The following is a 46,375-nucleotide window of genomic DNA, read 5'->3' as shown; positions in this document are numbered from 1 at the left end:
CATGGCCGGCACTGCGTTTTTAAAGGGCGTCGGCTACGGTCGGCGCTATCCTTCCCTGCCCTGAAGGACGGGGCTTGCCGCGCCTTTTGGTCAACTCAAGACAATTGGGCAGCAACGGCTTTCAGCAGGCGTTTCTGGTCAACGGGCTTCGTCAGATAGGCATCGGAGCCAAAACATAGCCCCTGTTCAATCTCTTCGGGAGAGATTTTCGAGGAGAGAAAGACGAAGGGGATGTGAGCTGTAGACTGATCCCATCTCAGGGCATCCAGCACCCCATAGCCGTTCAGCTTGGGCATCACCACATCGCACAACACCAAGTCGGGCATCAGGGTGCGCACCATCTGCAAGCCCTCTTCTCCATCGGTGGCCGCCACCGTGTCGTACCCCGCTCGTTGCAACACCTTCTGCAGATAGGTGCGAATAGAGGGTTCGTCTTCAATCACCAGGATGCGTTTGGACATAACTTTGTAAAAAATTAAACAAAGACCTGGCCCAACCTGTCGGGCCTACTGTCCGCCTTCCCGGAGCCAGAGAGATCCGAGTTGATGCAAGAACAAGTCGAAGAACTACAGCTGCAGCATAGGGAAACTCTGGAAAAAAAAACTCCGCCAAATCGCTCATTCTGGGATCTCCCTGCTCTGCAAAAATCCTGATAGAGTGCGGAACAACTTTCCTCATCCGCAGATTTGCGGTTATGCCAGAAACCCCCCTCCTCCTTTGGGAGAAGTGAAGGCAGCCTATTCCGAAGTCAGTTGACGTTCCATCAGGCGGGTGAGGGCGGCGGTGGGGGTGGTCTGCCCTTGCAACAACAGATGCACTTCCTGGGTGATGGGCACCTGAATGCCGTGCTGGGCAGCGATCTCGACCACGACGGGAGCGGTGTAAACCCCTTCGGCGGTGCCCTCGATCTCCGCCAAAATCTGCGACAAGGGTTGGCCCTGGCCTAGCCCGTAGCCCACTCGGTAGTTGCGGCTCAAGCGGCTGTGGCAGGTGGCCAGCAGATCCCCCAACCCCGACAGGCCATTGAAGGTTTCTGCCCGTGCCCCCAGCTTAGATCCCACCCGGATCATCTCTGCCAGGCCGCGGGTAACCAGAGCCGCACGAGCATTGGCCCCCAGTTGCAAGCCATCACACACGCCAACAGCGATGGCGATAACATTTTTCAGGGTGCCGCCTAGCTCCACTCCCAGCGGATCGCTGCTGGTATAGAGGCGGAACCGCTCCGAGGAAAGGGCATACTGCACCTGCACAGCGGCCCAGGGATCCCGGCTGGCCACCACTGCCGCTGCCGGCAAGCCTTGGCGGATCTCCGCCGAAAGATTAGGCCCCGAAAGCACCACCAGGGGCTGCTCCGGGAAGGTGGCCCCCCAAATTTGGGTAGGGGTCAGAAGCTGCAGTGGATCCAACCCTTTGGTGGCCGAGACCAAAATTGCCTGCGGCGGGATCCCCACTTGGCGCACCGCTTCCACCACAGGGCGCACCCCCGCCATAGAGACGGCTGAGATGAGGATTTGGGATCCCTGGAGCACTTCTGCCAAATCCAGGCCCTTGCGGCGATTCCAAACCCGCACCCGGTGCCCTTGCCCCTGAGCCAGCATCGCCAGGGTACTTCCCCAAGCCCCGGCTCCCAAAATGGCAACGCTTTGCGGGGATGTTGGGCTTTGGCCTTCTGCGCTAGTGTTCATCTAATCTGTTCACCCGCAGACTTTCTCTTAAGCTTTCTTCGTAGGATGCCTCTCAAAAAGCCTGCGCCGGCAAAGGGAAGACCGGCGACAAAGGTTAGTATGGGTGGATACCAAATCATGGGTTAGCTCGAGAGCAGACGACATGGCAGAAGCAGGGATCCCCCGCCTTCCTCCTGAGGTAGCTGCCAAAATGGGAACCTGGCAGCACGGGTATGCCCTTACCAATGGCATTCAACTGCACTACGTCACCCAAGGGGAAGGGGAGCTGGCGATCTTGTTGCACGGTTTCCCGGAGTTTTGGTACTCCTGGCGGCATCAGATTCCGGTGTTGGCGCAGCGGTTTCGCGTGGTGGCACCCGACATGCGCGGCTACAACGATTCCGACAAACCGGATCACGGCTACGACTTGGATACCCTTACTGAGGATATTCGCGGCTTGCTGAGCCACTTTGGGGCTCAGAGGGCGGTGGTCGTAGCCCACGATTGGGGGGGAGCCATTGCCTGGCACTGGGCGCAATTTTTTCCTGAGGAGATTCGCAAGCTGGCCGTCCTCAATTCTCCCCATCCGGCCTGCTTTCGCCGGGAATTCTTGAGCAACTTGGATCAACTGCGCCGCAGTTGGTACCTGTTCTTTTTTCAATTGCCTTGGCTGCCAGAGTGGGTGCTGCAATGGGATTTGGGAGATTGGGTGCGCCGCATTTTCCAGGAAACTTCGGTGCGCAAAAGCGCCTTCACCCGCCACGACCTCAAGCTCTACCAAGAGGCCCTCTCCAAACCCAAGGTTCTCACCTCTGCCCTCAACTACTACCGCCAGCTTTTTAACCTGCCCACCTTGCAGAACCTGTTTTTGCAGCCCATGCGGCAAATCCTCGCCCCTACCCTGCTGATTTGGGGAGAAGAAGACTTTGCCCTCAGCCGCGAGCTAACTGAGGGGATGGATCCCTTTTTCCCCAACGGCCTGCGCAAGGAGTACATCCCCGAATGCGGCCATTGGGCGCAGCAGGAAGCTCCGCAAACGGTCAATCGGCTGCTGATGGAGTTTCTCTAGCGGGCCGGGCTTGGGATCCGCTCTTTACCATCTTCAAGGGTTGACCCTAGAATAATCCACTGAATTCTACGGGAGAACCGGCATGGCCCTGGAGTATCCATCCCATCTGCGCTACGTGGACACCCACGAGTACATCCATGTTGAGGATGATATTGCGGTGATTGGGATCACGGCTTATGCCGTCGATCAACTGGGGGATATCGTTTTCGTGGGCTTGCCCGAAGAAGGGACAGAGATTGAAAAAGGGGAAAGCTTTGGCTCGGTGGAATCGGTCAAAGCCGTCGAAGATCTCTATGCCCCTCTTTCTGGAGAGGTGGTGGCCGTGAATACAGCGGTGGTGGAGAGCCCCGAAAGCCTTGCCGACGATCCCTATGGCGATGGCTGGCTGATCAAGGTGCGCATTGCCAACCCCGAAGATCTCGAGGACACCATGAGCGCCGAAGCCTACGCCAGTTTGGTGGAGGGATCCTAAACTCCAGCAGTTGGCCCTGAACTACAGCAAAGTCTCTCGGTTACCCCCCTCAGCTTTGGCTTGGTAGAGGGCCTTGTCGGCAGCAGCCAGCAGACTTTGTGGGTCAGTTCCCTCTCCCAGCTCCAGCAGAGAGGCGATGCCCACACTGCAGCTTAGGGAGATGGTCTCCGTCCCCGCCTGCACCAACAGGGTCTGGACAGCCTGCCGCAAGCGTTCTGCCAGCCCTAGGATCTGCGAGTTCGGGATCCCGCGCACCAGCAGGGCAAACTCATCGCCCCCCAAGCGGGCCACCAGATCGTCTTGGCGAACGTGAGCTTGCAATCGCCGCGCCACCTGGATTAAGGTTTGATCCCCAGCCCAGTGCCCCCAGCGGTCGTTGATTTGCTTAAACCCATCCAAATCCAGATAGAGCACGTGGAGGGGAATGCGATGGCGAAGGGCAAAGGGGATCTCCAGCTCCAGTTGCTTCAGGAAAAAACGTCGGTTATACAGACCGGTTAGCGGGTCATAGAGGGCGGCAGTGGCCATTTGCAAAAAGAAGGCTTCTTCTGCCGCGTTGTAGTAGGCAAACTTGAGGGTGCTGGCCCCCACTTGAATGTAATCTCCATCCTTCAGGAGAACGCGGCTGACGCGCTCGCCGTTAACATATGTGCCGTTGAGGCTCTCCAGGTCGGTGAGGACATAACCTTCATCTTCTCTCTCCAGCCGACAGTGCTGCCGGGAGACGGCGTGATCCAAGAGCTGGATGTCCGCGCGGTGGCTGCGCCCCAAAACTCCACCCCTCGCCAAGGGAAACGTCATGCCCACATTGGCGCCGCTGAGCACCGTTAGAAAGGCCGCAGTTGCCTCAGGCTGGGGTCTGCGCTCGTAAAACTCCAAGGGGATCTGAGTGGTTGGCTCCTCTGGCAACTGAGAGAGAGGGTCGAGAGGCATGGAGAGGCCCAACGAATTGTGCGGGTTAGCAGTAAGCACTCGTTATATCCGTATTATGTCGGTTTTCCCCAGGCCGTGTTTGGGTGAGCGAGGGATGTCTCGCCGGTTCTGATCTGTAAACTTGCGGAACTCTGGAGTTTATCGTATACCATCGCACGCGGTGAGGCCCTCAGTTGAGAGCTACGCGAGGATTCCATCCCGCCTGCGCGGTTGTATCGGCCAGCTGTGGGAAGAAGCTCAATGGCAAACCCCAATTTCCCCAGGATCCCAAGTATTTTTCGGGATAACTCAAAAAACGGGTTCGGTTTGCCCCTCGTTCCCTGATTTCGAGAAGAGGCTCTCTCCTCTATGTCCTACAGATCCTCTGACTTCTGAAGAGTTGCCGAGGCGGCCTAGAATGGGTCTGGGATCCCCGAGAGGAGAAATGGGGCATGATTAGACCCAATTCTGCCCATCTATTGACTCCGGATTTTCGCCTCAGCCTGTCGGTGTTGGCTTTGGCGGTACCGTTGTTCTGGCTTTCGCTTTGGGCGGGGCTGGGGGTGGGTCTGTTCGGCCTGTTTTTGATGGTGCAGACCTCTCTGATCGGGCTGGCCTTTACCAGGACGGCGCTGCAGGTCTACAGCGGCTCCAGGCGCATCCGCGAGTTTCCCTACAGCGAGTGGCAGGATTGGCAAATTTTCTGGCCGCCGCTGCCGGTGTTGTTCTTTTTCCGAGAAACCAAAAGCATTCATTTTTTGCCGATGCTGTTTAACCCTGCCGAGCTAAAGATGTGTTTGGAAGAGCGGGTGGGCCATCTCCACACCCAACATCGGTCTCAAGGATCCCCGCCGATTGCTGGTCCGGGTAGCTCCCGCCGATGAGTGGCTCCGCCTTGTGGGTTTGGCAGCAGGCAGAGAGATGGCGCTGGCTGGAGTGTCAGCTTTTGGCGGAGTGGCCTCATGCTTTTGGCTCTCGCCAAGGTCATCCCCATCCCCCATCTCAGTTGGCCGCTCGGCTGCAACTGCCCCCTGAACGGGCCGCGTGGGGCCATCAGGTGCATGGCTGCAACTGGGTTTGGGCAGATGGGATCACCGAAACCTTTGGACACAAACGAGAGCAGGACTGCTCTGTTGGTCAAGGGATCCCTACCCGCTCTCAGGCAGATGCGGTCATTGCCCGCCGCCAAGGAGATTCTGCCTGGGTCTGCACCGCTGACTGTGTGCCGATTTTGGTGGCCAGTCGAGAATGGGTGGCAGCCATTCACGCCGGGTGGAGAGGCACTGCTGCGGGGATCTTGTCCAAGGTGCTGCAGGAGTTTTTACAGGCGGGGATCCCTGCTGCTGGGATCCGCGTGGCCATCGGGCCCTCTATTTCGGGGTCAGTCTATCAGGTGTCAGAAGCGGTGGCGGAGCTGGTGCTGCAAAGCCTACCCCCAGGGCTGGATGCCCGCGCTGCTCTCTTGCCCGATCCTCTGCCCGGCAAGGTTCGCCTGGATCTGCGCTGGGTCAACGGTGCCCAAGCCCAAGCCAAAGGGATCCCCCCTGAACACATTGCCGTCAGCCCCCATTGCACCCTCAGCCAACCCCAAGATTTCTTTTCCTACCGCCGCGATGGATCCCTGAAGGATGAGCAGGGCCGTCATTGCGTGCAGTGGTCGGGAATCGGCCTGCGGTCGTAGGAAGACTTAGCCCGGCTCTGCCCAGAGGAACCGGAGGCAGTGGCTATAATTGCGCTCAAGATAGGGCTCTTAAAATAAACTAATCCTAGCCGGCGAGGATCCCATGTTTCGCAGCGTTACCTTTTGTGGATTGTCTTGGATGGCTTTGTCCCTGGCGCTTGCTTTGCCTGAAGGGGTTAATGCTCAAACCTCTCTAACCGGCATCAACCGTGACAGCGTACTGCAACTGAACCTTGGGTCGGGACGCAGCCTCCCTCGGGTACCTGTGGGCGGTTCGGGTTCTGAGGAGGGTCGGGATCCCGCTGCTCCCTCGGCGCAGATGTGGGCAGAGTGGCATATTCGCGCCAATGTCTGTACCGGAAACCTATCCACAGAAGAACTGGCGGAGCTGTTTCCATTGGTGAATCAAGCTCTAGTGGATGCCGTTTGCCGGGGAGGAAGTTAAAGGTTGCCCAGGCTGGCGGTAAGGTGAAGAAGGAGCCTCTAGGTCGCTGCTGCATGGATTTTGAGAAACTTTTGGAGGAATGGGTTGCAGCCTTTGCCCAAGTGGCCGAAGAAAGTTTGGCCTCTTTGGAGACTGCCCTGATGGAGCTGGCAGAGCACTTGGCTGTGCCTTTACAGGAAACCCTTAGGCAGTGGGAAGCCCTCTGGAATCTGGAGGAGGAAGTGGAGCTGGAGCCTGAGCCAGAACCCTTTGAGGAAACCCTCAACCCTTCTGGCGAATCTTTCACCACCAGTCGTTTCTTCGTCAGCCCGATAGGATTTGGGGGCGTGGTTGTTTACACTTACGTGGCTTCGCCGCCAGAATACATCGGGGATCCCACCTGCCGCTACAATGCCCATTCTCCAGAGTTGCGCTGTGCCGTCAACCCCTGCGGCCCCTGTGAGGGCTGTCCCCACTATGAGCCCCGGAATGAGCCCCGATGAAGGGTGACCGCCTGATTGTTGCGCTGGATACCTCTTCTCAAGAGCAGGCTTTGAAGTGGGTGGACTCTTTGCCGCAGGTGCTGTGGTGGAAGGTGGGCCTGGAGTTGTTCACTGCTGCGGGTTTTTCCGTTCTGCAGGCCCTCAAGGAAAGGGGCAAGCGCATTTTTCTGGATTTGAAGCTGCACGACATTCCCCACACCGTGGGGAGGGCTACGGAGGTGGCCGTCAGCTATGGAGTGGATCTGCTCACCGTCCATGCTGCCGGTGGCAGTGCCATGTTGCGGGCAGCCGTGGCAGCCGCCCAGGGCAGTTCTTGTCGACTATTGGCGGTTACCCTCTTAACCAGCATCAGCCCCCCGCAGGTGCGACAGGAACTGGGCATCGAGATGGATCCCGCCGACTATGTGTTGCATTTGGCCCGGCTGGCTCAAGCTCAAGGCTTTACTGGACTGGTTTGCTCTCCTCAGGAGGTCTCGCGGTTGCGCCAAGCTTTGGGGCCGGAGGTTTTGCTGGTTACTCCTGGGATCCGTCTGGGCCAAGCCAATGGGGGGGATGGAGAGGAGGATCAACAGCGCATCTGCACGCCCGACGAAGCTCTGCGGGCAGGAGCCGATTATCTGGTGGTGGGCCGCCCCATCACCGCTTCTCCCGATCCCGTGGCCGCCTTGCGGCGCTTCCAAGCCTCATGGGATGCTGCCGGGTGAGGGTGTGGGGAGATGCCCGATGTTATTGGGGTAGTTCTGTAATGCAACGACGCCGTAGGCTTGTGCAGTGGATCCCTGAAAAAAGGCCGGCTGGATCCGGCAGGAGATGTTGGCTAGGAGTCGGTTTGTCGGTGGTTTTGGGCCTGGTCAGCACTCCTGGGCGCGTTAGGGGTGCGGAGCATTTCGTTCCGGCAAGAGGGGAAACTTGCCTGGCTGCTCCTCAGGTTTGGGCTGAGGCTCTAACGGAGCAGTTGCCTTTGTTTCTCAATCTGGCCTTGAGCCGCTCCCGCTCTGAGTTTCAGGTTGTGCTGGTGGGGAAGCCGGAGGTTGAAATGCTCTCTCCAAGGTCTCTGGCCCGCTTACGCCAACAGGAGCTGGCTCCGGTTTTGCCGGACACCGCAACTGCTGTTTCGCCAGAAGCTTTTCGGCTGTATTTCACCACGCTGGAGCGCCGCTTGGTCTTGCCCCAACACCCCCAAAAGGAGGGCAACTCCTTGGCCGGTCGGCGCAGCGAAACTCTGCAACTGGCCTACGAGGCTTATGTTCTGCGGGCTGCTCCTGGGGATCCCTGGCGGTTGGTGCGTCTGCAGGTAACCGGATCGGGGATCCCCATTCGCGATGTAACGAATGGACTCACTGCCCAGGCCATCCGCCGCTGGCAACAGTCGGGTTGCCCCTTGACGGGCGATCTAGAGTTGACTAGACCTTCTCTCTAGCGGCGCGGAGCGCTTTGCGTCAGCATGAGTGCGGGAGTATGTCACGCGGGGAGATTCTCTTTTGGAAGTAACGAGGGGGCACTTTTTCTCCCCAACCGGCCAAGAGTAGAGGGCGTTGGATGTTCTGCTGCCGGTCGAGGGCCCACCCCGTGTAGGGATAGTGTTCTGCACTGCTCATGCGAACAGGCTAGGGTTTACCCATGAAGTTTCCCCCCGCCACACCCCGCCCGGGCAAGCGGCTGCCCCGCGGCTCATTTCCCCGCCTGAGCTCCTCCAACAGGGACAACCATCGCCGTCGGCGTTTGGTTGGTTTTGGTTTCATGGGCCACTGGCTGCTATGGGGAGGGATGGGCCTTCTTTTGGGGCAGCGACTCCGCTCTTGGGGGCAACCGGCTCCTCTGCAGTGGTGGCGCGTTTTGCCGGTGAGCAGTTCTGAGGGATCCCTGACTTTTGTCCAACCGGAACTGCCTCTCTACCACTCGTTCGCGTCAGTGGTGCGGAGCGCTTTTGCCGACAGGCTACTGCCCTGGTTGGCTCAGGGAACCGGGATCCCGGCTGAAGGGATCCTGCACATCTTCTCAGCTATGGCCTGCTTGGCCATTCTGCTGTTGTGCTGGAGCTGGGGCAACTTCTGGAGTGCCGGTCTATGGGGACTCAGCCCCTGGGTGTTGACCCAAGGGTTGGAGCCAGGCAGCGAGATTTTGGGCAGCCTGGTTTTGCTTTGCAGTTGTGGTGTTGGGCCGGGATCCACCTTGCGCTGGTGGGGTCTGGCCTTAGCTTGTGCCCTGTCTTATAAGGTTTGGCCCTTGGCTCTGCTCTGGGCGGGGCTGTGGACGAGCCAGCAGTGGCCACGGCAACCGTTGCGTTCGCGTCAGCAGTGCGGGGCATCAGGACTGCTTTTGCTGCTGCTGGTGATGGGTTTTTCCTGGTTGGGACGGATTGATTGGCCAGCTACCTCTGCTGAGGTGATTCCCCATCCTCTCAGCTCCCAAGGTGGCTTGGCCGTTTTGGCTACTTTGATGCTGCCCTTGGGGTTGAGCTTGGTGCGGTTGGGCTGGCCCTGGGCGGAACGGCAACAAGCCCTGCTCAGCTTGGCCGGCTTGGGCCATGTCCTCTGGGTGGGGGCGCTGGCGACATGGTTTTGGGATCCCCAAGTGAACACCCTACAGCAAAGTGCTCGCTGGGGTTTGGTGGTGCTCCCCTTCCTATGCCTGAGCGCCGGCGGCGTCTTGGCTGAGATCCCCTACCGGAGCTGGCGGCGGGTTTTGGGATCCCTACTCCTGGGCAGTTCTTTCTTGTTATCGTGGCAGGCATTGGCCTAAGGTATTCTTTCTCTTGCTTGCCATGACCCAGACCTCGTCCGCATCGGCACCGCGTAGCACTTCGCGGCCCTTGTTGCAAACCCTTTTTGCCCAACGGGCTCAGGCTGTGATCCCTTCTCCTTTCGGGGCGGAGATCCCAGGTGCAGCGCCGGTGGTTACCAGTTTTACCTTTGGGCTGGCGGATCCGCGCCTGTTTCCCAAAGCCGACTTGGCGCGGGCCACGGCGGAGGTGTTGGCAGAGGATGGGGACAATGCCCTCAATTACGGCGGCACGTTTGCCGGGCTGATCGACGTGGTGCTGCAGTTGATGCGGGATAGAGGGGTAGAGGCCCAGCCGGAAAACCTACTGATCGGCTATGGCTCTGGGCAGATCCTCGGCCTACTGCCTCAGGTCTTCGTGGAGCCGGGGGATGTAGTCATTGTGGAAGGGCCCACCTTCATGGGGGCTGTCAGCCGTTTTGCGGCGGCAGGGGCGCGTCTGATCTCGATTCCGGTGGATGGGGAAGGCATGGTGGTGGATCGCCTGGAAGAGGTGCTGCGCGATCTGGCTCGCCAAGGGATCCGCCCCCGATTTGTCTATACCATTCCCACCTTCCAAAACCCCAAAGGCTGCACCCTCTCTGGGCCACGGCGGCAGAAATTGGTGCAGTTGGCGGCTGAGTACAGTGTGGTGGTGGTGGAGGACGAGGCCTACTACGACCTGCGCTTTGCCGGGGATCCCTTGCCCAGTTTGGCTGCGCTGGATCGGGAAGGCTGGGTTCTTCATGTGGGCACCTTCTCCAAGATTGTGGTGCCGGGGGTACGGGTGGGTTGGGCCTGTGGTCACCCTGAGATCATCCGCCGCCTGGAGATGTTTCGCAGCGAGGGATCCCTGGGGCCCTTTCTGGGCCGGGTGGTGGCCCGCTATTGCGGGGAGGGCCGTCTGCAGAGCCACATTCAACTCCTCACCCGTCGCTACCGAGAAAAGTGCCAGGTGATGCTGGAGGCCATCGCTCAATATTTTCCGCCCGAAGTCAAGGTGGAGGCCCCTGGGGGTGGATTCTTCGTTTGGTGTGAGCTACCCCCTTTCCTAAGCGCCAGCACCTTGTTACAGGCTACTCGCGCCCTGGGGGTCACCTTCCTACCGGGCACCCACTGCTTTGCCGACGGCCAAGGAGACCATGCTCTGCGCCTCGCCTTTAGCTACCAACCGGAAGAGCGCATTGTCAGCGGCATCCAGATTATTGGGGAGCAACTGCACAGACTGATGCACTCTCGCGTCACCTGCTCCCCACAGCCTTAGCCATGCGCCGGAAAAATTGCCCAACGCCCTTCACCAGGTTGGGTGCAGCTTCTGGACGAGCCGGGATCCCGGCCATGAGGGTGTAGTAGTCATCCAAGAGGGTGTGCTCTTCTGGAGAGACCGTGTCGTCCGCGATCATCAGGTTGCCGATTGCTCCCAAAAGTTGCATACGCTCGGTTTCGCTGGCCTGGGCAAGATAATCGGCCATCCAGCGCTCGGTTTGCTCCATTGGGATAGGCTCTTGGATCAGTTCTCGCAGCTCGGTATCGTGCTCCAAACCATAGCGGCGCAGCAGGGATCCCAAGTAGGCCAATTCCTGGGGTTCCAAATGCCCATCGGCCCAAGCAGAGCCGGCCACAATTTTAAGCATGAGCTGATGTTGAGTTGTGGGGTTCATGGTGGGATCCCTTGCTGAGAACTGTTGTCGCTACGCGACACTTCTGCGAACGTGTCAGGGGGCCAGAGACCTTAGAGGCTGCAGAGTTGAGGGGATGAACAGCTTAACTATAGCCAGACCTTAGGTGAGCCATCTGCATTCGCGCCAGCGGTGCGCAGCCCTTTTTGCGGCTAGAATCGTTATCTGTATTCACGGACACTGAGCTATTCGCGATAGCGGGACGGAGTCCTTTTTCTCGCCCATTCTTGCAATGCTGAGCGCCTCTCCTTGCCAATTGGATCTTGCCATTCTGGCCCCGGGTCGGCTGTACCGCGGCAGCGGCATTCTGGAAGCTGTGCCCCTTGCGGTACTGGGATCCCGCGTGCTGGTGATCGGGGGGGAACGCTCCTTGGCTGTAGTTGAGGCCCCCCTGGAGCGCAATTTCGCGCGGGATCCCGCCCTCCAAGTTCACTGGACTACCTACGGGGTAGACTGCAGCGAGTCCGAGCTGGCGCGTTTGCAGGCGCTGGCCACGGCGGAATCGGTAACCGGCATCTTAGGAGTGGGGGGTGGCAAGGCACTGGATACGGCCAAGCTAGTGGCCCACAGATTGGGGATCCCGGTGGTTACCGTGCCCACCTCTGCGGCCACCTGTGCCGCCTGGAGCGCCCTATCCAATATCTACTCCGACAGCGGCGCTTTTCAGCGGGATGTGGCCTTGGATCAGGCCCCAGCCGCCTTGATCTTGGACTACGACCTCATTCGTCAGGCTCCCCCTCGCACCTTGGTAGCCGGGATCGGAGATGCCTTGGCTAAGTGGTACGAGTCTTCCGTCAGCAGCGGCGCATCGGAAGATGCCCTGGTGATTGGGGCAGTGCAGCAAGCCCGTGTCTTGCGGGATTTGCTCCTCCAGCAATCGGCGGCGGCCCTGCGGGAGCCGGGCGGAACCGCTTGGAAGCAGGTGGTGGATGCCTGCATCTGCCTGGCGGGGATCGTCGGCGGCATGGGTGGGGCTAAGTGTCGCACCGTGGCCGCCCACGCTGTCCACAACGGGCTAACCCACTTGTCGGGGCACCGGGCCACCCTGCACGGCGAGAAGGTGGCTTTCGGCATTTTGGCCCAGCTCCGCCTAGAAGAGATCCTGCAGGGAAGCCAGTTGGCGCTGGCAGCACGTACCCAGTTGCTGGAGTTCTACCGCCAGGTGGGGCTGCCCCTCAACTTGCGGGATCTCAAGCTAGGTCACTTGGGATCCGCCGACCTGCTGCATGCTGCCCAAGTGGCCTGCCAGCCAGGATCCGACATCCACCACCTGCCCTTCCCCGTCAGTCCAGAAGCCCTGTTGGTGGCCCTTACCACCACCGATTTAACCAGCTCCAGCCCCGTTCTGCCTTGGGTCTAGGTCATTGCCCCTGGCAGAGGATCATCTGCCTGCTATCAAACTCCGCCGGTACGGGCCTGGGTCGGCATTGTGGGCAGGCGGGCTTCGCCGTAGGCTCCAGAGGTGGCGCCCACCAAGATCAAGGCTCCGCCCATCCAAGTCCACCCATCCGGGATCTCGGCAAACACCCAAAACCCGATTAGGCTGGCCCAGAGCAGACGGGAGAAATCCAGAGGCAGCAGCATCGTCACCTCAGCCAGCTTGTAGGCCTGGGCGAGGGCCACCTGGCCAATGCTGCCCAGTAGCCCCATGGCCACCATCCACAGCCACTGCTCAGGAGAAGGCCAGGTCCAAACCCAGACGGCAGCCAGAAAGGAAAGGGGGGTCTGCAGCAGGCCCATGTAGGCCGTAATCGTGAGGCTGGACTCGGTGCGGGAGAGGATCTTGAGCACGATGGTCACCCAGGCAAAGAGTGCTGCCGCCCCCAAGGCCAGCCCTGTTCCCAGAGAAAACTCTCGGAAGCCTGGCCTCAACATCACCAAAGCCCCGGCAAACCCCAGGCCCAATCCCAGCCAGCGGGACGAGCGCATCTGCTCGCCCAACACCCATACCGCCATCGTGCCGGCAAACAAAAGTTGAACAAAGCTCAGCGCCGTAGCTTCTGCCAGAGGCAACAGGCTGGCTGCCCAAAAGGAGAGCAACATCCCCACCGTGCTGATCGCCGAGCGCAGGAGGTAAAACTCCATCTTGGCGGTGTGCAGAGACTGGATCCCAGCCCGCAACACCAGCGGCGACAGGGCGAGAAACCCGAATAGGTTGCGCAAAAACACAATCTGAAAGGGGTGAAGGGCGGGAGTGTTGAGCCGGATGATCGCCCCTAAACAGGCAAAGCAAGCAGTGGCCAGCAGCTTCAGGGCAACTCCTTGCCAGAGCCTTATTTTTCCCCACTCTGCAAAGCGGCTCAGCTGGTGGCGATACCACATCTCCAAAGTCGCAGCTCACACCCAAATGGTTTAGGCACTAAGTTTTCAGCCTTGAACTCTCAGCTTAAACGGACTTCCAGGGATCCGAACTGCGCCCCTGGGCACTCCTTGCTGCCCACCGGCCCCCCTGATTCCCAGGGGGAAAAAGATGGGGATCCCAAGACATGGCCATTTCAAGTAGCCATGAAACAACTCACCCCGTCGCTCCATAGCTCCCCTCTCTCTTTGGGAGAGGGGCTGGGGGTGAGGGCGTGGAACCTCTAGGTTTGCTTGAGAATCTCTTTCAAGTAGCCGATGACCGTTTCCGGCTTGAGATGGGCCATACAGGGATGACCCTCCACCAGGCAGGTTTCGTTTTTGAACTTGTTCTCTGCGCAGACCCGGCACTTGTAGGCGGTTTGGGTGAGATAGACGTGGGGCAGACGAGGAGCCCACAGTCGCACCGGGCTGGCCCCATCCCCATCGGCATCGTTGCCAAACAGGGCAATGGTGGGACAGCCCACTGCCGCCGCGATGTGCATCGGCCCCGCATCCACGGAGATACACACCCGCGCCCGCTTCAAGGCTCCTGCCAGCTCCATGAGGCTGGTTTTGCCCCGCAGGTCAACCATTCCTGTTTGGGCCAGCAGTTCGTCTTCGCCGCTGCCGCCGTGGTAGAGGGATCGCTGCAGCTCCGGCGCGCTGCCGATTAGCCCCACCTGCAGGCCCTGTCCCTGGCACCACTCGATGACCTGCCGCCAGTACTCCAGAGGCCACATCTTGGCGCGGCGGGTAGTGGTGATGTGCACCAAGACCTCTGGCACCGGAAAACCGGGATCCCGGCTGGGCAGCTCCAGGCGGAAAAAATCCGTCTCCACGTACGCCAGGCGACAGAAGATTTCGGCGATGTAGTTGCTGGTGAGGATCCCTTTGTAGCGCTGCAAAAACTCCAGGCTGTTCCAGTCGTCGTCTTGGAGCATGCGCTGTACCGGGTCGGAGCCGGGGTCCAACTTGCGGCGAAAATCCAGAGTCAAGCCGGCCCCGGCAATGTACTGGGGGCGCAGGGCCGTTACCGCCACCAGGTTGAGCTCGCTAAACTCGTCGCAATTGATGGCCAAGTCGTAGGGGCCGGCCTGGGTCACCCGCTCTCGCACAGCAGCGGTCAGGGCCTCGAGGTAATCGGGACGACGGCTGTAGAGAGGAAAGCTGAAGTCGATGTAGGGGCAGTGGAGCTCAAAGTCGCGGGTAATCTCGCTGCCAAAAAAATCCAGCACACAGCCGGGGTATTTTTCCTTGAGGCCCCGCAACAGCGGGATGGTAACCACAAAATTGCCCACCTTGCTGGAGGAAAACACCGCCAGGTGGGGATGTTCCCGCAGAGGTTGGTTGGCAAACCGTTGCATAGGGCTGGGATCCCCAGGAAGATATCAACCCCGCTGGAGGTGGTGCGGGTGGTGCAGACAGAGCACTTTTGCTAGGCTAGCATTCCTCTGTCCTGTGCTTTGATGGCCATGCTGGGATCCCTGGGCCTCAGGGGAGACTGGCTTGGCTGCCATCCCAGATGACCACCACAGCAAAGCGATCCAGAAAGCCATCTGTCGCATTCATCTGGCGCAGACTAAAAGCATCTTCGGCGGAAATCACCAGGTCGTAGCCCAGGGTGCGGATGGCACGAATGCGGTGAGGCCGTTCCCCGATGCGGTTCACCAGTGAGCGGGCCTGCTCTTCCGAGGTGGCATAGGCAGCTGTGCCCTCGCTGCCCACAAAGGCCGCGTTGAGGTCTTGGCCAAGAGTAACGGGGGTATAGACTTGATTGCCATCGGGATCAAACAAGCGCATTGACTGGCTAGGCAAGAAATCTAAGCCCCGCGCATCCACAATCAACCCTGTCACTTGCGGTTCCCGCCGCTGGGATCCCGCCTCCAGACCCGTTCCGCCCCCTGGCCCTTGGCCTGTGCCCACCCCTGAGCCAGGACTGGCTCCGCGCACCCCACTCTGGCCGCTGCCCGGCCCGATCACTTCCCCCTGCCGGGATCCAGAGCCACTGCCGCCAGGGCTGGTGCCGAACTGCCGCAACAGATCCAGATCGAAAACCGGGCCTTCTGCCACTTCTCCATGGCCGGGTTGGGCCGGCTGGACTTTTGGATCGGCTTGATCTGTTTGTGGGAGCGGAACAGAATCCTGGGTTACTGGACGCCAGGGCGTTGCTTCAGAAGCGGGCAGGGTAGGGGATCCCCCTTGCAAGCGGTAAAGGGGAGGAAACAGCGTTTGGGCATCCACAGCTTCCACCGGCAAGACCGGCCCCGCCAGCAGGATCCCCAGCGCTGCCCAGCTCACTTGGATCCGTATGCCTTGAATCCTATACTTCCACCACCTCATGCCCACACCTCTTGGCCTCAAAACCTGCGGCCCATCTCGCAACAGCTCACCTTTCCCCCATGCTACCCAGGCGAGGCCGGTTCGGCAGGGGATCCCGCGCAGTCTTCCCCTTGGCTTGAGAGCAGCTGGGGCTCCTGGCCTCTCCCTAAAGGTGGGTCGGAGAACAAGAGATTGATCCCCAGCGATCCCCAGGGTCTTGACCGACAGGCAAAAATACGCAAACATGGGTTCATCATTCTTGATGATCCCCGTTGATCCCCACCTGTGGTCATCAGCGGCTGGAGAGCCCGAGGCAAGCCGATACATCAGCAGGTTCAAGGTTGTCCTCAGAACCACAAGCTGGGATCGGCCCATAGGACAAAAGCTGGAGCATTGCACGAAGCCCGATTTGTCGAAGACAGGAGACCCCGACCATGCCACAAGAGCGGATCCCGTTGGAAGAAATGACCATCCGGCAGTTGCGGGAAGAAGCTGCCCGCTATCAGATCCCCAAGTACAGCCGCATGACCAAAGACCAGCTGATTGAGGCCATTCGAGAGGCCCAAGTCAAAGCTGGCCGCCCTGTCGATGCCATGCCGGAGCCCAAGGGGCAAGAATCGGTCACCCAAACGAAGTTTAGGGGTCAAGAGGTTGCCGGCAAGACGGATCTGGCCGATGTGGACAAAGGGCTGGGCGATTTGCCGGGCGGTTACGGGGAAAGCCGCATCGTTTTGCTGCCGCGGGATCCCCAGTGGGCCTACGCCTATTGGGATGTGCCCAACGAGGCCAAGGAGAGCAAGCGCCGCGAGGGGGGTCAGCAATTGGCGCTGCGCCTCTACGATGTGACGGATATCGATTTCAGCTACCAGCCGGCCCACAGCATGCAGGAGTACCCCTGTGACGAGTTGGCGCGGGAGTGGTATTTGCCGATCCCGGTGAGCGATCGTTCCTACATTGTGGAGATCGGCTACCGGACGGCAGATGGCCGCTGGCTGATGTTGGCCCGCTCGGCTGCAGTGATGGTGCCGCCAGTCTTTCCCTCCGACTGGTTTGAAGAGCACTTCCTGACAGTGCCCTTCGACATGGCTCTGCAGGGCCGCACCCTTTACCAGCTCAGCGAGCCCTACAAGCGCAGCGCCACCGGCATGGGCGTGGTGGCCTACAAGGGCGATGAGCCGCAGCAGGGTGCCACGGTCGATCCCTTCCTAGAAATGGTGGGCGGCTTTGAGTCAATGCGGGTGGCGGGATCCCTGTTTGGCAGCCACCAGATGGGCAGCCGCCAATTGGTGCCCGAGCAGGCCATCAGCTCGTTTATCATCCCCTCGGGTGTGGGCATGATGGGGATAGCCATGGCGGAGGTGCCCGCTGCTCCCTGGATGGCTTCAGGATCCGGCCTGGGCCTGTTCTCGGGGGCTTCCGAAGTGCTGCCGCAGCGCTCTCGCAAGTTCTGGTTGGTGGCCGATGCCGAGCTGATTGTCTATGGGGCCACAGAGCCGGATGCCACCGTTACCATTGGCGGGCGCAAGATCCAGCTCAACCCCGATGGCACCTTCCGCTTCCACATGGCTTTCCCAGACGGCAACATCGACTTCCCCATCTTTGCGGTGGCTGCCGATGGCGAGCAAAACCGGGAGATCCACATGACCTTCGACCGCCGCACCCTCTCCCGCCGCACCAACACCAAAGAAGAGGCCATCGAAGAGTTGTTGCCCTGAAGGATCCAACCTTTCCCTTCTTGCCCCCTGGAGCTGGCCGGGGGGCTTTTTTCCCTGGGCTGGAGAGCTTGACTCCAGCCATCAAAACAGGGGATCCCAGCCCTAGGAGAGGTCGATCACCTGGATCAGTTGTTTCAGCTTCTCCATCACCCGTCCGGAGCGAAGTAGGTCTTCCGCCTGTTGGATCCCTTCTGGCAAGGATGGAGCAAGCCCGAGGAGCCACAGATAGCTGCCCCCATTCCAGAGAACGGCTGGGGTGAGTTCACAGGGATCCCCGCTGAGCACCTGCTGCATCTGCCGGAGCAGCTCTTTCTCGCCGGAGAGGGGAATCTCCGGGCCTGCCAAGTGACAATCGCGAGCCTTCAAGAGCAGCCGTTTCCCGCCCTGGTTGAGAATGGCCGCCCGTTCCCGCGGCAGGTCGCAACTGCCTTCCAAACCTTTGACGGTGGTAAATTGCCGAATCTCCCGCAGGGCAAACAGCTCCAGCATCGTGGCCTCGGTGGGCGGATGCACGTACCCGGCCACCAGGTGAAAGGGGCCTTGGTAGGGCGTCCAGACCAGCTCCAAGGTGGCCAAGGGGGGGCGCTTGCCGATTTGATCCCGGTAGTCCATCAGGGCCTGAGCCTGGGGAAAACAGGTGGGCAAATACAAAAATCCCAGCCCGGTTTGTTCCAGCAGTTGCCCCACCCGCTCCAGGGATAGCCCTCGCCAATCCACCCCCAAGCTCCGCCACACCGCTTCCAAGGGCAGCCCATACTTGGTGGGACAGAAGCCAGAGCCATGCAGCAAAACGGCTGACCCTGCCGCCGCCAGCAGCAAAGCCACCAGCACCCCCAGCGGTGCCGTCCGCGAGCGGCCATCGTAGGGATGGCCAAAGATGATCAAGGGATGAGGCAAATCCCGTTGGGGCAGAAGAGGGCCGTCTTCTGCATAGGCATCCAACATACCGGCCAGCTCCTCGGCAGTGGGGCGCTTGATGCGGTGGGCAATTAAAAAAGCCCCGATCTGGGCGGGAGTGGCCTCCCCCCGCAGGAGCATTCGAGCAGCGCTGGCGGCCTCTGCCCGGCTGAGATCCTGGTGGGTGTGGGTGCCGCTGCCGATTTTTTTCAACAGCTCGCGAAACTCTTGGCTCATAGCATCGGCGGTCGGGAGCGCTGGGCTACTCAGGATAGGGGGAGATAAGGGCGGAACACTTGAAACTACCGATATGGGTATTTGACCAGAAATTTCTACAAAAGGTCTCTACAAAACCGACAACAGCCCAGCAGAGGGCCAATGGGGATCTGCGCCGGAAGCAGGCTCAGCATTACCAGACTGCCTAATCAGCTGGGCGGCCAACTGCAAAAACCGGCGAATGGGAGGGATCCGATAGCGATCGCTGGTGGTGACCATAACCACCTGTCGCCTCAAGAGGGGGGGCTCGGTGGGCCGCACCTGCAAATCCGGATCGGCGCAGCAGTCCACCAGGGCCGACTCCGGCAGGAGGGCAATGAGCTGCCCCTGTCGCACCACCCCCCGAAAGGCATCCAAGGTGTTCAGTTCCAGGGCTGCTTTCAGGGGAAGCCCCTGTCGGGCCAGATGGGATCCCACCAAGGAGCGCATGGCATAGCCATCCTTGAACACGGCCTGGGGATACTCCGCCAGCACCTTCCAGGGGATCCGCTCGTAGCGGCTGAGGGGATGGGTGGCGGGCATCAATACTTGAATTGGCTCCGAGTACAGTGGCTCCACCACCAGTTCTGCCCCCCGGGTCATCAGGGGATTCTCCATTACCAGGGCCACGTCCACCAGCCCATCCCTGAGCACCTTCAAGGCGCGGTCGCTGCCCAGAGCGGTAACCCGCAACTGCACCTCTGGGTACTCCCGGCAAAACTGTTGCAGCACCGGCGGCAGTTGATGGGCGATCAGAGAATGGATCCCAGCAATGCAGAGCTCGGTTTGCTGGCCCTGCAGCCATTCTCGAATGCTTTCCTGAGCCCGCTGCCATTCCTGACAGATGCGACGGGCATGGGGCAAAAGCCGTTCCCCAGCTACGGTTAGAGCCACCGGGCTTTTGCGATGCAACAGCGGAGCCCCCACCGCTTCCTCCAGGGCCTGGATCTGGCGGCTAATAGCCGATTGGGTCAGACCGCTGAGGCGAGCAGCGGCCAAAAAGCTACCTGTTTCCACCACGTTCAAAAAGGCTTGCAACAACTCCAGCCGCACCTGGGATCCCTTGATGATGTAGCCTGCCGTGGTGGCATCCTAGCTGGGGAAGCGGTAGGCTTTTGTAAACACCGTTACAAGTTGTTTGTTGGACTGGGGATCCCCAAGCCAGGAGGAGAAGCAGATGGGTTGGGATCCAGCCTTGCTGGAGGGGCTGCTCAACTCTGCCATTCCCCACCTTTTCCCCGCTGCCCAGGTGGTCATCCGCCACAAGGGAAGGTGTATTTACTCAAGGGCGGCAGGCCATCTCGACCCTGAGACCCGGCGCCAACCGACAACCTCGGCCACCCGTTTTGACCTGGCCTCGCTGACCAAGCTCTACACCGCCACCGCCTGCATGGCCCTGGTGGAAGCCGGAGCGTTGCTGCTGGATCAACCGGTCAGTCTCCTGTTGCCGGAGTTTCAGGGATCCCGCCCCATTGCCCCCTATGAAGATCCTCTGCAACCAGGGGAATGGATAGCTGTGGAACCGGAATCCTTAGGCCAGCTTGTTGCAGCAGAACAGGTGACGGTGCGACAGTTGCTGGCCCACACCGCCGGTTTGCCCGCCTGGCGACCCCTTTTTCGACAGCCCGATGCCGAATCGGCCCGGCACATGGCCCTGCACACCTTTTTGGCCTACAGGCCGGGATCCCGCAGAGTCTACAGCGATCTTGGATTGATCCTGCTGGGGCTGGCTTTGGAACGTCTGAGCGGAACCCCTCTGGATCAGATCTTGTACGCCCGGATCTTGCAGCCTCTGGGCCTGAGCCAAACTCAGTTTTATCCAGGGGATCCCTTTGACCCACCCCCTGTCTCTGTCTCTTGTGCCCCCACCGAGCTGTGTCCTTGGCGAAAGCGCCGCCTACAGGGGCAGGTTCACGACGAAAATGCCGCCCGCCTGGGCGGGATCGCCGGCCATGCCGGACTATTCGCCACGGCAGAGGAAGTAGCCGCTTTCGGAGAGAGTTTTTTGACGGGATCCCTGCTGCAGCCCCAAACGGTGAGGGAAATGACCCGCGAGCAGTTGCCTCAGCAAGGGGATGCCCACCGCTGTCACGAGCGCCGGGGTTTGGGGTTTGCCTTGCGCTCCCCGGATCCCTTGGCCAGCAGCTCCCCGTTCAGCCCCAGCGCCTTCGGCCACACCGGCTTCACCGGAACCTCTCTGTGGATCGATCCAGAGCGGGAACTAGTGGTGGCGCTGCTCACCAACGCCGTCTACCACGGTCGGCGGGAGAACGGGTTCCAGGCTTTCCGGGTTGCCTTCCATCAGGCCATCCTAGAGGGGCTTTCTTGATCATTGAGTCCCTGACCGTTCCCGCTAGGGTGCCGTAGGCATAACCGAGGCTGAGGTGGACGAGACCTTTTACCGACAGTTGGCAGATATGCTCTCCCGCGGGCCGCTGGTGGTGGCCACCGTGATCCGCACCCAGGGATCTGTGCCTCGCCAGGCGGGGGCGAAACTGGCTGTGGGATCCGATGGCACCCTGTTGGGCACTGTTGGCGGTGGGGCTGCCGAAGCGGAAGTCATTGCCCGAGCGCAAACCCTTTTGCAGGCTGCCGTTCCCGTTGGCGATGGCGAGAGCAGCGCGGAGCACTTCGGCAAGACGGAGTCCTGGCCAGCTGGGATGCCGGTTTCCCTCGATCTCAACAGCCCTCCCTTGGGCGTTTGCGGGGGACGGATGCACATTTGGCTACAGCGATGGCAGGGATCCCTTGCCCAAACGTTGGTGGCCCAGATCCTCCAGGCTCTGACCCAAGGGCCAAGGGCTTGGCTGATCACTCCCCTCCATCCTCAGGGGTTCCCCTACCTCAGCCTTAGCGACAGCGGTGCGGAGCACTTTGCCCCCCTGCCATCCCGCCCACAGCTCCTCGCGGGATCCTGGGTTGAGCCCCTTCTCCCTTCCCCCACCCTGCTGATCGTCGGAGCGGGCCACTGCGGCCTGTCCCTGGCCCAGATCGCCCATTTGGCCGGCTTTCGCATTTGGGTTCAGGACGATCGCCCGGACTGGGTAACCCCTCAGCGCTTTCCCGTTGCCGAGCGGCTGTGCTCAGAACCCTTTGCCCAACTTATCCCCCATCTGCACAGGATCCCGCAGCTCTACATCGCTCTTGTGACCCGCAGCTACAGCCTCGATTGCCAAATCCTGCGGGCCATCTACCACTCCGGCCTGACCCCCCACTACCTGGGGATGATCGGCAGCCGCAAGCGGGTACAAACCGTACTGCGAACCCTGGCCCAGGAAGGGATCCCGGAGACCGCCTTCAGTCGGCTCTTTGCCCCCATTGGCCTGGAGATCCACGCCGAAACCCCCGCCGAGATTGCCATCAGCATCACCGCCCAGCTCATCCAGGTGCGACGGGGATCCCCGAAGAGAATGCCCGGCGAAACTCAAGGTGTAGGCTTGCCGGTTAGCCGGAGGACAAGCTAGGCTAGAAAAGCGCCGCGGGGTAGAGCAGCCTGGTAGCTCGTCGGGCTCATAACCCGAAGGTCACTGGTTCAAATCCAGTCCCCGCTATACCTAGGAGACAGTTGCTTAGAGCAGCGTCCGCACATCCACCACCTTGCCGCTGACTGCCGCTGCGGCCACCATAGCCGGGCTCATGAGCAGAGTACGCCCGCTGGGGGATCCCTGGCGGCCCTTGAAGTTGCGGTTGGAAGAAGAGGCGCTGATCTGGCGCCCCACCAACCGATCCGGGTTCATCGCCAAACACATGGAGCAACCGGGATCCCGCCACTCAAACCCTGCCGCCTCGAAGATCTCCCGCAAGCCCTCCTGTTCTGCTTCCTGCTTTACCCGTTCTGAGCCGGGCACCACAAACGCCTTCACCCCTGGGGCCACCCGCCGCCCCTTGGCAATCTTGGCTGCCTCCCGCAGGTCGCTCAAGCGGCCATTGGTGCAACTGCCGATGAAGCAGACATCCACCGGTGTCCCTACAATGGGATCCCCCGGCTGCAAGTCCATGTAGGCATAGGCCTCTTTGGCCAGTTCCCGCTCGCTTTCCGGCAGATCTTCTGGGGCAGGGATCCGCTCATCCACCCCAATCCCTTGGCCGGGGGTGATCCCCCAAGTAACCGTCGGCGCAATATCTGCGGCTTGGAAGACCACCACATCGTCGTAGCGGGCATCGCCATCGCTGGCCAGGCTTCTCCACCAGGCTACCGCCTCTTCCCAATCCGATCCCTGTGGGGCAAACTCTCGCCCCCGCAAATACTCAAAGGTCACCCCATCGGGGTTAACGTAGCCGCAGCGGGCCCCTCCCTCGATGGACATGTTGCAGAGGGTCATGCGCTCTTCCATGCTCATGGCTTCAATGGCGCTGCCCCCATACTCGTAGGCGTAGCCCACCCCGCCTTTGACCCCCAGCTTGCGGATGATGTGCAGAATTACATCCTTAGCGTAAACTCCCGGCCCCAACTTGCCGTGGATCTCAATGCGGCGCACCTTGAGCTTGGACAAAGCCAAAGTTTGGGTGGCCAATACGTCTCGCACCTGGCTGGTGCCGATCCCAAAAGCAATGGCCCCAAAGGCCCCGTGGGTAGAGGTGTGGCTGTCCCCACAGGCAATGGTCATCCCCGGCAGAGTTAACCCCTGCTCCGGGGCAATCACATGCACGATCCCCTGCCGACCGGAGCCGCTGTTGTAGAAGCGGATGCCGTATTGCCGGCAATTGCGCTCCAATTCCTGGATCATCTCCTCTGCCAAGGGATCCGCAAAAGGCCGTGCCCGGTTGTCGGTGGGAATGATGTGATCCACTGTGGCCACCGTCCGCTCGGGAAACAGAACCGGCAGATGGCGCTCCCGCAGCATGGCAAAAGCCTGCGGGCTGGTCACCTCGTGGATCAGGTGCAGGCCGATGAACAACTGCGTCTGCCCAGAGGGCAAAATCCGCACCGTATGGGCATCCCACACCTTATCGAATAATGTCCTCTCGCTCATCTTTCTCGGCCCGCAGCCAAGTCCTGTAAACCTTCAATGTGCTACTTGGGGAAAAGCTTGTCAAGGCACAGGCCTCCGTTATCTCTGGGCAACGCTGCTGAGCTGAGCGAGATGCAGCCCTTCTTTGAACATCCCCAGCCGGCAAAGGCGGGTCGGAGTCCTCAAGCCAGAAAACCTGTTGCCAGCCCTTCAAACGGGATCCCTGAAGGCCGGCCAAGGCAAAAAGCGATAGCCCGCCTCTTGAATGGCGGCGACGATATCCGGCAGGGCCTCTGCAGTGTGGGGCCAGCGATCGTGCAGCAGCAAAACCAGGGGCCGCTCGGAAGCTTGGATCGCCGGCAACTGGGCTCGAATGCGCTCCAAAAGTTGGGCTGCACTTTGGCCGGCGTAGGCATCTTCTGCGCTCATGTTCCAGTAAAGAACGCGATACCCTGCCTGCTCTAAAGAATGGCGCAAAGCAGAGTCTAGGCGAAAACCTCCCGGTGGGCGAACAACCAGTTGGGGATCCAAGTTCAACGCTTTGAGCAGTTGGGTTGTCTGATCCACCTCAGCATAAAACAGCTCGTTGCTTCCGTAGAGACGTTGATAATCGTGGGTAAAAGTGTGATTGGCTAGGGTGTGGTGATGGGCCTGGATCAATTGAGCCAATTCTGGAAATCGGGAAACGTGGGTGCCGATAACAAAGAAAGTGGCCGGGATCTGAAGATCATCCAAAACCTGTAAAAGTCGGGGGGTGGATTGGGGCCAGGGGCCATCATCAATGGTCAGAAAGGCAGAACGAGGCGGCACCTCCAGTAAAGGCCCCAGCATTTCTTCCAAGGGCAGTTGCAAAGGTTGGCTGTTTTCTGCCGGATCGAGAAAGTCGGGATCCGGGATCCAGCTATGCTGCAGAAACACCTCCACACGAGGGGGAGCAGGGGTAATCAGTAAACGCCCCGTCTGCTCATTTTGGTTGCCCCAGCTCAGCCGATAGGGCAGATCCGAAGCGACCTCGACGGTTGTTGTACGGGTAATGACTCCGTAGGGGATGTCAATCAAATAGTGCCCGTTCACCTCTTCTTGATGGATCCAGGCTGCAGAAGGAGCTGATAGATAAATGAGCAAATCTTGGGGATTGGCGCCGCGCACCACCCGAATGCTTTCAATGGGGAGAATGAGGTTGTATTCCGAGGTGGCCGTCAGGTTCAGCTCAAAAAGAGGCTGGGCCTCTACCGTGCAGTAGTAGATCAGTCCAACCAGTAGGAAGGCTAGGCAAAATATCAACGCTTTCAACGCTTTCAGAGAGTGCATGGAATGGCTTAATCCTTCGCAACCAATCATAGGACAGAAGCTACCTGAGCTCGATAGAGCCCATCAATTTAGTGAGGATCCGGAAGGCCCTGGGATCCCAGGTGGCGAGAGCAGGCGCTCTTCCCATTTACGTGCAGGTGAGGCCCGTCGGATGTCCCGCCAAATGGCTGTGGCAGCTAAGGTGCCATCGGCAACCGCAATCGACACTTGGTTCAGGCCCTGCTTCAAATCGCCCAGTGCAAACAGCCGCGGATGAGCAGTGCGACACCACTCGTCGGTCAGCAGGTTTTCCCCTTGCCATTTCAAGCCGGGGATCCCTTTCAAATAGGCATTGTGGTATCTGGCGCCCATCGCCACCAAGCCGGTAGTTGCTTCGATGTAAGTGCCATCTTCCAACTCCACACCCTGCAATTGATGGTTTTCTCCAAGAAAGCGGCGAATAGGAGATTCGTAGAGGGGGTAGCCATGATCCGCCAGTTTTTTGCGCATGTCGGGGCCGACCGAGCAGAGGCCGTGGGTCAACACCGAGATATAGGGTGTAAACCAGTTGAGGACAAAAGCTGTATTGATCCGATCTTCCGAATTGACGATCAACACTGCCTTTTGATCTCGCATTTCATAGCCGTCGCAGATCATACAGACATGCAGTGAATAGCCGGCGTAGTCGTAAACATTCTGCATATCCGACAACTGAGGCAGCTCGTCCATAATGCCGGTTGCTGCAATCAGATATTTGCTCCGAAAAATGGGGTAGAGGCTGTTAACTTTTCCCACCTTGACTTTGACCGCAAAGAGGTCTCCCTCATCGGTGGCATCTTCCACGAAGCCGCGCAGGTAATCTACCCCTAAACTGAGGGCGTGCTCTGTTCCCTGTCGCAACAGCTCTCGCCCTGGAGTGGTCGGGGGCAAGCCCAGATAATTGCGCAAATCCTGCATCCAAAAAGAGCGGCCTCTGCCCTTCTCCACCACCAGGCAACTCAATCCATAACGAGCCAGATAGATTGCCGCCGACAACCCCCCTGCTCCCCCTCCGGCCACAATCACGTCATAGATTTTGCCCAAACCAACCTCTAGATTCCTGCTGCTCAGTTTCATAGACGGGATCCCCTCACTAGACTTCTGATGGGTGGCCTCAAGTTGTCGGTTGCGGCCCGAAAAATCTTAAGAAGCTCCAGACGTTCCGCAGAGCTGCAGATCATACTTGGTCCATCGCGTTTCTGTTGAGATGTGATCGAGCTAAGGGAGCAGTCCCAGCAACCGTCTAGAATGGGGACTGAACTCCCCCTTAGGAGAAAAGCCCTATGCCAGGTATCTTAGCGGCCATTGCCCTGATCTTTGTCGGCTACCTGTTCAACTCGGTCAAAATCATCAGCCAGGGGTATGAGGCATTGGTGGAGCGTTTGGGCAGGTTTCATCGCAAGCTGACCCCAGGATTGCACTTTATTCTTCCCCCTATCGATAGGATTGTGTTCCAGGAAACCATCCGCGAGAAGGTGTTGGACGTGCCTCCTCAGCAGTGCATCACCAGCGACAACGTCTCTTTGATGGCCGATGCGGTGGTCTATTGGCGCATCACCGACATGATCAAGGCCCGCTATGCGGTGGAGGACGTGCAGCGGGCTTTGGTTAACCTGGTGCTGACGGCTCTGCGGGCAGAAATTGGCCGCATGGATTTGGATCAAACCTTTTCCTCCCGCGCCGAGATCAACGCCCGCCTTTTGACAGAGCTGGACGAGGCCACAGATCCCTGGGGGATCAAGATCACCCGCGTGGAAGTCAGGGACATTCAACCCTCTAAGACTGTGCAAGACTCGATGGAAAAGCAGATGGCTGCCGAGCGGGAGAAGCGGGCCGCCATTCTGAAATCAGAAGGGGAGCAGCAGGCCAGCATCAACCAAGCGGCTGGGGCCGCCAAGGCGCAGCTATTGCGGGCAGAAGCGGAGAAACGGGAGCGGCTGCTGTTGGCTGAGGGCACGGCTGAAGCCATCAAGACCATCGCCGCCACTTTGCAAGAGAATCCAGAGGCAGCCAATGCGTTGCAATACCTGATGGCGCAAAACTATATCGACATGGGCTTCAAGGTAGGCAGCAGTCCCAGCGCCAAGGTAATCTTCATGGATCCCAATTCGATCCCTGGCACCCTGCAAGGGCTGCTCTCCATGGTGGACGTGGCCAAGGGTGGGGAAGGATCTCGCGCGGCGGCCTCTCAGAAGCTGCGTACCCCGGCTTCTTTCCCAACCGAAGTGGACTTTCCGCGGCTCGACTGAGTTTGACCGACCATGATGGCCCGGGATCCCGATTGGCTGCTGGTGGGACAGGTGGTGGCGGCCCACGGCTTGCGGGGCTGGCTGCGGGTTAGGTGCTGGTCGGATTTTCCAGAGCGCTTCACAGAGCCTGGACCACGCTGGTTGCAGCGGGATACGGATCCCGAGCCCCTGCTGCACCCCTTGATCGAGGGGCAGTTTTTCCCGGCTAAGGGTCTTTATTTGGTGCGACTGGAAGGGATCCCCGATCGAACGGCGGCTGAGACTTGGGTAGGAGCTAGGCTGCTGGTGCCGGCTTCCCACCGCTTGCCCCTGCAGCCGGAAGAGTACCACTACCGCGATCTCATCGGCTTGGCCGTCTATCACCAAGGGGAGCTGCTGGGACAGGTTTCGGGGATTTTGGCAGCCGGCCAGGATGTGCTGGAGATAACGACCTCTGACCATCGGCAGGTGTTGATCCCCTTTGTGAAAGCCCTGGTGCCTGTCGTGGACTTGGAAAAAGGCGCGCTTCACGTGCAGCCGCCGCCGGGGCTGGTGGAGAGCTTTCTGGGTTAGAGTTCGGCAAGACGGCCTGACTTCCGTACCTGCATCCCATCCTGAACTTGGCCCTCAGAAGCGCCTGTGTGGCCGTTCTAGCCTTTTGTGCTATCATGGGGACAGTTTTTTGATGATAAGCTGATTCCTGGCCTTTAAGGTCAATTTTTCTGGGTTTCTGTTGATCTTGGCCGGGAGCCTTCTTCGGAATTGGAGTTGGGAATGACGGAAAACTACGGTGCAGAGCAGATCCAAGTTTTGGAAGGCTTGGAGGCTGTGCGCAAGCGGCCTGGCATGTATATTGGCTCCACCGGGCCGAAGGGGTTGCACCATTTGGTGTACGAGGTGGTGGACAACTCTGTGGATGAGGCCCTGGCCGGCTATTGCGACGATATTCAGATCAGCCTGCATCCCGACGGCTCGGTATCCGTTTTGGACAATGGCCGCGGCATTCCGGTGGACATCCACCCCAAAACCGGGCAGTCGGCTCTGGTTACGGTGCTGACGGTGCTGCACGCGGGGGGCAAGTTTGGCGGTGGCGGCTACAAAGTCTCCGGTGGGCTGCATGGGGTGGGCGTGTCGGTGGTGAATGCCCTCTCCGAATGGGTGGAGGTGACGGTTTGGCGAGAGGGCAAGGTTTACTTTCAACGTTTCGAGCGCGGGGCGGTGGTGGGATCCCTGAAATCTGAACCCCAACCCAAGGGATCCAACCGGCGGGGTACAGAGGTGCGCTTCAAGCCGGATGGGCTGATCTTTCCCGAGCGAGAGTTTGACTATGCCGTATTGGCGGCCCGCTTTCGCGAGTTGGCCTACCTCAATGCCGGCTTGAAAATCACCTTCAGCGATCTGCGGCGGGATCCGCCTCACTGCGAAACCTATCAATATGCAGGCGGCATCAAGGAATATGTGGCCTTCATCAACCACGAAAAAACGCCCATCCACTCTGACATCATCTACATCCAAGGGGAGCGGGATGGGGTGGAGGTGGAAGTGGCCCTGCAGTGGTGCTCGGATGTGTACACCGACACTTTGATTGGCTTTGCCAACAACATCCGCACCAACGAAGGAGGCACCCACCTAGAGGGCCTGAAAACCTCTCTCACCCTCACCATCAACAGCCAAGCCCGCAAGCTCAACAAGCTGAAAGACTCCGACAGCAACCTGGCTGGAGAAAATGTGCGCGAGGGGTTGACGGCCATCGTCTCGGTCAAGGTGCCTAACCCCGAGTTTGAGGGGCAAACCAAAACCAAGTTGGGCAACACCGAGGTGCGGGGCATTGTGCAAACCCTCGTCTCCGAGGCGCTCACGGAGTACTTGGAATTCAACCCCAACGTGGCCAGGGGGATCGTCGATAAGGCCATCCAGTCCTTCAATGCTGCCGAGGCAGCCCGGCGGGCCAGAGAATTGGTGCGGCGCAAATCTGCCCTGGAATCTTCCACGCTGCCGGGGAAGTTGGCCGATTGCAGTTGCCGCGACCCGGCGGAGTCTGAGGTGTATTTGGTGGAAGGCGACTCTGCAGGGGGCAGCGCCAAACAAGGTCGGGATCGGCAGTTTCAGGCGGTGTTGCCCCTGCGCGGCAAGATCCTCAACATTGAAAAGGCGGATCCCGCCAAGATCTACAAAAACGCCGAAATTCAGGCCATGATCACAGCGCTGGGTTTGGGGGTGAAAGGGGATGAATTTGATCCCAGCCAACTGCGCTACCACCGCATCATCCTCATGACCGATGCTGACGTGGACGGCAGCCACATTCGCACCCTGTTGCTGACCTTTTTCTACCGCTATCAAAAGGCGCTTCTGGAACAGGGCTATGTCTATATCGCCTGTCCGCCGCTCTACAAAATCGAGTGGGGCCGCAACAATGTTCGCTATTGCTACAGCGACGCCGAGAAAGACCAAATCCTGCGGGGGCTGCCTGCCAACGCCAAGTACACCATCCAACGGTTCAAGGGTCTGGGGGAAATGATGCCCGAACAACTTTGGGAGACCACCATGAACCCGGCAACGCGCACCCTCAAACAAATCACCATCGAAGATGCGGTGGAGGCGGATCGCATTTTCACCATCTTGATGGGAGATGCTGTTGGTCCCCGACGGGAGTTTATTGAGGCCCACAGTGCCCATTTGGATCTGGCGGCTCTCGATATTTAGCGACTCTCGATATTGGGTGGAGAGAACTCTGTCCCGCCTCTTCGGGGCCCACGGCAGGGGGAAAGTGCTCCGCACCGCTGGCGCGAACGTAACGGTGCTGCAGACGAGGCCGCAAACAGCCAAAAGCTCCTGGACGGGGCAAGATCCCGGCTGCAGCTCAGACCCTGTGGCAAAGTGAGGGAAGAGCGTTCCAGATCCTGCTATGCCTGCATTGCTTACGGCTCTTCTTGCGGTGCTGGGGGGCTATCTCCTGGGATCCATTCCAACCGGCTATTGGGTAGGTCGTTGGTGGGGAGGCATCGATATTCGCCAACAGGGATCCGGCTCTACCGGAGCAACCAATGTGTTGCGGACGTTGGGCAAGGGGCCCGCCCTGCTGGTGTTGCTGGTGGATGCTGCCAAGGGGGCAGCAGCAGTGGCTCTGGGATCGGCCTTGGGATCCGCGTGGTGGGTGGTTTTGGCGGCATTGTTCGCAGTGATCGGCCATAGCCGTTCCTGCTGGCTGGGCTTCAGGGGGGGCAAATCGGTGGCCACCAGCCTGGGGATCTTGTTGGCTATGGCTTGGCCAGTAGCCCTGACAACTTTCGGCGTCTGGCTGCTGGGGCTCGCCCTCACCCGCATCGTTTCCTTCAGCTCCCTGCTGGCGGCAGTGGCGGCTCCGGTGGTGATGTGGGCAACAGCTCAACCTTTGCCCTATTTGTTGTTTGCGTTGGCGGGCGGGGTGTATGTGATCGGTGCTCATCGGCGCAACATCGAGCGCCTACTGGCCGGGTCGGAGCCGCGCATTGGCCAAAAATGGACGCAATCTCCCTAATTTTCAAGGCACTGTGAAGCAGCTGTATTACTCCGCAACGCTATGCAACCGACCACAGTGGTTTTTGTCTACGGATCCCTGCTGCGGGGCGGCCAATACCACAGCTTGCTGCAGGGGGCAGAATTTTTGGGGACAGACAGCCTCAACCACATTGATCTTTACAGTCTCGGCCCCTACCCGATGGCAGTTCGTGGCCGAAACCGGCTCTACGGCGAGTGCTACCGCATCCCCTTGAGTCTATTGCCCCGATTGGACGAGCTGGAAGACCACCCGCGGGTGTACGAACGGCAGTGGGTGCAGTTGGATAGCGGCACCTTTGCCTGGGTTTATCTGGGTCGGCCTGAGCAGGTGCAGGGGTGTTCCCTCATCCCCAGTGGCCGCTGGCTGGCTAGAGATCAAAGTGGAGCTTGACGCCCTCAACATACTGGGGCGGCAACAAAGACTCTATCCCACTGTTGTGCTCCGCACCACTGTCGCGAACGCGAGTGTGAACGGCTGCGGACGGATCCCATTCTTGGGAATCAGGCTCTTTGGCGGAGAGAACACCGGCATCCACAGGGCTGGAAACGCGCTCCAGGTAGTAGATGCGATCCCCGCGTCGCCAAATGTCTGGCTCAGGCAGGTAGAAGAGCCGACCCGGTCGAGATGAGCCGCTCCTCAGCCGCTGCGGGCGCACCAACAACAAGGGCAGGCATAGATCGGCTTTGATTCGATAGGCAAACTGATCCCGCAGCCGTTCAAGGGTGGGATCCTCCAGTCCCATCTGGGCCAGGAAGGGATTGGGCAGCGCTGGTGCTGAAAAAGCGCTCCGCACCGCTGTCGGGAACGACTCTTGAGCCGTCAAGACATCAGCTTTATTGCTCCGCACTGCCTCCGGCAGGGTTGAGGCCGCATTCGCAGAAGCGTCACGTAGCGATAAAGGGAGAGGCAGGCCCAGGTCTGCCAACGTGGGTAGGGTGATCGAGCGCAGCTCAGCCCGGTTGGCCTCCAGATAGCCGGCCCAGCGCTGCAGTTGGGGGAAGGAAGGCTGCAAGGTGCGGATCCCTTCTGAGATGGGCATATCCGGCAGCAACACCGTCCAGATGGTGGCCGAAACCGAGAGTTTCACCATCAACTCGGCAATGGCCCAGTTTACCTGCGGATCCAGAGTCAGGATCAACAGAGTTTCCGCATGGTCGATATCGGCCTTCAACAAAGCAGACTCGTTCAGTACAGCTTCCTGCAGGGATCCGGGGATGGCTTCTGGCTTGCCGACTTCCTGGCTTGGGGCAGACTTGTGGGTGCCGTTGCCGTCAGAGGAATGAAGTTGTGGGGGCAAGCCATCTGCTGGACGACGCTTCGGTGTTCCTGACAGGGATGTGGAGGACTTACGGGATGGCGGGATGGAGTCCTTACCGTCTGTTGGGTGGGGAGCTTTGTAGCTGCCGTGCCCATTTTTGGAAGACCCAGAAACCAACGGGATCACCTCGACCGTCTGGTTGAGCGAGCGCATCAACTGGGCCAATTGGTTGGTGAGGGGATGATCGCCGATGATTATGGTGGAACTGCCCTGATCCAGACCCAGCCAACGGGCCACCCAAGCCGCGGTCAGCCCCTGTACCGTCACCGTCACCGAGATGGTCAAAAACACCAGCGCCTTGAGGGCATCCCCCCCAGTAATGCCCCGTTCTGTCAGCAGAATGGCAAACAAGGAGGCCACCGAAGCCGCCACAATGCCCCGAGGAGCCAGCCAAGCCACAAACAGCTTCTGCCGCCAATTCAGGTCGCTGCGCCAGGTACACAGCCACACGCTCAAGGGGCGGATGACCAGCATCAAGCACAGCACTGTGGCCAGGGATCCCCAGCCCAGGGCAAACACCGCCTTGAGGGAGAGCGTGGCAGTCAGCAGGATAAAGATCACAGAGATGGCCAACACCACCAACTGGCCGTGAAACTGCCGCACACCCCGCTCGGCAATGGCCGCCTTCTGCCGCACCACCAGGCCCGCCATCACCACCGCCATCAGCCCCGCCTCCGATCGCAGCGACTGGGCCAAGGCAAACACCCCCAGCGCCCCTGCCAGCACCACCGAGTTGCGCAACTCCTCGGTTAAAAACTGCCGCGACCAGAGCAGGAAGGATCCCATCAGCCAGCCCCCCAGCGCTCCCACCGCCGACCCGATGGCCAGACGGCTGGACAACTGTTCCAAGGCCATGAGAAAACTGGGATGGCCGGAGAGCACCACCTGCAGCACCACCACCGCCAAAATGGCCCCAATGGGATCGATGAGCACCCCTTCTCCCTCCAGGAGCGTGCTGACTGCCGGATCGACCCGTACCCGCTTCAAGATGGGGTTGATCACCGTCGGCCCTGTTACCACCACCAGGGATCCAAACAAAAAAGCCAGCCGCCAGGGAAACTCCCCCAGATAGTGAGCTGCTGCCGCTCCCCCCACCAAGGTCAGCAGGGATCCCAACAAAACCAAATTGCGCAGGCTATCGGATACCTGATTGAGACGTTGCAGCCGCAGGTTCAGTCCCCCCTCAAACAAGATCAGAGCCACCGCCAACGACACCAGCGCTTCCAGCCCGGATCCCATGACTTGGGGATGAACCCAGCCCAAACCATCTGGTCCCAGCAACAGGCCAAACAGCAGCAGGAATACAATGCTGGGCACTTTGACAAAATTGGCCAGCACCTGAGCAGCGATCCCAGCCACCAGGGCTAGCGTAAACAGGATCGTCAGCTCAAATGAATCTTGCATATTGAGGCTTAACCGAACGCAATAGCGGGACGGAGCCCTTACCTTTCCAGCTACTGAACGCCAACCCTCTCATTGTTTCCATCGTTAACGTCGTTATTACTCCGCAACGCTAACGCCAATACAGACTGCTGGAAAGTCTCCAATCGTCAAGGTGGCTCTGCCCATCACGTCAGCAGTTCATGAGCTCGAACATGCAGAGTTAACATTTAGTTAACCTCTGTGTGCTGGCTCCATAAAGTTGCAAAAGCTACACCCAGCTCCACTCTTTCTACAGTACACACGACTTACCTCAACCTATCACAGAGCGAGCTTGACGACCACTCTGGCATTGGGAGCCCTGTTGGAATGAAGGCCAATTAACATGCTGCCAGAAATCTCCCCTTCTAGGCTTTCTCGCCTTCTGAGCGGCTGAGACCGGTCTCTAAGGGCTTAACGCGACGGATAGGCAGATTGGCAATAAGAGCAGTCGTTCCCCCTTCCGTGGCCAAGTGAAACTGCATCCCTTCTGAATCCAGCTCCACATAGCGGGACACCACCCCCAAAATCTCCAGGCGCATTGATTCCAGCGCCGCCGGGGTGAGGTCAGCGCGGTCATGGGCCAAGATCAGCTTCAACCGTTGCTTGGCTTGCTGGCGGCTGTTGCCGGAGTGCCGAGAAAAAAGCTGATCCAAAAAATCGAGGAGCATAGGTTTTGTTGGCTTTGTTACTCAGTTGTAAACAGGTCAAAATTGCCATTGCAACCTGGATGAATTAGAGATGGAACAGTCGTCAGAGCACCTTTTGGTTTAAAAACCGTTTGGCCCGCTCCCAAAAGGACTCGCCCAAACTGGCCATCTTGGGGAAGTCCACTGTTTCCCCTTCCAGCCGTCGGGCAATGCGCTGGATGGCCTGAGCAGCCAGAGTTGGATTGGCGGAGAGAACCAGGGGCTCCCCTTTGTTGGTGGAGACGATCACCTCGCGGTCTTCTGGAATAATACCCACCAACGGGATGGCCAGCACCTCGACCACATCTTCCACCGACATCATCTGGCCGGCTGCCACCATGTCCGGGCGCAGGCGGTTGACAATCAGCTGAGTCGATGAAATCTGGGCGGCTTCCAACAAGCCCACCACGCGATCTGCATCCCGCACCGCTGCCACTTCTGGGGTGGTGATGATGATGGCCTCGTTGGCTCCGGCGATGGCATTGCGAAACCCCTGCTCGATCCCAGCAGGACAATCGATCAGCACATAGTCATGGCTGCTGGCCAGCTTCTCGATTAACTGGCGCATCTGATCCGGATTCACCGACGTTTTGTTGCGGGTTTGGGCTGCCGGCAACAGCGAGAGATTGGGGGTGCGCTTGTCTTTCACCAAAGCTTGCTCGAGGCGACATTCCCCGGCGATCACCTCTAGGGCTGTGTACACCACCCGATTCTCCAGCCCCAGCAGCAAATCCAGGTTGCGCAGGCCAAAGTCTGCATCCACCACCACCACCGAGCGACCCAAGCGCGCCAAGGCAGTGCCCAGGTTGGCCGTCACGGTGGTTTTGCCGACTCCACCTTTACCAGAGGTTATGACAATGACTCGGCTCATACTCCTCTCCGCAGAAAATCCTGAAGGCTGGCGATGCAGATGACATCTTCCTGTAGGTAAACCACTTCAGGGGTGTTGGGCAGGGATCCACCTTCTGGCGGACGGGCCACCTGATTGGCAATGCGCAACTGAGTGGGCTCCAACTGCAATGCCAAGATTACAGCCCCCTTGTCGCCGTTGGCCCCCGCGTGAACCAGGCCCCGCAAGCGTCCCCAAACCCAAATATCTCCTCCAGCAATGATCTCGCCGCCGGGGTTGAGATCCCCCAACAGGAATACGGATCCTCTGTGACGCACGGACATGCCAGAGCGCACCGTCGAACGTAGGTACAGAGGTGTGGTGTCTGGGGGAGCAAGGGGAACTGCCTCCAAAAGGGAAGATTGCTCCACAGAATAGCCCAACGTTGCTGCTGCGATGGCTGTCGAGCGGGATCGAGTTTGAACGCGCCACAGTTGCAGTCCATGCTGAGACAATAGGGCAGCAAGAAGTTGTAGGGTGGGCATGTCCAGCTCTCGCTGCTGGCTCCAGAGGGTGAGGGGAGCGACTCCGGCCCAGTAGGGTTTGCGGCTGCGCAACTGCCAAACCAGGTTTTCCCAAAGCTCCTCCCAAGGCAAGGTGCTGGGCAAGTGCAGATGGATCCCCTGGGCATCCGACCGAAAGTAAACGCTGCCCGTGGCCCAGGAGTCTGGAGATGGGGTAGCTGGGGAGATTTCAGGGTTCCATGTAGGGGATCCCGTCATGACCGCCCTTAAACGTCTGCCTGAATATAGAGCCCTATCCTATTCCATTCCCCCAAGCCAGGGGAAACTCTCTCGGCGGTTGCCCTTGATAGCAAAGCGGTTTCGCTTGGGTGGCAGGACAATCTTGCTTCGGGATCGCTAACTTGAGGGTACTTGATGGAGCCAATTCCTGATGTTGAAACCTCGCCACACCCTCAGGCTGCTCGCGCCAGCAGGACAGGATCCTCTCCTCTCCAAGGGGTGGAGTTCTCGGGCGGTGAGACCGGTCGCCATTGCCCTACTCAGCATTCTTGCGGCATCTGGGATGGGATCCCCTGCCCATGCCCAAGATCTGGGCCGTTTGCTGATTCATGGCCTTCAGTGGCTGCAGGTGAGCCAGTTGAACGATGCCCAAGAGGTGAGCTTAGGCCGCCAGATCGATATTCAGGTCAAATGGGGGCGCGTCCAGGGTAGAAGCTCGAGCTGCAGGAGCAAACCAAAGCAGCAACGCCCACAGAGCCGGTGCCGGCCACCTTGCCCAGCGCCAATAGGAATAGGGGATCCCTGCCATAGACTTTGCTAACTCACTAGTGTACCGTCCGCTTTGGATTTTGCCAGGGAGTGGCTGAAGCGAAGAGGACGTCATAGCTGCGCAACGCTAACGCGACTGGCCGGCATCGTCTCAGGAACCGTTGGGTCACAGCCGGCGGATCCCATGCCAAACTTTGGTTTAGAATATCTTTAGATTCGAGATTCAGTCTCACTCATTTGAACCTGGAAAGGCCGGCCTTTAGCCTTGCCAAAGATATCCCTCTTCTGCAGCGCTCCACTGGGATCTAGCTTCCTGCCCTTTCCCGTCCTGTTTTGTTCATTATCTCTACCAACTCAGGAGTTTCTTATGGCCGTTCCAAATGGTCATTCCGGCACGCTTCCAGAGCAAGAGGCTTCTTCTATGGGAAAGGACGCCCTCCCGCTAACGCAAACGGGTAACGCTCTAAACCTGGCTCCCCTGCCTGCTGATGGGGCCTCTGCGGCTGCTCAGATGCCGGTACTGCTGGGGGAGAAATCCGGCCCGCCCGTGTTTCCCAGCCCTGTCAAGTTCAGCGAAATTGAGATTGACCACCGTCCGGTTGGGGCTTCAACCCTGAAAGTGGTGGATTACTATGCCGACGGACGTCCAGTTGCTGCTGCAACTCTCAAAGTCGTGGACACCTGGGGTGAGGGACGCCCAACGGTTGCCTCTGGGGCCAAATTCATCCATGACCCCGCGCTCAATCGGCCGATAATGGCCGATGGCCTGAAAATTGCCAAAACCTTTATGGGCAACCGACCCATTGAGGCCAGCCCCCTCAAGGTGCTGCGCTAGCCCAGATCCCCAAGGGGGGCCAGGGATCCCCTTGCTAACCTAGGTTAGGGCACAGCAGGGCAGTGAGCATGGAGATCCTGGCGGTTCTCTTGGGGCTGTTGGCGAGCTTGGGAGGAGGAGCGGGCTATCTGGCGGATCAGACGGCGCGGCAGCTTTTGCTGGATCAGTTGGATCGGGCAGAGGTTTTGGAGGTGCGTATTCAAAGCCAGCCCAATTACCGACTGCTGAATGGCCAAGCGGATCGCCTGCTGATTGCCGGTCGCGGGCTCTATCGAGCGCCCTTTCCCCGCATCGAGCTTCTGGAGCTGGAAACTGATCCGGTGGCAATTGACCCCTCTTTTTTCCAGGGGGCTCCCTTGCGCCTGGCGCGACCTCTGCAAGCGGCGGTACGGGTGTTGGTGCGGGAAGAGGACTTGAATGCTGCCCTCAACATGCCAGAGGTGCTCCGCCAGTTTCAGGATCTCCGCGCCGATCTGCCCTTTGGGGGAGCTGGAAGGGAAGCTCGCCGTTTTGATCTGCGTCAGCCTCGAGTCGAGTTTTCGGATCCCAACCGCATTCAGCTCTCTGCCCTTTTGGTGGAGGAAGACGGCGGTACCGAGCAGAAGGACTCCGTCCAGCCAACGCGAGCAGTGGAGGTGGTGTTCAACGCTGGGATCCGCGTGGAAGAAGGGCGCAGCCTAAAGCTGGAGAATCCGGAGTTTGTGATCGGTTCTGTGCGGGTTCCCGATGAGATCTCAGCAGCGTTTTTGGGCGGGCTCAATGAGGTGCTTGACCTGCAAGAGCTGGAAGAGATTGGGATCCTGATGCGGGTGCTCAGCCTAGAGATAGAGCCTGACCAGTTGCAGGTGATTGGGTTTGTGCGGGTGGAAGGGTTGGAAAGGACCTCGTCCCGCTAACGGGGATCCCCATTGAGCAGGGATGAGCTCCCCAGGGCTGCGCTCTAGCAGGAGAGCTGCTCTGTCAAACTGGATAAAGATCAGCCAGGCTGGAGATGGGATTATGGCCTTCGATTGGTTTCGCCGCCGCTATACCGACTCTACCGACTCTCCTGGTGAAGCGGAGTCTTCGCCACCAGCCCCCGCGCCAGCCACAGAACCGGCGGAGATCTCCCCTGAAGACTATTTGGCTTTTGCCAAAGCCGCCTATGCCAACCTGAAGGCCCGTGCTGCTGCCCAAGCCCCACCGGCAACCCAGGACTCTGTCCCACCTGCGCCGGCGGAAGGGATCCCTGCAGAATCCGTCCAGCTGCAGCCACCGGCCTCGACTGAGGACTCCGGCCCACTTGCCCAAGCAGAACCCCGTGAACCCGTCCAGTCCTCCACTCCAACACAAGAACCAGCATCTCCAGAATCGCCCCCTGTGCAGCCGGCGGCAGCTCCCTCGTTTTTCGATCTGGCTCCCCGTGCTGCTGAGCGTCTCCAAGCCCTGCAAGCCAGCGCCGTGGATGAGCCCAAACCCGAGGCGGCGACTGCAGCGGTTGCTCCTTCTCCAGAGACTGGGCCGGAAGAGCTGGTCTTCGATGAGGGCTTCCGCTGGTCAGCCGAGATCTTGGCGGCCCAAGGGCGCAAACCGGAAGAGATTTCCGTTGAGGAAATCTCCTGGCTGCAAAAGCTGCGGCGAGGCTTGGGCAAAACCCGCCTTAACCTGATCAACCAGTTGAAAGCCCTGGTAGGCCGCGGCCCCCTGGATCAGAAGGCTGTGGAAGAAATTGAGGCCCTGTTGCTGCAGGCCGATGTGGGGATCGACGCCACCGAGCGGATCATCCAAGCCCTACAAAAGCGTATGCGAGAGGAGGTGGTGCCCCCAGAGGAGGCCGTCAAATACCTCAAGCAGCAGATGCGGCAGATGTTGACAGTGGGGGATCCCACCTTTGCCCCACAACGGGACACGCTCAACATTTGGTTGATTGTCGGGGTGAATGGGGCGGGCAAGACCACCACCATTGGCAAAATTGCCCATGTCGCCCGCGAGTCTGGGTACCGCTGTCTGATTGCTGCTGCTGATACGTTTCGGGCTGCTGCTGTGGAGCAGCTCAAGGTTTGGGCAGAGCGAGCAGGGGTAGAGGTGATCGCCAATCCCTCTCCCAATGCCGATCCGGCAGCAGTGGTCTTTGACGCCATCACAGCCGCCAAGGCCAGGGGCACAGAGCTGCTGTTGGTGGACACGGCAGGCCGTCTGCAAAACAAGAAAAACCTGATGGACGAGCTGGCCAAGATCCGCCGCATCGTTGACAAAAAAGCTCCCGAAGCCAAAGTAGAAAGCCTTCTGGTGCTGGATGCCACCCAAGGGCAAAACGGGTTGCGCCAAGCCGAGGTATTTGCCGAGGCTGCCAAGTTGAGCGGCGTGATCCTGACCAAGCTGGATAGCACCGCCAAGGGGGGGATTGCCCTGGCCATTACGCAGCAGATGAACCTACCCATCCGCTTTATCGGCGCCGGCGAGGGGCTAGAAGATCTGCGGCCTTTTTCCAGCTACGAGTTTGTGGAAGCTCTTCTAAGCGAGTATTGAGGCACCCCCTCTCTGAGAAGGGCCATTGTGAAAGAGAGACACACAGATCCAGGCTTTGTTGGGCGTCGCCCCCGCTTTCTGCCCTGGAGTGCTGCAGTGGTGGGGGCAGGTTTGCTTTGGGCTTGGGGTGGGCACCGCTGGATCCAGAGCGGGTTGAACCTGGTTCGGGCGGGATCCACGCAGGATACAGAAGCTTTGCAGGAATTTGTAACCACCTTGGCTCAGGTGTTGTCGGGGGTGCTGGGCTTTACCCTCTCGGTGGTGGCCATTGTGGTGCAGTTGAGCGCGGATCGCTTCACGCCAAAGGTCACGGAGCTGTTTTTGCGCGAGAAAGTCAATTTCTACCTCTTCTTTTTCCTGATTTTGGCCAATGTGGTCAGTTTGTGGAGTTCGGCAGCCCTGGGCTTTTACGTTCGTGTTGGCGTTGCGGAGCAACACCCTCCAGGGTTGCTCGTCGGGCTGAATCTGCTGCTGGGCACAGCTTCGTTTTTGATGCTGATCCCCTACTTTCGCTTCGTGTCTCACTTTTTGCAGCCGGCTTCGATTATCCATCGCATTGAGCAGCAAGTGCGGCAGGCCATCCTGGGATCCCTTGCTTCCAGGAGATCAGGATCGGACTCCGGATCCAAGAGGGGCTATTTCTCCCGTTGTTCACTGCAACTGCGGCCTCGTCACGACAACGTTGTGCAGCAACAGCGATGTGCAGGAATACAGGGTGCCGTAGGCATAGCAACAGAGCAGCACTCTCCAATGGGCGAATGCTCGCCAGCTCATCAGCGCTGCCTCTCGGCTCTGGATGAAATCAAAAGCATCGCCACCAGCGCTCTCCGCCAACAGGAGGGAAGCATTCTCTTGGAAGCCTTGGACAGCTTGAAGTCTCTATGGGTCTTCTATGCCGCTCACAAAGCACAACTGCCCCCTGCCTGGTTTCTCTTTACCCCGGCTCTGCGGCGGGATCCAGACTTTGCTTCGGTGGATAGGGGCCTGCTGGGCCGGATCGAGGCAGAAGGATCCTGGCTGGAGCTGAAGATCCTGCGGCAGTATCAAGCCTTATTTGCCGAAGGGCTAAACGGCATGCGCCAGGCGAGCACCCTGGTGGCCATTCACAGCCGGGAGCTGGGGATCCGCGCCCTGGAAGCCCAACAACTCACGGTAGCGGGGTGGGTGATCAAGTTTTTCAACACCTATCTGCGGGCCGTCATCAACGCGCGAGACATCCGCAGCGGCTACAACCTGCTCAAGCAGTACCGCTTGTTGGCCGAGGCAGCCCTACAACACCGCCAGTCGGCTCTGGTCTTGCAGATTGTTGGCTACTTTCGCTACTACAGCTTAATTGCCTACAAAGCTGGCCTCTTTTTCCTATCTGAAACCTTTGGCTTTGATCTGGGAATGTTGGCCCAGTCGAGCTGTGCTCTGGGCTCTGAAACAACGGAAGCCATTGTGCAAGCCTTGTTACGTCTGGATCAGGATCCCGAAAGCGAGCAACAGGAAACCACCCTGCGTGGGATCCGCAAAACCCAAGTCCGCTTGGCAGCCTATTTCCTCAGTCGTGGCCGGGAGGACTGGGCCAGGCTGATCTATCAGGATATGCAGCACGAGCCCCTGGCGCGCCTGCAGAGCATCCACCAAGAGCTGCTCTCTACGGCTGCAGAGTTTTGGGAGTTTACCGACCGGGGGGAGAACTTCTACTACTTGGAGCCCGCTCTTTGGCCCTATGCCGAGCAGTTTTTTAGCTGGTTTCAGGGCTTAACCTTGCCGGCAGATAAGCTGAAGAGCTCCTCTGGATCTCTGGAGCTTCCCTAAAAAATTCTGCCGCTCGCGTAAGCGGGACGGAGTCCTTGTCTAGTCTGGTTAGAGCCGCCCCTTGCTGACTTGTCCCATGCGTCCTTTCGGCAACCCCAACCGTCTGGGCAGTTCTCCTAGCCGCAGATCCCTGCCGGGATCCAGCTCCTTCGTTCAGTTTCGCCGTGACCCGCACCTAGTGCCCTTTTGGGGCCTAAGCCTACTAGTCATGGGCCTGGCAGTGCCTCTGTTTGTGCTTTCGGGGGCGGATCCCAGTTTGGCTGGCTGCGACGAGAGCTTTTATGCCCAAATGGCCCGCGAGCTGCTGCGGGGAGGGCATTGGCTGGGGCCCACTTTTTTGGGGGAGCCTTTTTTCGAGAAACCCCCTCTGCTCACCTGGAGCGTGGCCCTCAGTTTTGCCCTGTACGGGGTAAACGAGTGGGCAGCGCGGCTGCCAGGGATCCTCGCTGCTTTGCTCTCCATTCCCCTGGTGGGCTGGATTGGGCGACCTTTTTTGCCAATGCGGGCGGTCCTTTTGGGGATGGCGGTTTTGCCCCTGTGCTACCTCTGGGTGCAGCAGGGGCGGCTGGTGGGGCAGGATGTGCCCTTGACCTTTCTGGAGCTGCTGGGGATCCTGGGGCTGATCAACGGCATCCACGGCCACAAGGTTTGGTTTTGGCTGACCGGGGTAGCCTTTGGGCTGGGCCTGTTGATGAAAAGCGCCATGATCCTGCTGCCGGGGGCGGCTTTGATCCCCTACCTGGCACAGCACCGGCGACAGTGGCTGGGATCGGCTCAATTCTGGCTGGCGCTTGGGCTGGGCTTGGGGATGTTCGGCCTCTGGCTAGGTCCAGCCATGCAGGTGTATGGCCCACAGGTGCTGACCACCCTGGTGGGAAAGGTGTGGGATCTGGGGCAAGAGCCCTTCCATGCGGATGCCACCGGCTGGTACTACTTTTGGCACATTCCCGTTCATGGCTTCCCGTGGACGGTTTTGGCTTTGGTGGGTGGCTTTCTCCTGGTGCGCCAGCAGCCGGGATCCACGCTGCTAATCTGGTCTTTCCCCCTGCTGCTGCTGTTGTTGTTGCAGCTTTATCCCACCAAAACCCCCTACTACACCGTGCAGCTTTACCCTTGGCTGGCTCTCTTGGCCGGGGTAGCCTTGGATCAAGCGTTGGCTATGCGGGGTCGCGTCAGCGGTGCGGAGCACTTAAAGCCCCGTCTGGCCCAGGTGCTCTCTTGGGGACTGGCAGCGGTGGGGCTGTTGCTGTTGGGTTTGGGGGTGGCCGTCCGGCTAGGTGTAGACGGTCTGGAGCTCCTACAGCCTCATGCTTGGCCGCTGGTGGCGATGGGTCTTTTGTACCTCTTGCTGCCGGGGATCTGGAGTTGGTGGCGGGTGTTGCGCTGTGCCGGCAGTCTGTGGGTGGGAACCCTCTTGTTGGCCGGGATCCTCGCTATGATCACCATCGTCTTGCGGCCTGATTTCGGCAACTTCAGCCCTGCTTTTGCCCGCATGGATTGGAGCCAGATGCTGCCCCCGTCCGTTCGCGCTATTCGGACGGAGTCCTCGACAGAGTCTGGGGAGACGGTGGTGGATATTGGCCGCAGCGGCTTGCCGGATGTCTGTCAGGCTCAGGCCATCGCTTTTTATACCCCCCATCCGGGGAGATGGGTGGATGATCAGGCTCTGCAACGAGGGGAATATGGAGACTACCTTTGGGTTTCTCCGGTGCAGGCAGAACAGGTGGAGATCCGGGATTTGGGGTTACAACCTCTAGCGGCGGTGGAGGGCTGGCAACTGGTGCGCCGTTTGGATCCCCTCTTGGAGCAGGGCAGCGGGGAGCCTCTTTGAGTTTAAAAATCTTAAGTTTAAGAATCCTAGGAAGTGTTAAAGCATGGCGGGAATAGCGGAATCGGGCCGGTCGTGGGTGTCTCTAGAGCGTACCTGGGTAATCCAGGGATTGGCTTGGCTGGCAGCGCTGCTATTTGTGGCGGGGGTGATCCTGCTGGCGGGGGCTTCACCTCTCCAGGTGGCGGCCAGCATGTGGCAGGGGGCCTTCGGCACTGAAGCTCAGTTTGGCCGGGTTTTGGCAACGCTGGCTCCCCTTGTCCTCTGCTGCTGTGGGCTGGTGTTTACGTTTGTTGCCGGTCTCTACAACTTGGGCATCGAAGGGCAAATGGTGGTCGGGGCAATTGCGGCCACGTTTCTGGTGCGTCTGGAAGCGGGATGGTTGCCGCCGCCACTGGCCATTACCTTGGCGCTTTTGGCCGGGATCCTGGGGGGGGCGGGCTGGGGCCTGTTGGCTGGGATCCTGAATGTGTGGGGGCGGGTCAACGAGATCTTCGCTGGGCTGGGGCTGAATTTTGTTGCCCAAGGTTGGGTGCTCTACCTGATCTTCGGCCCTTGGAAAAGGCCGGGGGTGGCTTCCATGAGCGGGACGGAAGTGTTGGATCCCCGTCTGTGGTTGCCCACCTGGGGGCGGTCAGAGGCCAGTCCGGTGGCGTTGCTGCTGGCCCTGTTGGCTTTGGCCCTGACGGTGCTGGTGGTGGGCAACACTCGCTTCGGCCTGCAGTTGCGGGCGGTGGGGAAAAACCCTGTAGCTGCTTTCCGGTTGGGGATCCCGGCTACCCGCAGGTTGCTCATGGCATTTGCCTGCTGTGGGGGCTTAGCAGGGCTGGCGGGCGCCTTGCAGGTGTTGGCTCTGTTCCATCGCCTCATCCCCAATATCTCCAGCAATTTGGGCTTTCTGGCCTTGTTGGTGGTGATGCTGGCAGGCTTTAACCCCCTGCTGATCTTGCCGATTGCCTTTTTCTTCAGCAGTCTTAACATCGGCAGCTTGCAACTGCCTCTCTCTTTGCAATTGGAGTCTTCTTTGGCCGGTGTGATTCAGGGATCCCTGGTGTTGTTCGTCTTGCTGGCCCAAGGGATCAGCCGCCGCTACTTCCTTGGGAAAGGTTAATGGCTTCGGCGATTTCTGGGATCCCTTTGCGTTAGCGTTGCGCAACAGCGAGATTCAACTCCTATCGTGGGGGAAAACTTTAGATTTTTCTGTTCAGGACAGCGGCGCGGTTCCCGCCAGGGTGCCGTGGGCATAGCACCATCAACATCGGGAAATGGGGTTATCGTAGAAGGATGAACCGGACATCCCCTTTTTCGAATCGACCGCTCATTGGCGTTACCACTCGCAACCGCAATGACGAAGGAGACTTCGTAGCGCCGGGACGCTATGTGGACGCCATTCGCGCTGCCGGAGGGATCCCCGTTCTTTTTCCCCCAGGCGAAAGTGAGCCTCAGGATTTGCTGTCTTGGGTGGATGGCCTGGTGTTGACCGGTGGCGGCGACCTCTGCCCCAGCACCTACGGAGAAGATCCGCAACATCCCCAGGTGCGCTATGTGAACGCGGAGCGGGATCGATTTGAGGTGGCCTTGGCTCAGGCCGTGCTGGCCCAGGGGATCCCTGTTTTAGGCATTTGCCGGGGGATGCAATTGTTAAATGTGGTCAGTGGCGGCAAGCTGATCCCCCATGTGCCTGATGTGTACGACGAGCTGGATCACTTCAACCCCGCTGATCGCAAGCCCATTCGCCACAATGTCAGCCTGATCCGCTCCACACGGCTGCACCAAATCGTCGGCGCAGAAGAAATCTCTGTGGTCTCTTGGCACCATCAGGCCATCCGCGATGTGCCCTCAGGTTGGCGTTTGGCTGCCCGTTCTCGAGATGAGCTGATCGAGGCCATTGAACACGAAACCCACCCCTGGGCTGTTGCCGTGCAGTGGCACCCGGAGTTCACCTTTGCAGAAGCCGAGCACTTTCGCCTGTTTCAAGCCTTTGTGCAGGCAGCCCTGCGTTTTTCCCCGCGCCTAGCTGGCCTGCTGCCCAACCCTGAGCCCGTACCCCAAGTCGCCTAAAGGAAGGTTCCCAGCCAGAGGACAGTCCTGCCGTTGGAGAATCATCCAACAGTTATCCCGTCAGTTATCCCGTGCTAACTTCTAGGCGGTGCCCCCTTGTCAAGAAGCGCCGATCGCGGTAGCGGGACGGAGTCCTTTCGCGTCAGCGGGACGGAGTCCTTGCGGGCATGAAAGATGTCTTGGTACTCAAATACGCTCGTTAGGCTGAGGCTTTGCCAGGGCGGGATCCCTCTGCGGCAGCTCAACACCCCAGTAGCCAGCAGAAAGCTGCCCCATGCTAGGCTCTAGGCGGTGCTGCCCTAGTCGACAAGGGGGGACTTGAAGGATATGAAAAAAAGGGTGGGCAGGGTAGTTTTCGCAAGTGCTTTAACTTTTTTTGCCAGTTCAATTCTTCTGAGAGCCTACGGTTCGCATTCAATCGAGTGGGCTCGCCAGTTCGGAACTCCTGCGAATGAGGTGGCTGACTCTATTGCTGTCGATCGCGCCAGCGGTGCGGAGCACTTTGGACAGGGCAATGCTTGGGTAGCGGGAACCACTACGGGAGCCCTTCCTGACCAGTTGAGCGCTGGGAGCTGGGGTGCTTCTGTGCTTCAAGTACAGTCGCTAAGCCTGAGCTTCCTTCTCTTGGGAGAGCGGCCATGCACCGAATAGCTGCTTTGCCAGGGGGATGGGATCCCACCCAGTCCGGGGTCATTTTCCTGGAGCAGGATCCTGCTCCCATTGTTGTTCTCTCGGCAGCCGATACGGACCTGACGGCTTTGAGCGCGGCCATCCGTCTTTTGCCCCAAGACTTTCCGGCCATACGGGCAGCTAATCTGCTGCAGTTGCAACAGCCCCTCAGCCTGGATGACTATGCCGAGAGGGTGCTGCGGCGGGCGCAGGTGGTGCTCCTTCGCCTGTTGGGGGGAAGGGCCTACTGGAGCTATGGCCTGGAGGTAGCCAAGCAGGTGGCCGCCGAGGAGGGATCCACCCTGATCGTCATTCCTGGGGACGATCGCCCCGACTGGGATTTGGTGAGCCATTCCACTGTGCCCCTGGCGGTGGCGGATCGGGTGT

Annotated in this window: 44 protein-coding genes and 1 tRNA gene (1 of these 45 only partly in view); 28 read left to right on the top strand and 17 right to left on the bottom strand. The window is 59.5% G+C overall.

Annotated elements, in window-relative coordinates:
• Positions 1–95 precede the first annotated feature (95 nt).
• Together ACVWY8_RS11295 and ACVWY8_RS11290 are read right to left on the bottom strand one after the other, a co-directional pair.
• Entirely contained in the window at positions 96–461 is a 366-nt protein-coding gene (locus ACVWY8_RS11295; protein WP_011432017.1) for a response regulator, read from the bottom strand.
• Positions 462–737: 276 nt separating this feature from the next.
• Positions 738–1,685, bottom strand: a complete 948-nt coding sequence (locus tag ACVWY8_RS11290; protein WP_011432015.1) for an NAD(P)H-dependent glycerol-3-phosphate dehydrogenase — start codon at positions 1,683–1,685, stop codon at positions 738–740.
• 142 nt (positions 1,686–1,827) lie between these two features.
• On the opposite strand from ACVWY8_RS11290, the gene ACVWY8_RS11285 reads away from it, so the two are divergent.
• Positions 1,828–2,733, top strand: coding sequence for an alpha/beta fold hydrolase (locus ACVWY8_RS11285; protein ID WP_414331097.1), 906 nt, complete (start codon positions 1,828–1,830; stop codon positions 2,731–2,733).
• A gap of 82 nt (positions 2,734–2,815) precedes the next feature.
• Entirely contained in the window at positions 2,816–3,205 is a 390-nt protein-coding gene (gcvH, locus tag ACVWY8_RS11280; RefSeq protein ID WP_011432013.1) for a glycine cleavage system protein GcvH, read from the top strand.
• A gap of 21 nt (positions 3,206–3,226) precedes the next feature.
• Here gcvH and ACVWY8_RS11275 read toward each other — a convergent pair whose 3' ends face one another.
• A complete protein-coding gene (locus ACVWY8_RS11275; protein WP_457394881.1) occupies positions 3,227–4,138 on the bottom strand; it encodes a diguanylate cyclase in 912 nt (303 codons plus the stop codon).
• A gap of 431 nt (positions 4,139–4,569) precedes the next feature.
• Between ACVWY8_RS11275 and ACVWY8_RS11270 the strand changes: the two genes are divergently transcribed.
• The 8 genes from ACVWY8_RS11270 to ACVWY8_RS11235 all read left to right on the top strand — a co-directional run bounded on the left by ACVWY8_RS11270 (position 4,570) and on the right by ACVWY8_RS11235 (position 10,749).
• Positions 4,570–5,001 (top strand): DUF3119 family protein, encoded by a 432-nt coding sequence (locus ACVWY8_RS11270; RefSeq protein WP_457394879.1) that lies wholly within the window; start codon positions 4,570–4,572, stop codon positions 4,999–5,001.
• Positions 4,998–5,798, top strand: a complete 801-nt coding sequence (gene pgeF / locus ACVWY8_RS11265) for a peptidoglycan editing factor PgeF (RefSeq protein WP_457394877.1) — start codon at positions 4,998–5,000, stop codon at positions 5,796–5,798. Before ACVWY8_RS11270 ends, pgeF begins: the two co-directional genes overlap by 4 nt.
• 103 nt (positions 5,799–5,901) lie before the next feature.
• Entirely contained in the window at positions 5,902–6,243 is a 342-nt protein-coding gene (locus ACVWY8_RS11260; protein ID WP_414374986.1) for a hypothetical protein, read from the top strand.
• 53 nt (positions 6,244–6,296) lie between these two features.
• Positions 6,297–6,725 (top strand): DUF6464 family protein, encoded by a 429-nt coding sequence (locus ACVWY8_RS11255; protein ID WP_369791761.1) that lies wholly within the window; start codon positions 6,297–6,299, stop codon positions 6,723–6,725.
• Complete coding sequence (gene pyrF / locus ACVWY8_RS11250; protein WP_457394874.1) at positions 6,722–7,429, top strand: orotidine-5'-phosphate decarboxylase; 708 nt, start codon at positions 6,722–6,724, stop codon at positions 7,427–7,429. Before ACVWY8_RS11255 ends, pyrF begins: the two co-directional genes overlap by 4 nt.
• Positions 7,430–7,560: 131 nt before the next feature.
• Positions 7,561–8,145 carry a hypothetical protein gene (locus tag ACVWY8_RS11245; protein ID WP_414329542.1) on the top strand — a complete coding sequence of 195 codons (585 nt, stop codon included), beginning with the start codon at positions 7,561–7,563 and terminating at the stop codon, positions 8,143–8,145.
• 200 nt (positions 8,146–8,345) lie between these two features.
• Complete coding sequence (locus ACVWY8_RS11240) at positions 8,346–9,467, top strand: hypothetical protein (protein ID WP_457394872.1); 1,122 nt, start codon at positions 8,346–8,348, stop codon at positions 9,465–9,467.
• Between the two features lie 22 nt (positions 9,468–9,489).
• Entirely contained in the window at positions 9,490–10,749 is a 1,260-nt protein-coding gene (locus ACVWY8_RS11235) for an aminotransferase-like domain-containing protein (protein WP_457394869.1), read from the top strand.
• Here the strand turns inward: ACVWY8_RS11235 and ACVWY8_RS11230 are convergent.
• Positions 10,727–11,146, bottom strand: a complete 420-nt coding sequence (locus tag ACVWY8_RS11230; protein WP_414351616.1) for a tellurite resistance TerB family protein — start codon at positions 11,144–11,146, stop codon at positions 10,727–10,729. The two genes, ACVWY8_RS11235 and ACVWY8_RS11230, sit on opposite strands and share 23 nt — an antisense overlap.
• A gap of 250 nt (positions 11,147–11,396) precedes the next feature.
• Between ACVWY8_RS11230 and ACVWY8_RS11225 the strand changes: the two genes are divergently transcribed.
• Positions 11,397–12,524 (top strand): iron-containing alcohol dehydrogenase family protein, encoded by a 1,128-nt coding sequence (locus tag ACVWY8_RS11225; protein WP_457394867.1) that lies wholly within the window; start codon positions 11,397–11,399, stop codon positions 12,522–12,524.
• A gap of 35 nt (positions 12,525–12,559) precedes the next feature.
• Here ACVWY8_RS11225 and ACVWY8_RS11220 read toward each other — a convergent pair whose 3' ends face one another.
• From ACVWY8_RS11220 to ACVWY8_RS11210, 3 genes are all read right to left on the bottom strand, one after another.
• Positions 12,560–13,486: a DMT family transporter gene (locus tag ACVWY8_RS11220; protein ID WP_414419404.1), complete on the bottom strand. Its 927-nt coding sequence runs from the start codon at positions 13,484–13,486 to the stop codon at positions 12,560–12,562.
• Positions 13,487–13,746: 260 nt separating this feature from the next.
• The gene (locus tag ACVWY8_RS11215) at positions 13,747–14,868 is read right to left on the bottom strand and encodes a glycosyltransferase family 9 protein (RefSeq protein WP_414426280.1); all 1,122 of its coding nucleotides are present in this window, start codon (positions 14,866–14,868) and stop codon (positions 13,747–13,749) included.
• Positions 14,869–14,995: 127 nt separating this feature from the next.
• A complete protein-coding gene (locus ACVWY8_RS11210; RefSeq protein ID WP_148202674.1) occupies positions 14,996–15,802 on the bottom strand; it encodes a hypothetical protein in 807 nt (268 codons plus the stop codon).
• A 455-nt stretch (positions 15,803–16,257) separates the two neighbouring features.
• Between ACVWY8_RS11210 and ACVWY8_RS11205 the strand changes: the two genes are divergently transcribed.
• Positions 16,258–17,538 carry a DUF4912 domain-containing protein gene (locus tag ACVWY8_RS11205; protein WP_457394862.1) on the top strand — a complete coding sequence of 427 codons (1,281 nt, stop codon included), beginning with the start codon at positions 16,258–16,260 and terminating at the stop codon, positions 17,536–17,538.
• 102 nt (positions 17,539–17,640) lie between these two features.
• On the opposite strand, the gene ACVWY8_RS11200 is transcribed toward ACVWY8_RS11205, so the two are convergent.
• Complete coding sequence (locus tag ACVWY8_RS11200; protein WP_457394859.1) at positions 17,641–18,672, bottom strand: anthranilate phosphoribosyltransferase family protein; 1,032 nt, start codon at positions 18,670–18,672, stop codon at positions 17,641–17,643.
• 108 nt (positions 18,673–18,780) lie between these two features.
• Positions 18,781–19,743: a LysR family transcriptional regulator gene (locus ACVWY8_RS11195; RefSeq protein ID WP_414343887.1), complete on the bottom strand. Its 963-nt coding sequence runs from the start codon at positions 19,741–19,743 to the stop codon at positions 18,781–18,783.
• Positions 19,744–19,867: 124 nt separating this feature from the next.
• On the opposite strand from ACVWY8_RS11195, the gene ACVWY8_RS11190 reads away from it, so the two are divergent.
• The 3 genes from ACVWY8_RS11190 to ACVWY8_RS11180 all read left to right on the top strand — a co-directional run bounded on the left by ACVWY8_RS11190 (position 19,868) and on the right by ACVWY8_RS11180 (position 22,241).
• On the top strand, positions 19,868–21,019 hold the full coding sequence (locus ACVWY8_RS11190) for a serine hydrolase domain-containing protein (protein WP_457394857.1): 1,152 nt from the start codon (positions 19,868–19,870) through the stop codon (positions 21,017–21,019).
• Positions 21,020–21,074: 55 nt separating this feature from the next.
• Positions 21,075–22,154 carry an XdhC family protein gene (locus ACVWY8_RS11185; protein WP_457394855.1) on the top strand — a complete coding sequence of 360 codons (1,080 nt, stop codon included), beginning with the start codon at positions 21,075–21,077 and terminating at the stop codon, positions 22,152–22,154.
• 13 nt (positions 22,155–22,167) lie between these two features.
• Positions 22,168–22,241: transfer RNA gene (locus ACVWY8_RS11180), tRNA-Met, on the top strand.
• Positions 22,242–22,259: 18 nt separating this feature from the next.
• Here the strand turns inward: ACVWY8_RS11180 and leuC are convergent.
• The 3 genes from leuC to ACVWY8_RS11165 all read right to left on the bottom strand — a co-directional run bounded on the left by leuC (position 22,260) and on the right by ACVWY8_RS11165 (position 26,048).
• The gene (gene leuC / locus ACVWY8_RS11175; RefSeq protein ID WP_414343883.1) at positions 22,260–23,663 is read right to left on the bottom strand and encodes a 3-isopropylmalate dehydratase large subunit; all 1,404 of its coding nucleotides are present in this window, start codon (positions 23,661–23,663) and stop codon (positions 22,260–22,262) included.
• Between the two features lie 189 nt (positions 23,664–23,852).
• Positions 23,853–24,953: a polysaccharide deacetylase family protein gene (locus ACVWY8_RS11170; RefSeq protein WP_457394853.1), complete on the bottom strand. Its 1,101-nt coding sequence runs from the start codon at positions 24,951–24,953 to the stop codon at positions 23,853–23,855.
• Positions 24,954–25,016: 63 nt separating this feature from the next.
• Entirely contained in the window at positions 25,017–26,048 is a 1,032-nt protein-coding gene (locus ACVWY8_RS11165) for an NAD(P)/FAD-dependent oxidoreductase (protein ID WP_457394850.1), read from the bottom strand.
• Between the two features lie 206 nt (positions 26,049–26,254).
• Between ACVWY8_RS11165 and ACVWY8_RS11160 the strand changes: the two genes are divergently transcribed.
• From ACVWY8_RS11160 to ACVWY8_RS11140, 5 genes are all read left to right on the top strand, one after another.
• Positions 26,255–27,220: an SPFH domain-containing protein gene (locus ACVWY8_RS11160; RefSeq protein WP_011431991.1), complete on the top strand. Its 966-nt coding sequence runs from the start codon at positions 26,255–26,257 to the stop codon at positions 27,218–27,220.
• Between the two features lie 12 nt (positions 27,221–27,232).
• On the top strand, positions 27,233–27,772 hold the full coding sequence (gene rimM / locus ACVWY8_RS11155; protein WP_457394847.1) for a ribosome maturation factor RimM: 540 nt from the start codon (positions 27,233–27,235) through the stop codon (positions 27,770–27,772).
• A 201-nt stretch (positions 27,773–27,973) separates the two neighbouring features.
• Positions 27,974–29,902: a DNA topoisomerase (ATP-hydrolyzing) subunit B gene (gene gyrB / locus ACVWY8_RS11150; protein ID WP_457394844.1), complete on the top strand. Its 1,929-nt coding sequence runs from the start codon at positions 27,974–27,976 to the stop codon at positions 29,900–29,902.
• A gap of 202 nt (positions 29,903–30,104) precedes the next feature.
• Positions 30,105–30,716 (top strand): glycerol-3-phosphate 1-O-acyltransferase PlsY, encoded by a 612-nt coding sequence (gene plsY / locus ACVWY8_RS11145; RefSeq protein WP_041436109.1) that lies wholly within the window; start codon positions 30,105–30,107, stop codon positions 30,714–30,716.
• A 42-nt stretch (positions 30,717–30,758) separates the two neighbouring features.
• On the top strand, positions 30,759–31,127 hold the full coding sequence (locus tag ACVWY8_RS11140; RefSeq protein WP_414329655.1) for a gamma-glutamylcyclotransferase family protein: 369 nt from the start codon (positions 30,759–30,761) through the stop codon (positions 31,125–31,127).
• Here ACVWY8_RS11140 and ACVWY8_RS11135 read toward each other — a convergent pair.
• From ACVWY8_RS11135 to ACVWY8_RS11115, 5 genes are all read right to left on the bottom strand, one after another.
• Positions 31,105–33,459, bottom strand: coding sequence for a cation:proton antiporter domain-containing protein (locus ACVWY8_RS11135; protein ID WP_457394841.1), 2,355 nt, complete (start codon positions 33,457–33,459; stop codon positions 31,105–31,107). The genes ACVWY8_RS11140 and ACVWY8_RS11135 overlap by 23 nt on opposite strands.
• 383 nt (positions 33,460–33,842) lie before the next feature.
• A complete protein-coding gene (gene minE, locus ACVWY8_RS11130) occupies positions 33,843–34,145 on the bottom strand; it encodes a cell division topological specificity factor MinE (RefSeq protein WP_011431985.1) in 303 nt (100 codons plus the stop codon).
• 82 nt (positions 34,146–34,227) lie between these two features.
• A complete protein-coding gene (gene minD / locus ACVWY8_RS11125; protein WP_457394838.1) occupies positions 34,228–35,034 on the bottom strand; it encodes a septum site-determining protein MinD in 807 nt (268 codons plus the stop codon).
• The gene (gene minC, locus ACVWY8_RS11120; RefSeq protein WP_457394835.1) at positions 35,031–35,774 is read right to left on the bottom strand and encodes a septum site-determining protein MinC; all 744 of its coding nucleotides are present in this window, start codon (positions 35,772–35,774) and stop codon (positions 35,031–35,033) included. Before minC ends, minD begins: the two co-directional genes overlap by 4 nt.
• Before the next feature lie 403 nt (positions 35,775–36,177).
• Positions 36,178–36,324 (bottom strand): hypothetical protein, encoded by a 147-nt coding sequence (locus tag ACVWY8_RS11115; RefSeq protein WP_414424419.1) that lies wholly within the window; start codon positions 36,322–36,324, stop codon positions 36,178–36,180.
• Between the two features lie 327 nt (positions 36,325–36,651).
• Here ACVWY8_RS11115 and ACVWY8_RS11110 point away from each other — a divergent pair, with 327 nt between their 5' ends.
• The 8 genes from ACVWY8_RS11110 to cobN all read left to right on the top strand — a co-directional run.
• Entirely contained in the window at positions 36,652–37,119 is a 468-nt protein-coding gene (locus tag ACVWY8_RS11110; protein WP_011431981.1) for a hypothetical protein, read from the top strand.
• 68 nt (positions 37,120–37,187) lie between these two features.
• On the top strand, positions 37,188–38,015 hold the full coding sequence (locus tag ACVWY8_RS11105) for an LmeA family phospholipid-binding protein (RefSeq protein ID WP_457394832.1): 828 nt from the start codon (positions 37,188–37,190) through the stop codon (positions 38,013–38,015).
• Positions 38,016–38,118: 103 nt separating this feature from the next.
• Positions 38,119–39,627, top strand: coding sequence for a signal recognition particle-docking protein FtsY (gene ftsY, locus ACVWY8_RS11100; protein ID WP_457394830.1), 1,509 nt, complete (start codon positions 38,119–38,121; stop codon positions 39,625–39,627).
• Positions 39,628–39,654: 27 nt separating this feature from the next.
• A complete protein-coding gene (locus tag ACVWY8_RS11095) occupies positions 39,655–41,430 on the top strand; it encodes a DUF2254 family protein (protein WP_457394827.1) in 1,776 nt (591 codons plus the stop codon).
• Between the two features lie 61 nt (positions 41,431–41,491).
• Complete coding sequence (locus tag ACVWY8_RS11090; protein WP_457397099.1) at positions 41,492–43,261, top strand: ArnT family glycosyltransferase; 1,770 nt, start codon at positions 41,492–41,494, stop codon at positions 43,259–43,261.
• A 43-nt stretch (positions 43,262–43,304) separates the two neighbouring features.
• On the top strand, positions 43,305–44,369 hold the full coding sequence (locus ACVWY8_RS11085; protein WP_011431976.1) for an ABC transporter permease: 1,065 nt from the start codon (positions 43,305–43,307) through the stop codon (positions 44,367–44,369).
• Between the two features lie 173 nt (positions 44,370–44,542).
• Positions 44,543–45,319 (top strand): gamma-glutamyl-gamma-aminobutyrate hydrolase family protein, encoded by a 777-nt coding sequence (locus tag ACVWY8_RS11080; RefSeq protein ID WP_457394821.1) that lies wholly within the window; start codon positions 44,543–44,545, stop codon positions 45,317–45,319.
• Between the two features lie 638 nt (positions 45,320–45,957).
• Positions 45,958–46,375 carry the beginning of a cobaltochelatase subunit CobN gene (cobN, locus tag ACVWY8_RS11075; protein WP_457394818.1) on the top strand. The gene runs 1,796 nt beyond the window's last position, so only the first 418 of its 2,214 coding nucleotides appear in the window; the start codon lies at positions 45,958–45,960; its stop codon lies off the right edge, out of view.

This window comes from Thermostichus sp. OS-CIW-32 (genome assembly GCF_054060415.1).
Note: the sequence above shows the minus strand (reverse complement) of the source record. Positions and strands in the feature narration are given on the sequence as shown.

Bases quoted from the DNA above. Each gene is read 5' to 3' on its own strand.
- gcvH (WP_011432013.1), top strand. From the start codon at position 2,816: ATGGCCCTGGAGTATCCATCCCATCTGCGCTACGTGGACACCCACGAG.
- pgeF (WP_457394877.1), top strand. From the start codon at position 4,998: ATGAGTGGCTCCGCCTTGTGGGTTTGGCAGCAGGCAGAGAGATGGCGC.
- ACVWY8_RS11160 (WP_011431991.1), top strand. From the start codon at position 26,255: ATGCCAGGTATCTTAGCGGCCATTGCCCTGATCTTTGTCGGCTACCTG.
- ACVWY8_RS11080 (WP_457394821.1), top strand. From the start codon at position 44,543: ATGAACCGGACATCCCCTTTTTCGAATCGACCGCTCATTGGCGTTACC.
- minC (WP_457394835.1), bottom strand. From the start codon at position 35,774: ATGACGGGATCCCCTACATGGAACCCTGAAATCTCCCCAGCTACCCCA.
- leuC (WP_414343883.1), bottom strand. From the start codon at position 23,663: ATGAGCGAGAGGACATTATTCGATAAGGTGTGGGATGCCCATACGGTG.
- ACVWY8_RS11115 (WP_414424419.1), bottom strand. From the start codon at position 36,324: ATGGCAGGGATCCCCTATTCCTATTGGCGCTGGGCAAGGTGGCCGGCA.
- ACVWY8_RS11235 (WP_457394869.1), top strand. From the start codon at position 9,490: ATGACCCAGACCTCGTCCGCATCGGCACCGCGTAGCACTTCGCGGCCC.
- ACVWY8_RS11215 (WP_414426280.1), bottom strand. From the start codon at position 14,868: ATGCAACGGTTTGCCAACCAACCTCTGCGGGAACATCCCCACCTGGCG.
- ACVWY8_RS11200 (WP_457394859.1), bottom strand. From the start codon at position 18,672: ATGAGCCAAGAGTTTCGCGAGCTGTTGAAAAAAATCGGCAGCGGCACC.
- ACVWY8_RS11135 (WP_457394841.1), bottom strand. From the start codon at position 33,459: ATGCAAGATTCATTTGAGCTGACGATCCTGTTTACGCTAGCCCTGGTG.
- ACVWY8_RS11165 (WP_457394850.1), bottom strand. From the start codon at position 26,048: ATGAAACTGAGCAGCAGGAATCTAGAGGTTGGTTTGGGCAAAATCTAT.
- ACVWY8_RS11105 (WP_457394832.1), top strand. From the start codon at position 37,188: ATGGAGATCCTGGCGGTTCTCTTGGGGCTGTTGGCGAGCTTGGGAGGA.
- ftsY (WP_457394830.1), top strand. From the start codon at position 38,119: ATGGCCTTCGATTGGTTTCGCCGCCGCTATACCGACTCTACCGACTCT.
- ACVWY8_RS11205 (WP_457394862.1), top strand. From the start codon at position 16,258: ATGCCACAAGAGCGGATCCCGTTGGAAGAAATGACCATCCGGCAGTTG.
- ACVWY8_RS11285 (WP_414331097.1), top strand. From the start codon at position 1,828: ATGGCAGAAGCAGGGATCCCCCGCCTTCCTCCTGAGGTAGCTGCCAAA.
- ACVWY8_RS11230 (WP_414351616.1), bottom strand. From the start codon at position 11,146: ATGAACCCCACAACTCAACATCAGCTCATGCTTAAAATTGTGGCCGGC.
- ACVWY8_RS11255 (WP_369791761.1), top strand. From the start codon at position 6,297: ATGGATTTTGAGAAACTTTTGGAGGAATGGGTTGCAGCCTTTGCCCAA.
- ACVWY8_RS11170 (WP_457394853.1), bottom strand. From the start codon at position 24,953: ATGCACTCTCTGAAAGCGTTGAAAGCGTTGATATTTTGCCTAGCCTTC.
- minD (WP_457394838.1), bottom strand. From the start codon at position 35,034: ATGAGCCGAGTCATTGTCATAACCTCTGGTAAAGGTGGAGTCGGCAAA.
- ACVWY8_RS11295 (WP_011432017.1), bottom strand. From the start codon at position 461: ATGTCCAAACGCATCCTGGTGATTGAAGACGAACCCTCTATTCGCACC.
- ACVWY8_RS11110 (WP_011431981.1), top strand. From the start codon at position 36,652: ATGGCCGTTCCAAATGGTCATTCCGGCACGCTTCCAGAGCAAGAGGCT.
- ACVWY8_RS11270 (WP_457394879.1), top strand. From the start codon at position 4,570: ATGATTAGACCCAATTCTGCCCATCTATTGACTCCGGATTTTCGCCTC.
- plsY (WP_041436109.1), top strand. From the start codon at position 30,105: ATGCCTGCATTGCTTACGGCTCTTCTTGCGGTGCTGGGGGGCTATCTC.
- ACVWY8_RS11290 (WP_011432015.1), bottom strand. From the start codon at position 1,685: ATGAACACTAGCGCAGAAGGCCAAAGCCCAACATCCCCGCAAAGCGTT.
- ACVWY8_RS11190 (WP_457394857.1), top strand. From the start codon at position 19,868: ATGGGTTGGGATCCAGCCTTGCTGGAGGGGCTGCTCAACTCTGCCATT.
- ACVWY8_RS11225 (WP_457394867.1), top strand. From the start codon at position 11,397: ATGCTGAGCGCCTCTCCTTGCCAATTGGATCTTGCCATTCTGGCCCCG.
- ACVWY8_RS11275 (WP_457394881.1), bottom strand. From the start codon at position 4,138: ATGCCTCTCGACCCTCTCTCTCAGTTGCCAGAGGAGCCAACCACTCAG.
- ACVWY8_RS11240 (WP_457394872.1), top strand. From the start codon at position 8,346: ATGAAGTTTCCCCCCGCCACACCCCGCCCGGGCAAGCGGCTGCCCCGC.
- ACVWY8_RS11085 (WP_011431976.1), top strand. From the start codon at position 43,305: ATGGCGGGAATAGCGGAATCGGGCCGGTCGTGGGTGTCTCTAGAGCGT.
- minE (WP_011431985.1), bottom strand. From the start codon at position 34,145: ATGCTCCTCGATTTTTTGGATCAGCTTTTTTCTCGGCACTCCGGCAAC.
- rimM (WP_457394847.1), top strand. From the start codon at position 27,233: ATGATGGCCCGGGATCCCGATTGGCTGCTGGTGGGACAGGTGGTGGCG.
- ACVWY8_RS11140 (WP_414329655.1), top strand. From the start codon at position 30,759: ATGCAACCGACCACAGTGGTTTTTGTCTACGGATCCCTGCTGCGGGGC.
- pyrF (WP_457394874.1), top strand. From the start codon at position 6,722: ATGAAGGGTGACCGCCTGATTGTTGCGCTGGATACCTCTTCTCAAGAG.
- gyrB (WP_457394844.1), top strand. From the start codon at position 27,974: ATGACGGAAAACTACGGTGCAGAGCAGATCCAAGTTTTGGAAGGCTTG.
- ACVWY8_RS11260 (WP_414374986.1), top strand. From the start codon at position 5,902: ATGTTTCGCAGCGTTACCTTTTGTGGATTGTCTTGGATGGCTTTGTCC.
- ACVWY8_RS11220 (WP_414419404.1), bottom strand. From the start codon at position 13,486: ATGTGGTATCGCCACCAGCTGAGCCGCTTTGCAGAGTGGGGAAAAATA.